The sequence below is a fragment of the Providencia sp. PROV061 genome (assembly GCF_011045655.1).
GTDB lineage: Bacteria > Pseudomonadota > Gammaproteobacteria > Enterobacterales > Enterobacteriaceae > Providencia > Providencia hangzhouensis.
In genome coordinates, this window is record NZ_CP042861.1 from 1,903,160 (window position 1) to 1,960,830 (window position 57,671).

Annotated in this window: 44 protein-coding genes, 1 tRNA gene and 2 pseudogenes (1 of these 47 cut by a window edge); 31 read left to right on the forward strand and 16 right to left on the reverse strand. The window is 40.1% G+C overall.

Annotated features, from left to right (window positions below; genetic code table 11):
- Positions 1-519, reverse strand: a pseudogene (locus FVA72_RS08600) (IS5/IS1182 family transposase) (it extends 213 nt beyond the left edge of the window).
- Positions 520-2,171: 1,652 nt separating this feature from the next.
- On the opposite strand from FVA72_RS08600, the gene FVA72_RS08605 reads away from it, so the two are divergent.
- The 10 genes and pseudogenes from FVA72_RS08605 to FVA72_RS22235 form a co-directional block, all read left to right on the forward strand.
- Entirely contained in the window at positions 2,172-2,708 is a 537-nt protein-coding gene (locus FVA72_RS08605) for a fimbrial protein (RefSeq protein WP_243154752.1), read from the forward strand.
- A 70-nt stretch (positions 2,709-2,778) separates the two neighbouring features.
- The gene (locus tag FVA72_RS08610; protein ID WP_137018996.1) at positions 2,779-3,507 is read left to right on the forward strand and encodes a fimbrial biogenesis chaperone; all 729 of its coding nucleotides are present in this window, start codon (positions 2,779-2,781) and stop codon (positions 3,505-3,507) included.
- A 37-nt stretch (positions 3,508-3,544) separates the two neighbouring features.
- Complete coding sequence (locus tag FVA72_RS08615; RefSeq protein ID WP_165119694.1) at positions 3,545-4,048, forward strand: fimbrial protein; 504 nt, start codon at positions 3,545-3,547, stop codon at positions 4,046-4,048.
- Positions 4,049-4,071: 23 nt separating this feature from the next.
- Positions 4,072-4,617, forward strand: coding sequence for a fimbrial protein (locus tag FVA72_RS08620; protein WP_137019000.1), 546 nt, complete (start codon positions 4,072-4,074; stop codon positions 4,615-4,617).
- 91 nt (positions 4,618-4,708) lie between these two features.
- Positions 4,709-5,401 carry a fimbrial biogenesis chaperone gene (locus FVA72_RS08625; RefSeq protein ID WP_243154758.1) on the forward strand — a complete coding sequence of 231 codons (693 nt, stop codon included), beginning with the start codon at positions 4,709-4,711 and terminating at the stop codon, positions 5,399-5,401.
- Positions 5,395-6,162, forward strand: coding sequence for a fimbrial biogenesis chaperone (locus tag FVA72_RS08630; RefSeq protein WP_165119696.1), 768 nt, complete (start codon positions 5,395-5,397; stop codon positions 6,160-6,162). The genes FVA72_RS08625 and FVA72_RS08630 overlap by 7 nt, the downstream gene beginning before the upstream one ends.
- Entirely contained in the window at positions 6,159-8,783 is a 2,625-nt protein-coding gene (locus FVA72_RS08635; RefSeq protein WP_165119698.1) for a fimbria/pilus outer membrane usher protein, read from the forward strand. The genes FVA72_RS08630 and FVA72_RS08635 overlap by 4 nt, the downstream gene beginning before the upstream one ends.
- Positions 8,780-9,910 carry a fimbrial protein gene (locus FVA72_RS08640; RefSeq protein WP_137019006.1) on the forward strand — a complete coding sequence of 377 codons (1,131 nt, stop codon included), beginning with the start codon at positions 8,780-8,782 and terminating at the stop codon, positions 9,908-9,910. The genes FVA72_RS08635 and FVA72_RS08640 overlap by 4 nt, the downstream gene beginning before the upstream one ends.
- A 97-nt stretch (positions 9,911-10,007) precedes the next feature.
- Positions 10,008-10,262 carry a helix-turn-helix domain-containing protein gene (locus FVA72_RS08645; RefSeq protein ID WP_243154759.1) on the forward strand — a complete coding sequence of 85 codons (255 nt, stop codon included), beginning with the start codon at positions 10,008-10,010 and terminating at the stop codon, positions 10,260-10,262.
- 383 nt (positions 10,263-10,645) lie between these two features.
- Positions 10,646-11,352 (forward strand): annotated as a pseudogene (locus tag FVA72_RS22235) (helix-turn-helix domain-containing protein); the annotation flags it as partial.
- A gap of 1,011 nt (positions 11,353-12,363) precedes the next feature.
- On the opposite strand, the gene lysC reads toward FVA72_RS22235, so the two are convergent.
- Both lysC and FVA72_RS22010 read right to left on the reverse strand, forming a co-directional pair.
- Entirely contained in the window at positions 12,364-12,537 is a 174-nt protein-coding gene (gene lysC, locus FVA72_RS22240; RefSeq protein WP_420720008.1) for an Rz1-like lysis system protein LysC, read from the reverse strand.
- On the reverse strand, positions 12,515-12,865 hold the full coding sequence (locus tag FVA72_RS22010; protein ID WP_137019008.1) for a hypothetical protein: 351 nt from the start codon (positions 12,863-12,865) through the stop codon (positions 12,515-12,517). Before FVA72_RS22010 ends, lysC begins: the two co-directional genes overlap by 23 nt.
- Before the next feature lie 807 nt (positions 12,866-13,672).
- On the opposite strand from FVA72_RS22010, the gene FVA72_RS08660 reads away from it, so the two are divergent.
- On the forward strand, positions 13,673-13,999 hold the full coding sequence (locus FVA72_RS08660; RefSeq protein WP_137019010.1) for a hypothetical protein: 327 nt from the start codon (positions 13,673-13,675) through the stop codon (positions 13,997-13,999).
- Positions 14,000-14,734: 735 nt separating this feature from the next.
- Here FVA72_RS08660 and FVA72_RS08665 read toward each other — a convergent pair.
- The 3 genes from FVA72_RS08665 to FVA72_RS08675 form a co-directional block, all read right to left on the reverse strand.
- Positions 14,735-15,319 carry an antirestriction protein ArdA gene (locus FVA72_RS08665; RefSeq protein ID WP_137019012.1) on the reverse strand — a complete coding sequence of 195 codons (585 nt, stop codon included), beginning with the start codon at positions 15,317-15,319 and terminating at the stop codon, positions 14,735-14,737.
- A 363-nt stretch (positions 15,320-15,682) separates the two neighbouring features.
- Entirely contained in the window at positions 15,683-16,879 is a 1,197-nt protein-coding gene (locus tag FVA72_RS08670; RefSeq protein ID WP_004255253.1) for a tyrosine-type recombinase/integrase, read from the reverse strand.
- A gap of 173 nt (positions 16,880-17,052) precedes the next feature.
- Positions 17,053-17,127, reverse strand: a tRNA-Arg gene (locus tag FVA72_RS08675).
- A 355-nt stretch (positions 17,128-17,482) separates the two neighbouring features.
- On the opposite strand from FVA72_RS08675, the gene mlaA reads away from it, so the two are divergent.
- Positions 17,483-18,235: a phospholipid-binding lipoprotein MlaA gene (mlaA, locus tag FVA72_RS08680; protein ID WP_004912414.1), complete on the forward strand. Its 753-nt coding sequence runs from the start codon at positions 17,483-17,485 to the stop codon at positions 18,233-18,235.
- A gap of 570 nt (positions 18,236-18,805) precedes the next feature.
- On the opposite strand, the gene fadL is transcribed toward mlaA, so the two are convergent.
- Positions 18,806-20,089 carry a long-chain fatty acid transporter FadL gene (gene fadL / locus FVA72_RS08685; protein ID WP_110591940.1) on the reverse strand — a complete coding sequence of 428 codons (1,284 nt, stop codon included), beginning with the start codon at positions 20,087-20,089 and terminating at the stop codon, positions 18,806-18,808.
- Between the two features lie 353 nt (positions 20,090-20,442).
- Here fadL and FVA72_RS08690 point away from each other — a divergent pair, with 353 nt between their 5' ends.
- The 4 genes from FVA72_RS08690 (at position 20,443) to sixA (ending at position 25,381) form a co-directional block, all read left to right on the forward strand.
- A complete protein-coding gene (locus tag FVA72_RS08690; RefSeq protein ID WP_004257173.1) occupies positions 20,443-20,739 on the forward strand; it encodes a YfcZ/YiiS family protein in 297 nt (98 codons plus the stop codon).
- Positions 20,740-21,011: 272 nt separating this feature from the next.
- Complete coding sequence (fadI, locus tag FVA72_RS08695; RefSeq protein WP_110591939.1) at positions 21,012-22,331, forward strand: acetyl-CoA C-acyltransferase FadI; 1,320 nt, start codon at positions 21,012-21,014, stop codon at positions 22,329-22,331.
- On the forward strand, positions 22,331-24,553 hold the full coding sequence (gene fadJ, locus FVA72_RS08700) for a fatty acid oxidation complex subunit alpha FadJ (protein WP_110591938.1): 2,223 nt from the start codon (positions 22,331-22,333) through the stop codon (positions 24,551-24,553). The genes fadI and fadJ overlap by 1 nt, the downstream gene beginning before the upstream one ends.
- Before the next feature lie 345 nt (positions 24,554-24,898).
- A complete protein-coding gene (gene sixA, locus FVA72_RS08705) occupies positions 24,899-25,381 on the forward strand; it encodes a phosphohistidine phosphatase SixA (protein WP_110591937.1) in 483 nt (160 codons plus the stop codon).
- A gap of 19 nt (positions 25,382-25,400) precedes the next feature.
- Here sixA and smrB read toward each other — a convergent pair whose 3' ends face one another.
- Positions 25,401-25,943 carry an endonuclease SmrB gene (gene smrB / locus FVA72_RS08710; RefSeq protein ID WP_004257192.1) on the reverse strand — a complete coding sequence of 181 codons (543 nt, stop codon included), beginning with the start codon at positions 25,941-25,943 and terminating at the stop codon, positions 25,401-25,403.
- Positions 25,944-26,167: 224 nt separating this feature from the next.
- On the opposite strand from smrB, the gene hutI reads away from it, so the two are divergent.
- The 11 genes from hutI to FVA72_RS08765 all read left to right on the forward strand — a co-directional run bounded on the left by hutI (position 26,168) and on the right by FVA72_RS08765 (position 38,226).
- Complete coding sequence (hutI, locus tag FVA72_RS08715; protein ID WP_110591936.1) at positions 26,168-27,406, forward strand: imidazolonepropionase; 1,239 nt, start codon at positions 26,168-26,170, stop codon at positions 27,404-27,406.
- A 270-nt stretch (positions 27,407-27,676) separates the two neighbouring features.
- Positions 27,677-28,414 carry a histidine utilization repressor gene (hutC, locus tag FVA72_RS08720; protein WP_036957971.1) on the forward strand — a complete coding sequence of 246 codons (738 nt, stop codon included), beginning with the start codon at positions 27,677-27,679 and terminating at the stop codon, positions 28,412-28,414.
- Between the two features lie 322 nt (positions 28,415-28,736).
- On the forward strand, positions 28,737-30,416 hold the full coding sequence (gene hutU, locus FVA72_RS08725) for a urocanate hydratase (RefSeq protein WP_004257198.1): 1,680 nt from the start codon (positions 28,737-28,739) through the stop codon (positions 30,414-30,416).
- 11 nt (positions 30,417-30,427) lie between these two features.
- Positions 30,428-31,960 carry a histidine ammonia-lyase gene (gene hutH / locus FVA72_RS08730; protein ID WP_110591935.1) on the forward strand — a complete coding sequence of 511 codons (1,533 nt, stop codon included), beginning with the start codon at positions 30,428-30,430 and terminating at the stop codon, positions 31,958-31,960.
- 89 nt (positions 31,961-32,049) lie between these two features.
- Positions 32,050-33,441, forward strand: a complete 1,392-nt coding sequence (locus tag FVA72_RS08735; protein WP_110591934.1) for an amino acid permease — start codon at positions 32,050-32,052, stop codon at positions 33,439-33,441.
- A 212-nt stretch (positions 33,442-33,653) separates the two neighbouring features.
- Entirely contained in the window at positions 33,654-34,586 is a 933-nt protein-coding gene (prmB, locus tag FVA72_RS08740; protein ID WP_004257202.1) for a 50S ribosomal protein L3 N(5)-glutamine methyltransferase, read from the forward strand.
- Between the two features lie 115 nt (positions 34,587-34,701).
- Positions 34,702-35,790 carry a chorismate synthase gene (gene aroC / locus FVA72_RS08745; RefSeq protein WP_004257206.1) on the forward strand — a complete coding sequence of 363 codons (1,089 nt, stop codon included), beginning with the start codon at positions 34,702-34,704 and terminating at the stop codon, positions 35,788-35,790.
- Between the two features lie 177 nt (positions 35,791-35,967).
- On the forward strand, positions 35,968-36,771 hold the full coding sequence (locus FVA72_RS08750; protein WP_004257209.1) for a TSUP family transporter: 804 nt from the start codon (positions 35,968-35,970) through the stop codon (positions 36,769-36,771).
- 17 nt (positions 36,772-36,788) lie between these two features.
- A complete protein-coding gene (locus FVA72_RS08755; RefSeq protein ID WP_109911530.1) occupies positions 36,789-37,337 on the forward strand; it encodes an elongation factor P hydroxylase in 549 nt (182 codons plus the stop codon).
- A 28-nt stretch (positions 37,338-37,365) separates the two neighbouring features.
- Complete coding sequence (locus FVA72_RS08760) at positions 37,366-37,638, forward strand: YfcL family protein (RefSeq protein WP_004257217.1); 273 nt, start codon at positions 37,366-37,368, stop codon at positions 37,636-37,638.
- Between the two features lie 72 nt (positions 37,639-37,710).
- Entirely contained in the window at positions 37,711-38,226 is a 516-nt protein-coding gene (locus tag FVA72_RS08765) for a GNAT family N-acetyltransferase (RefSeq protein ID WP_110591933.1), read from the forward strand.
- Positions 38,227-38,230: 4 nt separating this feature from the next.
- Here FVA72_RS08765 and mnmC read toward each other — a convergent pair whose 3' ends face one another.
- Complete coding sequence (gene mnmC, locus FVA72_RS08770) at positions 38,231-40,270, reverse strand: bifunctional tRNA (5-methylaminomethyl-2-thiouridine)(34)-methyltransferase MnmD/FAD-dependent 5-carboxymethylaminomethyl-2-thiouridine(34) oxidoreductase MnmC (RefSeq protein ID WP_110591932.1); 2,040 nt, start codon at positions 40,268-40,270, stop codon at positions 38,231-38,233.
- Positions 40,271-40,471: 201 nt separating this feature from the next.
- Here mnmC and fabB point away from each other — a divergent pair, with 201 nt between their 5' ends.
- Both fabB and FVA72_RS08780 read left to right on the forward strand, forming a co-directional pair.
- Positions 40,472-41,686 (forward strand): beta-ketoacyl-ACP synthase I, encoded by a 1,215-nt coding sequence (fabB, locus tag FVA72_RS08775; protein WP_004257234.1) that lies wholly within the window; start codon positions 40,472-40,474, stop codon positions 41,684-41,686.
- Positions 41,687-41,851: 165 nt separating this feature from the next.
- Positions 41,852-42,685, forward strand: coding sequence for a hypothetical protein (locus FVA72_RS08780; RefSeq protein ID WP_110591931.1), 834 nt, complete (start codon positions 41,852-41,854; stop codon positions 42,683-42,685).
- A gap of 336 nt (positions 42,686-43,021) precedes the next feature.
- On the opposite strand, the gene FVA72_RS08785 is transcribed toward FVA72_RS08780, so the two are convergent.
- The 3 genes from FVA72_RS08785 to FVA72_RS08795 are packed head-to-tail and all read right to left on the reverse strand — an operon-like array spanning position 43,022 to position 45,959.
- On the reverse strand, positions 43,022-44,530 hold the full coding sequence (locus FVA72_RS08785) for a tripartite tricarboxylate transporter permease (protein WP_004257240.1): 1,509 nt from the start codon (positions 44,528-44,530) through the stop codon (positions 43,022-43,024).
- Positions 44,531-44,541: 11 nt separating this feature from the next.
- Positions 44,542-44,973, reverse strand: a complete 432-nt coding sequence (locus tag FVA72_RS08790) for a tripartite tricarboxylate transporter TctB family protein (protein ID WP_094962691.1) — start codon at positions 44,971-44,973, stop codon at positions 44,542-44,544.
- A gap of 11 nt (positions 44,974-44,984) precedes the next feature.
- Complete coding sequence (locus FVA72_RS08795; RefSeq protein WP_110591930.1) at positions 44,985-45,959, reverse strand: Bug family tripartite tricarboxylate transporter substrate binding protein; 975 nt, start codon at positions 45,957-45,959, stop codon at positions 44,985-44,987.
- A 309-nt stretch (positions 45,960-46,268) separates the two neighbouring features.
- On the opposite strand from FVA72_RS08795, the gene tctD reads away from it, so the two are divergent.
- Both tctD and FVA72_RS08805 read left to right on the forward strand, forming a co-directional pair.
- Complete coding sequence (gene tctD, locus FVA72_RS08800; RefSeq protein ID WP_004257247.1) at positions 46,269-46,937, forward strand: transcriptional regulator TctD; 669 nt, start codon at positions 46,269-46,271, stop codon at positions 46,935-46,937.
- Positions 46,934-48,361, forward strand: coding sequence for a sensor histidine kinase (locus FVA72_RS08805; RefSeq protein ID WP_110591929.1), 1,428 nt, complete (start codon positions 46,934-46,936; stop codon positions 48,359-48,361). The genes tctD and FVA72_RS08805 overlap by 4 nt, the downstream gene beginning before the upstream one ends.
- A 72-nt stretch (positions 48,362-48,433) precedes the next feature.
- Here the strand turns inward: FVA72_RS08805 and FVA72_RS08810 are convergent, their stop codons facing one another.
- The 4 genes from FVA72_RS08810 to FVA72_RS08825 form a co-directional block, all read right to left on the reverse strand.
- Positions 48,434-49,060, reverse strand: a complete 627-nt coding sequence (locus FVA72_RS08810) for a hypothetical protein (RefSeq protein ID WP_110591928.1) — start codon at positions 49,058-49,060, stop codon at positions 48,434-48,436.
- A gap of 303 nt (positions 49,061-49,363) precedes the next feature.
- Complete coding sequence (locus FVA72_RS08815; RefSeq protein WP_110591927.1) at positions 49,364-51,412, reverse strand: hypothetical protein; 2,049 nt, start codon at positions 51,410-51,412, stop codon at positions 49,364-49,366.
- A 250-nt stretch (positions 51,413-51,662) separates the two neighbouring features.
- Positions 51,663-56,327, reverse strand: a complete 4,665-nt coding sequence (locus tag FVA72_RS08820; protein WP_243154755.1) for a tetratricopeptide repeat protein — start codon at positions 56,325-56,327, stop codon at positions 51,663-51,665.
- A gap of 355 nt (positions 56,328-56,682) precedes the next feature.
- A complete protein-coding gene (locus tag FVA72_RS08825) occupies positions 56,683-57,603 on the reverse strand; it encodes a DMT family transporter (RefSeq protein ID WP_110591925.1) in 921 nt (306 codons plus the stop codon).
- Between the last annotated feature and the right edge of the window lie 68 nt (positions 57,604-57,671).

Here is a 57,671-nt window from a genome sequence, read left to right on the forward strand (position 1 = left end):
TGCTTCGTAGCCTTTATCCATACAGAGGCAGGGTCTTTTACTTGCTTTCTGGTTTGAATGATATCGAGGTTGTCTGCAATCAGCTTTATGTGGCGAGTATTTCCTTTCTATTACATCAGAGAGAGCGACAGCTCATAGGTCATCAGGCTGTGCTTTGCGTCCTGTTTCCCTCGCTTTGTTGGATTACAGCCTTATTTTATGCCTGCTCGCGGAGATTTGATCATGACGTCGTTCAGCGATAATCATGAACTATCAATAGTGTCCTGCTTCTCACTGTCCAATAATCGGTTTTACTATAAACATTCGAAAGCACCAGCATTAAGTCACTCCTGGAAACAACTATGGCTGAGCTAGATGAACTGATACCTGATACATTTAGCACATTCTACTGGCAGTCAGTCATGAGTACAAAGAAAGTGGCGTTCATTGGTGCATGGTTATTGATGTGCTCCCCAGTGGCGCATGAGTGTTATACATCAGTATGAGTGGAGCTATATTTATCCATAGTTCGTCGCTAATCTGCCACTTGTTGCTTGCCGTATTTCTCTATCCGAAATTATCTTTAACTTATTATTATATGGTAATTCAATTTAGGATAGACTCTAAATAAGCTTTCTAAATTCTAATTGTTATTTTAGTGTAATTTGTCATTTAAGATATTATTCCTACATAACTATTTATTTTTTTAAGTGTTTTTATGATGGTTTTTTTTGGGATTACGCTAATTTCAGATGTTTTATTGTAGCTCAGAGAATAAGCGGGAAATATCATTATTAAGAGAATTAATCAAATGATAATGGAAACTATAATCAATGTTATTACTGTAAATGTGATTTTAATTTAATTTATGATTCGCTATTTTTCTTATAATATAACGATGGTTTGAAATTTATCAAATATGGTACTATTTAATTTGAATTTATAAGTGATAATTAAAAAAATAAATATAAAACAGTGTGTTGTTAGTCTTTTTTCTGTTCTTTTTTATCCGTATGTTCATGCTAGTTACTTACGATAGCGAATTGCCATAAAGAAATTATATTTGGGAATGTTAAGTATAGCTTTATGTTCTTGTTCTAGCGCGTTCAACTTGTGACAAAGTGTAACCAAATGTTTTTTTTGGGCTATTTTTAGAGTTAAAAATTTTTTTAATCATTATTTGAGTAAAGATTAGTGAAAATCACCATTTTTTTTAGACTACTCAATCTGAGGTATGAGTATGTAGTTATTGTTTTATTTGATTTTTATATTCTACACAATTTAATTGTAACAAAAGTAAAAAATATTGGCGAATATACAATATTAAATTGACGAAATACAACATTTTACTAAGAATATACACCAATTATGTGTTTTCGATGTTCGTATCCCTATAATGCTTGTCTTTATTCCCATAAACGATGAACGTTTATTAAGAGCTGAAATACTATTAGCTGATAGTTTAATTAGGATTCGACTAAAGAGCTGATTAAATACCGTTATCGATATTACCTATTCAAAAAAAATTATATTGGGTATAGAAGGGAGATTTTGTGATTCGATTTAAATATTAAATTATGTATAAAAAAAGAAATATATTTAGAATATGATTCACTTTATCAAAGCTAATAACCAAATTGAGATGCTTAAACATGATTTAATATAAATGCGCTGGAGCAAGTTAGGGTAATTCTTTAAGTGATTTAAATTTAACCGTTAATTTAAATCATTGATTTTCATTCCATTATAGAAAGTCAATAGTCAAATCGATCGTTTAAAACGATCATAGGATAATCATTAATAGCTGTAGACTATCAAATGAGTGCTTTTCGATCGACATTAACGATTTTACTTAATCTAAATTTATTATTATTGTGATATGAATGATGTAGGTGATGATTTTTAATTTTGCATCAAGCTCTACTTAAGTAGCGCTTGGTAAATTCGTTTTAATAATTAAATTGATTATTATTCGGTAGTCTAATTTTGAATGTTTGTAGCCTTGTTTCTGAAATAACAAGGGTGGATTATTCATTGTATTAAATAAAAAGTAGAATAATTATCCTAATTCATAATTGTTTTTGGAATGTAAAATTCGCTTAAATATGAATGAAGTATAACGCATTTTAGTTTTTATTGTATTCCCCCTGCGCAATTACGCGCAATTCATCAACCCAAAAGGAATAAAGAGTATGTCTTTAAACAAAACGGTACTTTTGACTGCATTGGCAGCCAGCATTACTTTAGCCAGCACAGCACACGCAGCAACGGATGCACAAGTGACTATCACTGGCCAAATTGCGGCGGCTACCTGCGACTTAAGTGTGACTAAAAACAGTATTGATTTAGGTACGTATACCTCAACAGGCATTACCGCTAACTCAGAGATTACAGGCAGCGAACAAAATTTCACATTAAATTTAACTAACTGCACCGCCGACTCAACAGGACAAATCGATCTTTGGGCTAAAGGCACTGCATTAGCGGCTAATAATGCATATTTTAACAACAAAGATGGCGGAACCGTGGGGGTCCAACTGAAAGCAGCTTCGGTTGCTGTCAAACCCAACGTCGCTACAGATGTAAAAGCAATCAGTACACTAACCGCAGGGTTAAAAGCAAATGGTAGTGCGACCATTCCAATGACCGCCGCTCTTTTCTCAACTGTTGCGACTCCGGCATCACAGTTAATTGAAGCACCAATCACGTTTTCAATTGCTTATAACTAACTAAATCCGACGATGGCATGACATCATCCCATGCCATCGTACTTTTGAAGGTCTTTTTATTGAGGTTATTATGCAGCTCCCTTCATTCTCCGCAACCCGTTTAATCCCTATATTCTTGCTCTTCACGGGGCTTTCTCAATCGTTTGCTGCGGGGGTGGGGATTAACGCCACTCGAATTATTGTTAACCAAGGTAGCCAAGCCGCATCGGTGACGTTACGTAACAATACTGATGAAGAGACGTACTTAGTACAATCATATCTCAGTGCGGATAATGCTGAATCGACAGCCTTTGCACCCTTTGATGCATTACCGCCAATGATAAAGATGGCTCCCAATAGTCAGCAAGAAGTACGATTAGTCGAGAAGTCAGGATTGACAACGCGTCTCCCAACAGACCGGGAGTCCGTTTTTTATTTTCATGCCCGGGCTATTCCGAATAACGCACATAACGTGATAAATCCAAACGAAGAAAACCACGGCACGGTTAAAATTGCGTTAGAAAATGTGATTAAAGTGTTTTATCGCCCTAAAGGGCTAACCTCTACGCCAATGCAAGCACAAGCCGGGCTCTTATTTGAAGTCGCTCCGGGAGGAGTCACAGTAACTAACCCATCGCCTTATCATGTCACTTTGGCAGGGTTAACAATGGGGAAACAGTCTATTACTATTCGGCAGCAAGAAGCGATGTTGGTTCCTTTCAGTGAACGCACCTATCCGACAACGGTAAAAAATGGGGCGATAGCGTGGACCACAATCAATGATTTAGGGGGCTATGATGTTCATCACGTCCCACGCTAAGGCAGCGAGGTTAAGCCTAACACTGATGAGCGGCATGATGGTTTCACTGTGCGTTAGTGCTGCCAATGACACCTTGGAAATGACGGCATCGATCACAAAAGGCACGTGTGCACTGAGTGTGTCACCGACAACCGTGACGTTTTTATCGCCTCACATTATCAGTGAGTTTCAGTCAGGTAATGCGGTTGAGAGTGCCCCTCTTCATCTGAATTATGATTGTTCGGGATTTTCTGCCGAAACTTTGCCAAGCGTAAAATTGACAGGGCAAACGGCTGCGGCTGATGCTCACGTATTTTTATCGTCACCGCAAAGTCAAAGTGCGGCAGGCAGCGGATTTATGCTCAAACTCGGCGAGGTCTCACAATTAGTGGGGTTTTATACTGCAGGCACGACGTTGCAGGCAAACGATACGTTTGTTCTACCCAGCAACACACAAGGCGCTCAGCTCCTCACGGTCGGTTTGGTGAAGCAAAACGCCAGTGTCCCAGTGACCGTCGGTGACGTCAACGCGACTATCACCTTGACATATATCACCCCATAACTTCGAAAAGAGGAGTGTCTCACATGGCTCTAAAAATTGCGCGGGCTTTCGTCGGAGTTTGGGGGGTATTACTGCCATTATGCGCACCAGCAGGCACTAACTCCGTGACCGTTCAGTTCGAAGCTTCCTTGTATACCAAGACCTGTAAAATTGACGTTCGCCCTAATGCCTTAATTGAATACGGGCCGGTACAGGTAGATACGATAATCAAAAATGATGCTGGGACAACCGATAGTCTTAATCGCGATATCGTGCTAACCCTCACTGAGTGCAGTGGCCCAGGGACATTAGCGAATAGCCATGTGGTAGTGACGGGACCAACGGTGACCGTCAACGGTCATGCCCTTTTTAAAGCCAGTGGCAGTGCAGGAGGTGTGGGGATTGAATTGCTTGCTGATGGTATCGCGAAAACCCACGGTGATGAAGTGTGGTTACTAAACAGTATGAGTACCGAAAATGATACACGTACGTTGACTGCGGCACTTTCTTGTGGCCATTGCACAAATGTGAATGACATGTCGGTGGGTGATATGCGCGCCACGATGACGTTTACGGTATTGACATATTAGCGCGAATAGATATTAAGAGAGAAAGCACGTGAAATTAATGCCCTTTATTTTGAGCAAACAAGCAACATTAGGTTTGAGTCTGCTGGCACTGATGAGTCTCTTATTCCTACCATCGGTATTTGCGGCAGGATTGCGCTTAGACCAAAGCCGGATCATCGTTCAGGCAAATCAATCGCAACAGGTCGTCACGATAGAGAATGACAGTGACAAGCTGTATCTGATCCAAACCAACATACGGGATAAAACGCCTGACGGTGAGGTATCGAGCATATGGCTCGTGACGCCTCCGTTATTTCGATTGGCGTCCAACAGTCAGCAATCGATGAAAATATTGCCTCAAGCAGGGATAGAAAGCCTGCCAACGGATCGCGAATCCCTGTTTTATTTCAGTGCAACGGCGTTACCGGCTATACCCAAATCGGTGGACGGTACTCCATCCGTTGCCCAGATATCGGTGGCCACTCGCTTAGTCGTCAAATTGTTTTATCGACCACAGACGTTACCAATGACGTATGAGCAAGCATCGAGCCAAGTCACCTTTACTCAATCGGATCACACCCTCTGCGTTGATAATCCGACCCCGTATTATCTGACGTTCAGTACACTGCACACGGCTGAGCGCCCATTGCCGTTTCCGGCTGGTTTGATGTTGGCTCCATTTAGTCATCATACACTGAATGTCGCTCTGCCTATTCAACGTATACAGTGGCGTACACTGAATGATTACGGCGGCAGTACCCCCCAATTTGACACCCAAGTACAACGTGGAGGTAACAAATGTTAATCCACCTTCAGCGATGGACTTGGGGGGTTGGCATGTGGATTTTGGCCGTGAGTCTGCCTTTATCTGCGCAACAAGACAGTGGATTACGCTTTTCTACCGCCCGCATCGTTTATCAACAAAGTGACAAAGGGGGGGCGTATGCAGAGTTAGAAAATAGTTCAGCAGCACCTTATTTGATACAAAGTTGGCTAACATCGGTCGACCCGGACACTGGCTTACCTAATCCACAACGAAGTGAAGGAATGGATTCTCCGTTTATGGTGACACCACCGCTCACGCGTTTAGCACCAGGAGAGCGTTATCGTTGGCGTATTCAGCGGGTAAATGAAGGACAGTTACCCGTGGATAAAGAATCCGTTTTTTACATCGCGCTAAAGGCCATTCCCACGACCAACAATCAGGGAGTTCAAGCAGGTGAATTTGTGTTAAGCCCCGTGATTTATCTCAAGATGTTATACCGCCCTCAACGTCTTGAGAATACCCGCATTGACAATGTGGTGAGGCAGTTACGCTTTGAACGGCAAGGGGAATACTTGGTCGTGAATAATCCCACCCCGTTGTCGATGACGTTTGCCAGTTTGCAAGTTGGAGCCTATCCCATTCCGGATACGGCCTTAAGTCGGATGGTTTCACCTTTCAGTGAACAACGTTATCCGTTACCCAAAAGTGCAAAAGGTGACGTTTTATGGCGGGTGCTCAATGAATATGGATTAGCCACGAAAATTGAACAAGGTCGACTGACCGCCAAGGAGCCCCAATGACTGATTTTCATCGGCAAAATAACCGCAGGCCATGGACTTTACTGCATATCTGTGCGCTAAGCGTGTCAATGGGGTTATCAATTTGGGGGCAGGCGGAGACTTATTTTGACCCTGCGTTATTGAACCTGCCTGCAGGCGTTGACCCGCAGCAAATTGATTTATCAACGTTCAGTCAACCGGACCATATCCCGGCAGGGCGCTATATGGTGACATTGCTCATTAATCAACAAGTTATCGGACAACGTGAAATTGCCTTTACGGCAACGGCTGAAGGAAGAGTGACCCCCGATATTACCCCCGCATTGCTCACTGAATCCGGGGTTAATGTGGCGGCTATCCCGAAGCTAAACGCTTTAGCCTCTGACACCAAAATTGAGGATTTGTCAGCATGGATCCCCGCCGCTCAGGTGCAGTTTGATATGGCAAAGCTCCGTTTAAACCTGAGTGTGCCCCAAGTGGCTATGCGCCCAGATTATCGCGGTTATATTGACCCCGCGTTATTGGATCAAGGGATCACGGCGTTTCTCTTAAATTACCAATTGAGTGGCGGGCGTCAATGGATGAGGGGTAAATCCAATGGGCTTAAAAGTCAAAATGATAATGCGTTTGTCAACCTGAATGGCGGCCTAAATTTAGGGGCATGGCGACTGCGTAGCACCATGACCTATACCGATACGAGTACCACTCAGGCGGGGAGCACAACACGCGCGCGGCATACCAACTTCAACAATACGCATCTTATGCGGGATATTCAGCGACTTAGTGCCGAATTTTTAGTGGGAGAAAGCAGTACGGGGAATGCCGTTTTTGATAGCCTACCTTTTAAAGGGATTAAATTGGCGTCCAATGAGCAGATGCTACCGAGTAGTTTACGCGGGTTTGCACCGGATATCCGCGGAATTGCCCAATCGAATGCGCGTATCACCATTCGTCAAAACGGTAACACCGTTTACCAGACCTATGTTGCACCCGGGCCATTTAATATCAATGACTTGTATGCGACCGGTTCGGCAGGGGACTTAGAGGTCACTATCACGGAAGAAGATGGCACGACCCGAACGTTTACCCAAGCTTTTTCCAGTTTACCGGTGATGTTACGCCCCGGAGGTGTTAAATATGAAATGACAGTGGGCCAATATAATGGGGGGATCACGGTGGGTTCGAAAGCCGCTGATTTTGTGCAGGCGACCCTTATCTATGGTTTACCTCAGTCCATCACCTTGTACGGAGGGGCGCTAGCCGCGAGGCAATACTACGCTGTGATGCTGGGAACCGGGATATCGTTAGGGCCATTTGGGGCGTTGTCAAGTGATATCACGCACACGCGTGCTGAATTGCCGGAGGCGACTAAAGAGGGGCAGTCGTATCGACTGCGTTACTCGAAAAACCTGCTGGAAACTGGCACTTCTATTGATTTAACGGCGTTGAGATATTCCACGAAAGATTATTACAGCTTTGCGGATTTTAACCAAGCGGGCTATCAGGTGAAGCAAGGATTTGCACCTTGGCTGACGTCACGTCAGCGCAGCAGTTTTCAAACCTACATTAACCAGTCATTTGGGGAGTGGGGGGGGATTTTTTTACAGGGTATGCGAGAAGATTATTGGGGAACTGAGCAAACGATTACGACTTTAGGTTTTGGCTACAACGGAAGTGTTAAAGGCGTGAACTATGCCCTCAGTTACAGTATTAGCCGCGCAGAAGGGGATGGGGATTGGCCCGAAAATCGGCAAATTGCGTTGAATATCAATGTTCCCTTTGACTTGTTCAGTCATCAACCACTATTGCAAGATATCCAAAGTAGCTACCAAATGACGCATGATAACCACGGGCGAACTTACCAACAATTCGGGATCAATGGGCGATTGTTGGATAATGCCTTGACTTACCAATTAACGGAAAGTGGGGATAATCAGTCTCAGCATAATACCAGCACGCTGAATGTCGGCTATCAGGGCGATAACGGTTATCTCGGTGGCGGATACAGTTACGGTAGTGATATGCAGTCGATAAACCTCAGTGCAAATGGTGGAATTGTTGCACACTCAGGGGGGATAACACTGAGCCGATTTTTGGGTAGTTCAGTCGCGCTGATAGACGCCCCGGATGCAAAAGGGGCCACCTTAAATGGCGGCAGTGCCACAGTCGGGGGACGGGGTTATGCGGTAGTACCTTATTTAATGGATTACAGTAAAAACGTGGTCAGTTTGGATGTGAATACATTACCGGAGAATGTGGCGAGTGAAGAGACCGCGGTCAATCTTTACCCTACCAAAGGCGCGGTCGTTAAAGCCCATTTTCAGACGAAAAAGGGGTATCAAGCCTTGCTGACCTTAAAAAGTGACGAGGTTATTCCGTTGGGCGCGGTGGTTGTCGTCAATCATGAGGATGAGACACCCAATCAGAATACCGGGATTGTGGGGGATAATGGGCAAGTTTATCTGTCAGGATTACCGGAAACAGGGTCTTTGACAGTGCGATGGGGCAATACAACGTCTCAATATTGTCGTGCGAATTTTAACTTGGCAATGGCCACTGATAGTCCATATTCTTCAATACGTCAATTGACGATTATCTGCAATACAATGACAGGGACTTCACGCGAAGGAGCACACAAGTGAGATTAAACTTATTTAGATTTATAAAAAAAATGATGACAGAGAAAGCCCTAGTTTGTGCATATGGTTTGATGAACACCATTGTATTGATTGGGTATCAATCGACTGCAAATGCTGCACCGATTATCATCCAAAATGGTCGTGGGTTAGTGGGGGTTGCAAATGAGGTATTTTCTACTTCGTTAATGAATATTACTGGTTATTATGATGGATTTCTTCCTTATGCTTATGTGCATATGACATTTTATGATGATATGTCTAACTGTGGAGTTGAAAAGAACTACCTGATGGAGATAGATGGAGTTAAAGGGGTTAAGCTAAATGCCGAGAAGACTCTTATGTTAGTGCCTGAGGTGATTTTTACAGATAATCGTTCATGGAATATAGGTGCAACATCATATGCTGATACTATCGTTGGACAAATGAATGGCTATGGTGCTAACACAAATGAAAATTTAGGCAGTGAAGCAGGGTGTATGTGGTATCCGCTTCAATCAACTCCTAATACTGGATTTGTAACTCATAAGGTAAGTGCGACTGGACGGCTACTTATTTATGGTACTGGTACTCAGCAATCACAAACAGGGTATCTAGGCTACCCTTTTAAAATAATGATCAGAGATCCTCGATCTGCAGGGGGTTATCCCTCTAGCAATTTAATACCTGCTGGTGGCTACTCGGTTGTGGTAAGTGATTTAGGGTGTACCTTGACTACCCCTACAGTGATTGATTTTGGGCCGCAATCCGCCAATGCGACTAATGGGCAATTATTGACCACTAAATCGGACGGAAATTTGACGGTCAATTGCCAACAAAACACCAATCCTATGTCTGCGACACTTTCGCTATCGGCAGGAACTAATCCGATTTATTTTTCGGGTGATGACTACCAAGTCAATTTAATCAACAGCGAGAATAACGCCGGTGCCTATGTGACGATGTCTCTTAATATTAATGGAACGCCCACCAATATTCCGTTTAATCGCACACCGGTTGATATTGGGACTATCGACGCTAGTAATTCGAGTGCAACATTCAGTTACCCCATTACCTACAGCCTCTATTCCCGCGGGACGGGTATCACGGGTAAAGTCAAAGGGAGTGCAGAGTTATCAATTGTTTTACGTTAATTTATTAAAAAGTGAGTATCAATATTTAGTCACACATCCGTAGCAAGTCGTAGAGGTCTATTTTATGCAAACATTAATGTCGAAAAATGATAATAATATGAGTGTACTTATTGGAGGGAGAGTAAGGAATATTAGGAAATCAAAAGGGATATCGGGGGCACAACTTGGGAAAATGCTACAACTGAGCCAACAACAAATATCGCGATATGAACGAGGTATAAATCAAATTAGCGTCGACTGTTTATATAAAATAAGTATGATTTTAGACGTCAATATTTTGCTTTTATTGGTGATAGAACAAGAGGACGTTTATGTCCCAAACTTTAATCTTAAAAAACACGAAGTATTTTGACAATAACAAAATTGTCTGAATTTTAAATTATAATAAGATGTAAATTTAAAAAATAACTTATAGCATCAGGGAATACTCATATTTTTAATGTGAAATATGATAATTACTTTTATCGAATAGATGATCTTTTTGAAAAATAGGAGCATATATTCAATATATATTTTTATGTATACAGCTCTGAGTAGAATTTAATTAGAAACCAGTTATTTCCCTCAAGTAGGGGCTAGATGATGAAAAATTCTTGGGGCTGTCCTAGGTAAGGTTTAAATTTTACCTTTAACTATCTGTTTTAGCATAGCTAATTGTTGTTTGGTATTTGGTATGTATGAAAGTCTGGACTTCGGTTGATAATTAGTTTTTCTAATTGTAGCCGGAGGTCAGATATGATGAACATTAAAGCTAAACGAGATATTGCACATAAAACAAAAATCTTAAATCGTGCCCGTGAGAGTAAAACATTACTAAAACTTGTCGTCATTTTGGGATCAGTAGAGAAACTTTTTATACTTGGAAAAGCGCTTATGAACGAGATGGCGAGAAAGGATTAATCAACAATAAACCCTGCCCTGAAAATCCAACCAGAAGAGTTGCAAAACACATTGAAGAGCTAGTTATTTATCTGCGTACGACTTACCATTTTGGTCCCCAACGTATCGCTTGATATCTTCTACGGTTTCCTAATATCAAAATATCACGTTCTGGCTGCTACTATGTATTGCTAAGAAACAAATTAAACCAGCTTCCCCAAAATCAGCGAAGTCGCTCTAAACCACGATTTAAACGTTATCAGAAATAAGTGTGAGGGCACGATGTTCAGGTTGGTGTGAAGTTCCTATTTTTTAATACGCCTGATGGACAACGAATTAAATGTTTTCAATATACGGCGATTGATGATGCGGCACAGATAAGAGCACTTAAAATTTATGAAAGGCACAATCAGGCTAATGCCATTGATTTTATTAATTATGTTGTAAATAAATTTCCCTTTAGAATCAAAACGATTAGAACGGATAATGGGCACGAATTCCAATCGAAATTTAATTGGTATATTCATGATCTAGGGATGGAGCATGTTTATATCAAGCCAGCTCCTTGAGTTGATTTGTTCTGATGTAAATTCAATTTTAGTCATCAATAAATACTCCGATTTGGATTAAGTAATAAGTAGTGATAATATCTTGCCGCTGGTTAAGGATGACTGGTCCTACAACAATAATGATAAAGATACATTTCCATTAGATATGCCCTTCTATAGAGGGGCTTTTTTATGTCATTTGATAATCACTAATATAATTGCGCATTTGAAATAACCTGCTAGGCTTTACGTTGATATTCATCGTAAAGCAACACTTTAGCCTACCTCTGTGTAGGCTTTTTTATTTGCATACGCATTTTTCAATATTCTTTTCCGTATTTCGTAACAATTTATACCTAGATTATTTAACCTATGTTGGTACCATGCGCACACCCATTTGACATTTGGGTATTCATAAACAAAAAATTGGTTCTATTAATCGAATATTCAGCCCCGCGCCAACGAGGGGCTTTTTTTTATTCTTTTGGGATACTTTATCCAACCCTTAACGGAATTGAGCTGGTTTATCGAAACCTTGTGTTGCCATATTATTTATCCTGTATATATGAAAAAGCCTCATAATTTCGAGATTGTCATATCTCGTTAATATTTATTACACTTATTTATCTGTTAACATACTATTCTTAAAAACACATAATAATAAATATAGATGTGCATATAGTTAGCCCATATTCCACTAGGCGGTGGTATGGGCCATTTTTTTTGCCCTTTCCCGTCAATTTTCCGTATTGCTTTCTTGTCAAGATTGTCTTTAACTAGTTGAAAAATTTTCTACAGCCCAAGATTGAGAACCCATGCACATGCATAATCAACCAATTAAAGTCTTACTCATAACCATCCCTATCCTTGTATACATCCTACTTGCTGTTTTTAAAGACAAAAGAGAGCCAAATACAATGACAATTTTTGTAAAATTCTCTATCTACTTATTAAGCGTTCTTGTCTTAATCAATTTAGTTTTTTTTGCAAGAGCACATACGGGTTGGTATTAACAAGCCATTCACCTCAATGTAATTTTAAATTATTTCTAACCGCTTCAATCTCTCGAATGGCCTTTTTGTCTAAATTACATTGCTCGATAACTGTTAGTAGTGACTCATTTATCAATAGAGAGTCACCCCAAGGAAATGTCTCAGGAATGTACTCAGGCAGGCAATCATTGAGTAGATGAGCTGGAATGGGTACTGATGGCGTTTAAACGTATTCTATTCGCGTGGTTGTGCAGCTCGACAGTAGCATCACTAGGAGTATCAATAGCAGCACACTTATCACCCACAATAACAGTTTTGATAATAGTTTTAACCGCTTCAGAAGTCACTGCTGCCGCGTCGCGTTTCCTAAGGTTATTTCGTGAGATTTCATTGAATGTTACCGATAGTTCTAAAACTGTGGACAATATGAATTGACTTGTAACCGCTTCATTTTCTAATCGCTCAATATCTTTTTTTACTAAAACATTGTTGTCATAAAGCGTTACAGCGACTAGAGTATTTTTCGTGCATACCAATATCCCCCCTGCGGAGTGTTCCGATATTTAGTTAATAGAAAACCGCCAGTAAATTACTTGCCGTAATTAAATACGTTGGATTTTATTTGCTAGGGCTATATACGAAAAAGGCCACGCAATGCGTAGCCCTTGGAATACCTTTTGGAGTATTTTGTTGTTGTTGTAGTATTGGCAGGTTTAGTTCAGTCAGGCATGTTCCATGCTACCGGAACTTTATAGTAAGGTATTTGGTTGTTCGGGATGAGCCAACCTGTCAGCAAGAGGGCAGCAATAACCACACGACATCGCTTTTGGGAAAAAGTACGTTATAGCAAAATCAATAACAGAAGATATATTCTCAACCCCCCCCAAAAAAATAGCCTACTCACACCCTTGGGTAAGTGTTTACAACCATCAGCGTGTATTCGATTAAAGCCAAACTTATCAACCAATGTATCAACATAATAGTCCATATTCTCCCTCTTTTTGCTCCATGAAATCAGGATATCATATAGAACACAGTGGACAATTACTTAATCTGATCTCACATTATAAGTAAAACTGTTAACACTAAGCTTTATCGCTCCCCACAATGAAAAGGTAACTCCCAGCTTTACTGGGGGATTTCAAGAGCCGCAGGCCTACCACTTGAAGTTAGCTTTTCATTATGAGAAATACACTAAAGCAATACTAAGCAACCCATAGATAAACTATCATCATAAAATCTTCAAATATATCTCATGATATCTCCATTTTTTCCTAGTGGTTATTTAGTAATCTAATAAGGCAAGCTAGCATCTATTCATTAGAAATATAAGGAGTCAGATTATGAAAGTGTTATTCCCTCTACTTCTATTAGTCCCTATCATTGCGATTGCACAACCAGGACCATGGAAAAACTCAAATAATCCTCGCTGGCAAGATACGGCTAGTGAACGCCCATTTAATCAAAACAGAGCTAATATGCAAAACATCAATCAAGGATCAGCAGCAAGAGGACCTAGATTATTAGACTGCTCTAATACTACCAATGTAGCCTTGTGTGAGAAACACAATGAAGCACTAAAAGTATGCGGTACAGAGAGAGGGCCAGTTCACGCAAAATGCATGCAAGATGAAATGTACGGCCAGGTAAATCAACAAACAACCAATTAATTATCTGATAGATAATTATATTTAGTATATTACAGCTGTTATATGGGTTGAATATTTTCCACCTATTTATCTTAAGTTAAATTAGTGATATAACAACTAACGTTGTAACAATGTTTCCAGCATTGCCAACCTAATAATTGGTTAACTTTTTCAGTTCATTTGTGCCACTTCGTGCTGGGGTGGCTTTTTTTTTTACTTACTGAGCGTAGGAGATGCACAGTAATTATTCCACAGTTTGTCAATTTGCGATCTATCAAAAAACTCCCCAACACCATCTATCGTTGGTATTGATATATTAATTTCCCCATCAAGCTTTATATATACTTTGACCACAAAACGCTTGGTAATTATACCGTCAGTTTCCCTTGGTAATCACACAAATACACTTTACCTTTTGATGTGACTCGATATTGTTTTTTTGCACAACCACTAACCCTAACTGCTTTATTAATTTTCGAGTTCGGTAATCACTGATGGCATAGCCATGAATAAGCGCTTAAGTTCATCTTGGTTTGAGCTTGTCACCCTAGGAAGATAAGTATTCATTTAATAGTTTGAATTAAATAAAAAAAGAATACCATAATAGCCATCTCTACGTATATCCGTAAAGATGGCTTGAAGTAGAGTTTAGTTTGATTAACGTTCTAGCTTATGGATGTCATTGGGGGGCCACAGCATTCTTTATTTCCCGCCTTAAGGGATGAAAGCGGTTTGACTCTCATTTTGTTGTCCTATCTACCCACTCGTATGATAAACATATCCTCCACTGTGAAAAATTCCTCCTTGTTCAAGACAAACATCACGTCCATAGCGTTCATAGTCAAAGTAATGGGATAAATGACCCAGTTGTGCTAAATCATAACAACCACTTTCTTCTATCCAGTAATAACCTAAATCATATTCATTATTGACTCCAGCTAATTGCTGGAAAGAATCTAAATTATCCGCTAAATAAATTAAATCATGGATTGAACTCGCTGAAGAACCGATTTCAATTGCCGCCTGATAAAGGTCAATTTCATCAGGCGATAATATGGCTAATTGCGTGGCTAATTCGTTCAACTCACCTAAAAGGCTGTATTCTGAAATGTACGACGAAAGGCCATAAATTGAGAATTCATAGTCCGTCAAGAAATACTCTTCATACTGAATACCATCAATGCCAATCCGCATTAAACAGTGTTCGATCTCTTTTGAGGTTGCTGGAAGCTCAAGCCACTCACCAACCAGTTCACCTTCGTTATATTTACCTAAATTCGTAATAAAAACAGAAATCATCCCCGATTTTAGGCATGGGGAAGCCGTCGCTGTTATGCGCATATTCATGTCCTATTATTGATGTATTGTGTTTTAATGAATGGCGATATTTTGATAAAGGGATCTATTTCCCTTTAGAAGATGATATTGATATAAAAAGCCAATCAGCTGAAAAACAGGCAACTCGCTTTAAAAATGATTAATGACGTTTTAGAGCAGGATAATGAGTTGCCTTACAGTCCCGATAACATGTTATGCTTTCTATCATGATTTCATTTTGCGCGGATTAAAACGAAAAAAGCCCCTGTCCAATAAACTAGGGTCAGTTCAATCAGGACAGAGGCTCTTGCTTTTGGTGGAATATGGGTTACAAACTAAAATGCATTATAATAAAACTGTGATCATGATTACGTTTTTAGGCATAAGCTATTTCGAAATCACTTTATTTTGGCTTTCCAAAGAATCAATATAATCCGCATACCACTGCATCATTTCACGTCTTCCTTCTAAATATTGCGCATGGTTATAGGTTCCTCGAATAGAGTTTTTATCAACGTGTGCCAATTGAGTTTCAATCCATGCGCTATTAAATCCTTTTTCATGCAAGATCGTACTCATCGTGTGGCGAAATCCATGCCCTGTCGCCTTACCATTATACCCAATTCGTTTTAATACCATGTTAATACTGGCTTCACTCATTGGTTTATTAACATCATTTCTACCAGCAAAGACAAATTGGTAATTTCCTGTGATTTGTTTAAGTTGATGTAGAGCATCTAAAGATTGACTGGCGAGAGGAACAAGATGTGAACGTCGCATTTTCATTCTGTTTTTAGGTATTTCCCATATACGGTTGTTAAAATCAATTTCAGTCCATTCAGCCATACGTAATTCAACTGTTCTTAGTCCAGTCAGCATAAGCAACCGAGTAGCTAAGAGAGTTATAGAGCTGCCAGTGTAATTTGATAATTTTTGTAAAAAATCAGGTAATTCAGTTGCTATTAAGAAAGGATAATGTTGTTTTTCATATCCTTGTAAGGCACTTGCAAGATCTGGTGCTGGATTGTATTCCGCTCGACCAGTCACTATGGCATATCGAAATACTTCACCACAGCGCTGCCTTACTTTGTTGGCAAGTTCTGAAGCACCCCGTTTTTCGATTCGTTGGAGGACAGATAAAAGTTCTAGTGGTTTGATTTCATTTATTGGTCTAGAACCTATATATGGAAAAACATTATTTTTGAATGCACGATTAACATAGTCAGCATAATTTTTAGACCAATTAGAAACTTTTGCGTTATACCACTCTGTGGCAATAGCTTCAAAAGTATTGGTTATCGATAACTTTTTAGCCAGCTGTTCAGCCTTTTTAATTTCTCCAGGATCTTTATTACTGGCTAAAGCTTTTCTAGCTTCATCTCGTTTAGATCTGGCATCAGCTAATGAAACATCAGGATATGTTCCAAATGATAGTTTTTTCTCTTTACCAGCAAATCGGTATTTCATTCTCCAGTATTTTGAACCATTAATATTAATTTGTAGGTATAATCCGCCTCCATCAGCCATTTTATAGGCTTTTTCTCTAGGCTTGGCTGTGTCTACTTGACGTGCATTAAGTGGCATTGGGGGCCTCATTTTATATTGAACAGAATGAGCCCCTATTTAAGCCCCCAATCCTAAGTTGATTTAGGTTCAACTGGGTAGAAGTCGGTTGACTTTAGAATGCTTAAATAAAGGGGTTTTATTGATTATAAAGGATTTTTGTTGAGTTGGGTAGAGTTCGGGAGAGTTAGATATGGTGTCCCCTGCAGGAATCGAACCTGCAACTAGCCCTTAGGAGGGGCTCGTTATATCCATTTAACTAAGGGGACTTTTGGAGTCATAATTATGACAGCGAAGGCATTTTACTGTTCAGGTCTAATTGAATCAAGTTGTTACGGGCAAATAATCTAATTTATCTTCCATAAATGTTTTTTTGACTATTTTTTACTCTAAAATAGGGTGATTATCATTTCCATAATTAAGGGAAGCGAGCATTTCTGCTTTGTACTAATTGTTCAATTTTCTTATAATAAGAATATGATTAAATGGCGTATAATTAATCCTTAAGGTAATTAAATAACTCAAAAGGATTAACATAATTCTTTTTTTAGCCTTACTATAAGCAAAACAGTTATTACAGTGGAAAGTACCGTAGTGGAACGGTGCAGGGAATGGAGAAATGTTATGAAGTTTCGCATGACGGGCGTTTTTCTGGCAGGGGTGCTAATTGCAGGTTGTGCAAGTAGCATTGACCCAGAAACACATGAGCGTTCAGACCCCTTAGAAGGGTTCAACCGAGCAATGTTTAATTTCAACTATAACGTCCTCGACCCTTATGTGTTAAGGCCAGTCGCTGTTGCTTGGAACGATTATGTCCCGATGCCTGCCCGTAATGGATTAACCAATTTTTTTGTTAACCTTGAAGAACCTGCAAGTATGTTGAATAGCTTTTTGCGGGGTGAAGTCACTCAAGGTTTCAAACATTTTAACCGCTTTTTCCTTAATACCGTCTTTGGCATGGGGGGACTCATTGATGTTGCATCAATGGCTAATCCTCAGCTAGTTAAAGAAGAACCTAAACGCTTTGGTAATACATTGGGTTATTACGATGTGGGCTATGGCCCCTATGTGGTACTGCCAGGATATGGTAGCGCAACACCGAGGGAACAAGGGGGGGACTTAGTTGATGATTTATATCCAATGCTAAGCTATCTCACATTCTGGATGTCAGCGGGTAAATGGGCACTGGAAGGAATTGAAACTCGAGCAAGGTTATTAGATTCAGATGGATTACTGAAAAACTCTTCAGACCCGTACTTAATGATGAGAGAAGCCTATTTCCAACGTAATGACTTTTTATCAAGTGGTGGTGCGTTAAAAGCAACAGAAAACCCAAATGCAGCAGCGATTGAAGACCAACTTGATTCGATAGATTAGTATATTGAATTGTTTTGGAAGGTTTATCACTCTCTTGTATACGAATGATACTAGAGAGTGATAAATAAAAAGCTAATCATTGTCTCGCTTTCCTCGTTGAGAGACGGTGTCAATTAAGGCTATTACCCCTAATACACCAATAAAACCGACAGTAAACAGTGTTCCCATAAAGCCTCCTAAGTTTTAGTCATTGTTGCCTCTTTTACATGCCTTTCGGCTTTAGCCAATAATAGAATATAGCGTGATTAATACAGTTTGATGAAAAAGCCATACATATTAGTGGATATCATCAGTATAAAATATGCTATTAGGTTGTACTTGCAAATAAGAACATTCAGAAAATGAATGGTAATCTAATGAAATATAAAACGATTTATCTTAAAAATGCGATAGTGTGTATTTTATAAAGAAATGATGAGGTGAACTCATGTGCTTAACATTTAATTTACATATGATGCGGATTAGGGTCAAGAAAATTTATGTTAAGTTTTGAAAATTAGTGAGATGAGATAGTTGAAGTTGAAAATAGTATCAGGGAGTGAACTCCCTGATACTTAAAAATTCAATTAATTAGAATGTATAGTTGAAGTTTACGCCGTATAACCAAGCAGAACCTTCAGATTTGAAGCGAGTTGTTGTGCTTGGGTCACCTTCTTTTAACATTTCATTGATATTAACCTTCTTGCCATGCATATAAGCAATACCCACATCAACAGAAGTGTTTTCATTGAATGCGTAAGTTGAGCCCGCACTTAACCAGTAGCGATCTTGGTCAGGTATAGAAATTGAACGGTATTCTGCACGAACAGGCGTTTGGTCGTAGGCGATACCGGTACGGAATGTCCAGTTGTCGTCATAGAAATAAGTGGTACCCAAAGCTAAACGCCAAGCATCTTTGAAATGCTCAGGTTTATGGAATAGCTCTTTGCCATTACTTTTTTGATAAGCGGTTAACTCTTTAAATTCACTCCAGCCAGTATAGGCAACACTGTAGTGTAGAGCCCACTTAGGTGCAACTTTATGGTACCCGGAAAATTCCCAGATATCAGGTAAATTAAGGTCAAGTTTACCTTTAACACTGCCACCATTTAACCCACCAACCATGGCAGGAAGGTCGTTTGAAAATTTACCATCTTCAAATTTAACTTTAACTTTTGAGCGATACGTTAAGCTTAAACGGTTGTCTTGATTAAACTCATACAATATACCTGTATTCCAACCATAGCCCCAGTCATCACCTTTGAGTTTAGCGGCTGTTGTACTTGATGTGACGCCAAGCGCAGGAGGAAGTTGAGATGCCCCTATTCCCATATGACGTGTGATTTCGGCATCAGCATAGACTGCATTAACGCCTAAACCAAAGCTAAAATTGTCATTTAAACGATAGGCGCCGCTTAGATTTAAGTTAACCGTTTTTAAATCTGTTTTCCCACCAACAGGTCCACCTGCATAATCTTTAGGAAAATCGGTAGCTAAACCAAAGTTGGTGGTCATTGAGGTACCAACAGCCCACTTGTCATTAATTGGGAAAATGAAATGGGCATTGGGCACAACGGCACTTGGTGCTATATCATTGGCAGTAAAAGCACTGCTATCACGCCCTTTAATATCAACACTTGGGTCAATATAAACAGCACCAATAGAAAGAGAAGGGCGATCAAACAACATCATGGCAGCAGGGTTTCGGCTTCCCTCACTTGCGTTGTCGCCCATCGCACCAGCCCCCGAAAACGCGCGTCCCAGTGCGGATGTAGAATATTCATTAAGCAAAAAACCAGCCGCGCCTGCGTTGGATGATACAATTGCCACTGCTATTGCTAAAGCTGATCTAGAGAACAGGTTTTTCTGGTTCATGACCAAAACCCTCTTATGTTTTATTTTGAATAAAGCGACTTCTATCGCAAGAAGCGCAGAATTGTAGGGTCCCTTGCCGCTATGACAAATCAGACCAGTTACTAGAGTATAGGTCTGACCACCTGATATGTTGCAAGCTTGTTTTGCAGTTACTGTGACTTTGTTTTCAAAAATGCGACATATTTAACAAAATGGCAACATAAACTGACGAATTGGGAGCAATAAGTATACGAATACGGGGTAAGATCAAACTTATGTTTAATTATTAGCGATATATTTTGATACACACTAGTTTTTAGCACTTTTTCAGCGTTATGATAGCAGCTTAACAGTTTGTTTATTTGGAGAGTAAGATGACTGATGCGATTAACCGTTGTAGCGCGGATGAAACCGCAGCCTGCTGCTGTGTAGATGTGGGAACAGTATTGGATAATAAAGACTGTACTGCTTCGTATCAGCATGTTTTTGCTACACAAGGTGAAGCAGAAACCATGTTGAAAACACTCACAGAGAAAGCAAAATCTGTTGAGTCAGACCCTTGTGTAATAACTCATTCTATCAAGTCTGTAGAGGGTGGAGTTGAGCTGACGGCTGAGTTTAGTTTTAGCTGTGAAGCTGAAAGCCTGATTTTTCAATTAGGCCTTCGTTAATCAAACGATTGAATTTACTCTAATTTGCCTTTTATCACTAAAACGATGGTGTGATTAACGTTCAGTGGTAAAAGGCTTCCTTTATCTTTTCACTTTCTTCTATTGCAAATCGCTGTGTTTTTACTCTAAGTTGCGTACCTGCTCGCATTTTTTATTAATACCCATTGATAATTGTGAATTTTATGTTAACAATCATTACAGGTCAGACCTCTTTGTCCGCTTAGTGAGTTAGTTAACTATAATTTTCATTTTTGCTTTTAGCAGGAGCGACCATGAATCAATATCTCCACCATGGTGAAAATACAGATAAAACAAAAGAAAGGATCGCCATTGTCAGTGGTCTACGCTTGCCTTTTGCAAAACAATCTACGGCATATGCAGGAATTCCAGCCGTCGATTTAGGTAAAGCAGTCGTTGCTGAATTATTAGCCCGCAGTGATTTAGACAAAAACCTTATTGAGCAACTGGTATTTGGGCAAGTAGTACAAATGCCTGAAGCGCCGAATATTGCGCGGGAAATTGTTCTTGGAACAGGTATGAGTGTCTCAACAGATGCCTATAGTGTATCAAGAGCCTGTGCGACAAGTTTTCAAGCAATTGTTAACGTTGCTCAAAGTATGATGGTAGGTGATATTTCTATCGGTATTGCTGGCGGGGCCGATTCATCTTCTGTGCTTCCTATTGGCGTATCAAAAAAATTGGCCGAGACATTATTAGCATTAAGTAAAGCGAAGTCTGTTGGGCAAAAATTATCCCTGTTAACGAAATTACGCCTGAAGGATTTAGCGCCAGTCGCACCAGGCGTTGCGGAATATTCTACAGGGCTGCGTATGGGCGATACCGCAGAGCAAATGGCGAAAAGTTATCAAATTAGCCGAGCCCAGCAAGATGAGCTTGCTCATCGCTCGCATATGTTAGCGACAAAAGCGTGGGAAAATGGCGCTTTAAATGATGAAGTTATGACCGCATATATGCCGCCCTTTAAGCAAGCTTTTTCCCAAGATAACAATGTGCGTACAAACTCAGTATTATCATCCTATGCGAAATTAAAACCCGCCTTTGACCGTAAGCACGGTAGTGTTACCGCTGCGAACAGCACGCCGTTGACCGATGGTGCTGCTGCAGTATTGATGATGACCGAGTCCCGAGCAAAATCGCTGGGTTATACGCCGCTAGGCTATATTCGAAGTTATGCGTTTTCAGCGATAGACGTATGGGAAGATATGCTATTAGGGCCTTCTTATGCCACACCACTCGCATTAAAACGTGCAGGGTTATCGTTGCAAGACTTATCCTTGATTGATATGCATGAGGCCTTTGCTGCGCAAACGCTCGCTAATTTACACATGTTTGGTAGCCGTAAATTCGCTCAGGAGAAACTGGGAATGGATAACGCAATTGGCGAAGTGGATATGGCTAAATTTAACGTCTTAGGTGGTTCTATCGCGTATGGGCACCCGTTTGCGGCTACAGGCGCACGTATGGTGACTCAAACCCTAAATGAATTGCGCAGACGGGGTGGTGGTTTTGGTTTAACAACAGCTTGTGCTGCGGGTGGTTTAGGTGCAGCAATGATCTTAGAGGTGGAATAATGGCTCAAAATTCTGCTACAGAAGTTGCGAGAGAAACAACACAACAAGCTTTTAGCTTAGAAATTTATGGTGAAAACGTGGGGGTGATCTTCATTGATGTTCCCAATGAAAAAGTCAATACATTAAAAGCTGAGTTTGCGGAGCAATTCCTTGCGATTTTACAGCAAGCGCAGTCTACCTCTGGCCTGAAAGGGTTAGTTATTACCTCAGGGAAAAAAGATAATTTTATTGCTGGTGCGGACATTAGCATGATCGCTGGCTGTGAAAATAAAGCCCAAGCCAGTGAGTTGTCAAAAGCAGGCCATGTATTATTTGATAAAATCGATAATTACCCCTTGCCTATTATTGCTGCGATACATGGTGCGTGTTTAGGGGGCGGGCTAGAGCTTGCTTTAGCATGTCATGCACGAGTTTGTTCAAATGATAATAAAACGAAATTAGGTTTACCCGAAGTACAATTGGGGTTGTTACCCGGTTCCGGAGGAACGCAGCGTTTACCTAGGTTGATCGGCATTCCACATGCATTGGATTTAATGCTGACAGGTCGTCAGTTAAAAGCCAAACAGGCGCTGAAATTAGGGTTGGTTGATGATGTGGTTCCTGAGTCTATTTTACTCGACGTTGCAGTTAAAATGGTGAAAAAAGGGGGCGTTCAGCGTCCTGCTATTCATTGGCAACAGCGCTTATTAAGCAGCAAATTACTTCGCAATAAAGTGTTCGATAGCGCCAAACAAAAAGCACTCAGCAAAACCAAAGGCCATTACCCAGCCCCTGAAAAAATTATTCATGTTGTGAAAACAGGAATGAATAAAGGGTTGCAAGCCGGTTATGCAGAAGAAGCGAAAGCCTTTGGTGAGCTTGTGATGACACCAGAGTCTGCTGCATTACGTAATTTATTTTTTGCGGTTACTGCGTTAAAAAATGAAACGGGTGCACAAGCAACACCCTTGAAGATTAATCAAGTTGGTGTGCTTGGTGGCGGGTTGATGGGGGGCGGAATTGCTTATGTCACGGCTTTTCAAGGTAAATTACCCGTTCGTATTAAAGATATTTCAGACAAAGGTGTTACCCAAGCCTTGCGCTATAGCTGGGATCTGCTGACTCAGCGAGTTATCAAGCGGCGGTTATTAGCTCGAGAGCGTGCAGCCGTTATGGCTAGAGTATCAGGCACATTAAGTTATCAAGGTATTGAAAACGCTAATGTTATTATTGAGGCGGTATTTGAAGATTTAGCACTAAAACAAAAAATGGTTGCTGAAGTTGAAAAGATGTCGAAACAACAAGCCATTTTTGCCTCTAATACATCATCTTTACCTATTCACCAAATTGCACAGAATGCGACCCATCCTGAAAAAGTTATTGGCTTACACTATTTTAGTCCAGTGGATAAAATGCCGTTGGTTGAAGTCATCCCTCATCAACACACCGATGAAACAACGATTGCAACTGTTGTTGCTTTGGCAAAACGCCAAGGCAAAACAGCGATTGTTGTAGGGGATGATGCAGGTTTCTATGTAAATCGTATTTTAGCGCCATTCTTATGTGAAGCCGCCCAATGCCTTGTTGAAGGTGAATCAATAGAGCATATTGACCGTGCTTTAGTTGAATTTGGCTTCCCTGTCGGGCCTTTTAATCTATTAGACGAAGTCGGTATTGATGTAGGGACTAAAATTTTACCGATTTTAGTTGAGCGTTTTGGTGAGCGTTTTAAAGCCCCTGATTTACTCGATAAAGTCGTTAAAGATGACCGAAAAGGGAAGAAAAACGGCAAAGGTTTTTATGAATATGGTCATCACACAAATAAGTTGTGGTTTTGGAAAAAAGCCAATAAACGTCAAGTTGATAAAACCATTTATTCACTGATTGGCGTAGTTCCCAACAATACACTAACTAAAGCGGATATTGCACAGCGGTGCGTTATGATGATGCTTAATGAAGCTGCCCGTTGTCTTGATGAAAATATCATTAAAAGTGCGCGTGATGGGGATGTGGGGGCGGTATTTGGTATCGGTTTCCCGCCTTTCTTTGGTGGCCCATTCAGGTATATGGATAGCTTGGGGATTGCAAAAACCGTGGAAACCCTGAATAACCTCGCTGTGAAGTATGGTGATAAATTCGAGCCTTGTGAATTGCTATGTAACATGGCAGAAAATAATCAAACCTTTTTTTCTGCAAATGCAGAAGATGAGGTTAACGCAACAAAACTAAGTAACGAACAATAATGGCATAGCAGGGTAGACTATTAGCCGATGGTTGTTTGATTCAATAAAACTAGTCAAGGCCTGATGCCAAATATATTCTTGGTTATCAGGCTTTTTTAAGTAAAGTTCGCATGATTAGAATAAATAATTATATTATCTTTAACTGATTGATAATAAATAGCAAACTTTAGCCCACAACATAGCCAGCTAAAGAAACATACATAAAAATCTACCCAAATCATTTTCTTTGTTGGTCATTTCATGCAGAATCACATTTCACCCCAACTGATGGTTACTTTTACAACAATTATCTTAACAACAAAAGAATAACCACCTTAATAAGGTAGGTTACTCAGATGGTGGATTATGCAAGTTTACATTATGCGTCACGGTGATGCAGCGATACAAGCGCCTAGCGATGCTGAGCGCCCATTGACTCAAAAGGGAAAAGACGACTCAGTATTAATGGCTCAATGGTTACAGAACCAAGGTATTAAGATTGATTCGGTGTTAGTAAGCCCTTATTTAAGAGCCGAACAAACTAGGCAGATTGTGAGTCAATACCTTGATTTGCCAGCAAAGTCGGAAATTTTAGGGCAATTAACACCTGGAGGGAATGCTGAATTTGTGGCTGATCATATTCGAGACCTTGCTGTGCTAGGTGCAAATGCGATATTAGTTGTATCTCATTTACCGCTGGTTGGTTATTTAGTATCGGAGCTGTGCCCACATAAAGAACCACCTATGTTCACCACATCAACAGTTGCATGCGTAGATATTGATGTGGCTCATCAGAAAAGTCATTTCGAATGGATGTTGAGCCCATCACAATTGCTGTTTGCTAAATAATACAGAACAGTATGAGCGCTTAACGGCGAGCGCTCTCTGCAGTTTCAATAAGTAGTAATAAGGCAGCATTACCACCCCATTCTTTAGGTGCTTGGTGAAAAGCAATAATATCAGGATGTTGGGCAAGCCATAGTGGTGTTTGCTGCTTTAAAACATGCTTGCCATGGCCGTGCATAATGCAGGCACAATAGACATTTTCACGCTTACAGGCCGCAATAAGCGCGCCAATTTCTTGTTTTGCTTCCATTTGTGTTAAGCCATGTAAATCTAAAAATAGCTCGGGAACGTAGTCACCCCGACGAAGTTTCTTTAATTCATAAGGGTTGGCTTCTGGCCTTAAATAACGTGTAGGCCCTTCATTTTCAAGTTGAGGCTGGAATTCATCTGAAAAATAAAAAGAGGCGTCAACCTGTTCTTGCATGACTTTTTTATTTGATGCTTGTGTCACTTTGGCACGTACAGGTGCGTGCAGGACTTGGTCCTGACGGATTTTTTTTGCTCCATTAATGGCTTCTTTGAAAAGACGAATATCTTCATCTTCTAGACCAAATTTTTTTTTCATAATTTTAGTAATGTATTTTTGTGATTAATTTTTCTGGTTGCTAGTGTAACTCATTTTTAATGAATGGTGATAATCGTAGATTGTTCGCGTGAAGTAACATATTTATAACCTTTTTGCAGGTAAGCATTGACAAAAGGGGACTTGCTAGTCTAATTGTATATACATATCTATACTATTTATTAATACAATGATTAAAACTGAATTCAATAACAATAGGAAAAACGATGGTATTCAAAACACACTCACAAGATATCGTTTGGCGTAATGGCCGTATTGCCACTATGGACCCAGAACTATCGGTCCCTTATGGACTTGTTGAACACCATGATTTAGTTGTCCGTGATAATAAAATAGTTGCAATAGTTTCTACTCAGGAAGTCGAACTAAATGACTGCCAGGTTATTGATGTCAAAGGTAAATTAATAACGCCCGGATTAATCGATTGCCATACTCATTTAGTTTTTGGCGGTGACCGAGCGTCTGAATGGGAACAGAGAATGAATGGGGTTTCTTATGAAACCATTAGTTCTCAAGGTGGTGGAATTAATTCTACTGTGCGTGAAACTCGCAAGATGAGCGAGAACGAATTGTTTGAACGAGCTAAACCAAGGCTCGAAGCATTAATTCGAGAAGGCGTGACAAGTATTGAAATGAAATCAGGTTATGGGCTTGACTATGAAAATGAAGAAAAACAATTACAAGTCGCGAAACAGTTATCTGCACAATATCCTATTTCAGTCAGTTCAACCCTGCTTTCCGCTCACACTGTCCCCGTTGAATATAAAGATAGACCTGATGAATACATTGATTTGATTTGCCAAAAAATCATGCCTGAATTATGGGAAAAAGGCCTGTTTGAGGCGGTAGATGTTTTCTGTGAAAGTGTGGGGTTTTCCCTTTATCAAAGTGAAAAATTATTTTCAGCGGCTCAGAAATTAGGGATCCCAGTGAAAGGGCATGTGGAGCAGTTATCAAACTTAGGTGGGAGCGAGTTGGTTGCTCGTTACAAAGGTTTGTCAGTTGACCATATTGAATATCTAGACCTAGAAGGGATTAAAGCACTTAAAGCGAGTGGAACGGTTGCAGTTTTATTACCGGGAGCATTTTATTTTTTACGGGAAACCAAGTTACCGCCAATTGAGCTGTTGCGGGAACACAATGTTCCTATGGCAGTTTCAACGGATTTTAACCCGGGCACCAGTCCTTTTGCCTCATTACGTATTATTATGAATATGGCGGCCGTCCTATTTAAGCTGACACCGGAGGAGATATGGGCAGGCGTGACACGTAACGCTGCAAAGGCGTTAGGCCGTGAAAATAGCCATGGGCAATTGAAAACGGGCTTTGTTGCTGATTTTGTTGTGTGGAATGCGCAAGAGCCTGTCGAAATGATTTATGAACAAGGGGGTAATCCATTGTTCATTAGAGTGCATGAAGGCAAAATTACCCATCGAAACGGGTGATATATGTGACCCGCAGTTCTAGCTACGAAAATAACAATAATTAATAGTGGTAAATGATGTTGTTTGCCGCAATTTACCCTAAATATTTTCTGTTTTTTGTTTGTTTTTATTAAAATTACATCGTTTAATTATGTGAATGCTTAATAATTAAGCATGATGTTTTTATTCGCGACTGTCAGGATAAAAAATGTCCGATAGCACTAAGGTCGTGTTGTATGCTATCCAATGAATAGCATATTAATACTTAAGATTTTAATCATTAAATTGGAAATGACTGTGACAGCCGATAAAAAGGATAAACAGGGGGCACCGCTCCCACTCTATTTGCAAGTAAAACAATCGATAATTGAAAAGATCCATACGGCAGAGTGGAAGGCAAATGACCGTATTCCATCTGAGTCTGAGCTCGTGACACAGTTTCAATGTAGCCGGATGACCGCTAACCGAGCACTACGTGAATTAACGGCTGAAGGGTTATTGGTTCGCTTGCAAGGTGTGGGAACGTTTGTGGCTGAGCCAAAGGGGCAATCTGCACTATTTGAAATACACAGTATTGAAGCCGAAATACTGGCAAGAAACCATAAATACAGTTGCAGGATCATTAAGCTCGAAGAAATACAAGCGTCTCCAGCGCTCGCAAATGAATTAAATATCAGCCCAGATAGCGCCGTGTTTCATTCTATTATTGTACATTTAGAAAATGATGTCCCTGTACAAATTGAAGACAGATATGTCAATGCCTTAGCAGCACCTGACTATTTAAAGCAAAATTTTTCATCGATTACACCGCATGATTATTTGTCTCAAGTCGCTCCTTTAACACAAGGGGAGCATATTGTTGAGGCCGTAGAGGCAGATGAGCGCTCAGCGAGGTTATTGCAAATTACCACAGGCGCATCTTGTTTGTTAATTACAAGGCGTACTTGGTCCCAGTCTTTCACGGTGACAAGTACCAAACTATTGTTTCCTGGTCACCGCTATAAGCTTAAAGGTAGTTTTACGTCATAAGTTATTTCTCCACGTAAAAGTATGGGCGGAATGATATACAACATATTTTCCGCTTATCGTATCGAGTGATTTCCTTTCATACCCATTTCGTGTGAATTTATTGTGAATTAAATGTGATCCAACAAGCATATTTAGAATAAAAAACACACACAAAAATATCAGGTTCATTTTATATCCAATTGTTTTATTTGAATAAAAATATTTTTATATCATATTTTTTTAATCTTTATGTTAAAAGATTGATTGATCGTACATGTATATACAACTATATCTATAAGAACAATAAAAGGTAGCTAATGGACAGATAAAAGAGGGTATATAAGTGACAGCACTGAATAATAAATATCGAAATATCGAAATTAGGGCGCCGCGGGGAAACACATTAAATGCCAAAAGTTGGCTGACAGAAGCCCCATTACGCATGTTAATGAATAACCTTGATCCTGATGTTGCAGAAAATCCTCATGAATTAGTGGTCTATGGCGGTATCGGGCGTGCAGCACGTAATTGGCAATGCTATGACCAAATTGTTGAGTCCTTAAAACAACTCGAGAGTGATGAAACACTGCTGGTTCAGTCAGGTAAGCCCGTCGGTGTTTTCAAAACCCATGCAAATGCTCCACGTGTTTTAATTGCTAACTCAAATATAGTGCCACATTGGGCAAACTGGGAGCATTTCAATGAGTTGGATGCGAAAGGCCTCGCCATGTACGGGCAAATGACGGCAGGTAGCTGGATTTATATCGGTAGCCAAGGCATTGTTCAAGGAACGTATGAAACCTTTGTGGAAGCCGCTCGTCAGCACTTTAATGGTGATTTAACCGGGCGTTGGGTATTGACTGCAGGTTTGGGTGGAATGGGGGGAGCGCAACCTCTTGCTGCAACATTGGCTGGTGCATGCTCATTGAATATTGAGTGCCAGCAAAGCCGTATTGATTTCCGTTTAAGAACTCACTATGTGGATGAACAAGCGGTCGACCTTGATGATGCATTAGCGCGTCTTAAAAAATATACATCGGAAGGAAAAGCCATTTCTATTGCACTGTGTGCCAATGCCGCTGAAATTCTTCCTGAGCTTGTCAAACGTGGTGTAAAACCGGATATGGTGACCGATCAGACAAGTGCTCATGACCCGCTAAATGGTTATTTGCCAATTGGGATGAGCTGGGAAGAGTACCGTGAGCGCAGTGTCCAAGAGCCCCAAGCCACCGCGTTGGCAGCGAAAAAATCCATGGCTGAACATGTTAAAGCCATGTTAGCGTTCAAACAACAAGGCATTCCTACGTTTGATTATGGGAACAATATTCGCCAAATGGCGTTGGAAATGGGCGTAGAGAATGCGTTTGATTTCCCAGGTTTTGTGCCTGCTTATATTCGTCCGCTATTTTGCCGCGGTGTTGGCCCATTCCGCTGGGTCGCGTTATCAGGGGATCCTGAAGATATCTATAAAACCGATGCGAAAGTGAAAGAGCTGCTACCGGATGATAAGCATTTACATCGCTGGTTGGATATGGCTCGTGAACGTATTAGCTTCCAAGGCTTGCCAGCACGTATTTGTTGGGTAGGGCTTGGGGATCGCGCTAAATTAGGTTTAGCATTCAATGAGATGGTAAGAAGCGGTGAGGTTTCGGCCCCGATTGTTATTGGTCGTGACCATCTGGATTCAGGTTCAGTGGCCAGCCCAAACCGTGAAACAGAATCCATGAAAGATGGCTCTGATGCCGTTTCAGACTGGCCGTTACTCAATGCGTTATTAAATACAGCCAGTGGTGCGACGTGGGTATCTTTACATCACGGTGGTGGCGTAGGTATGGGCTTCTCTCAGCACTCTGGGGTAGTGATTGTGTGTGATGGAACGGATGAAGCAGCAGAGCGTATTGCCCGAGTGTTGCACAATGACCCGGCAACCGGTGTCATGCGCCATGCCGATGCGGGCTATGACATCGCTATCGCATGTGCGCAGGAAAAAAATCTTAATTTACCAATGATTAAAACACGTTAAGGAGTGCCATGATGACTAAGTTAACCATTCACCCAGGAAAAATGACACTCGAAGACCTCCGCATTGTTTTCCAACAAGCAGTAACAGTGGTATTGGATAAACGCGCTCACACGGCTATTGAGAAAAGTGTGGCGACGGTCAATAAAATTATTGAAGAAGATAGAACCGCTTACGGTATCAATACAGGTTTTGGTTTGCTTGCCAATACCCGCATTGCAACTAAAGATTTGCAATCATTACAACGCTCTATTGTGATGTCTCATGCTGCGGGTGTTGGCGAGCCGTTAGATGACGACCTCGTGCGTTTAATCATGGTGCTCAAAATTAATAGTTTAGCTCGTGGTTTCTCGGGTATTCGTCTTGAAGTCATTAATGCCTTGATTGCATTAGTGAATGCGCAAGTTTATCCATTTATTCCTGCGAAGGGTTCTGTGGGAGCTTCTGGCGACTTAGCGCCATTAGCACATATGAGCCTAATTCTGTTAGGAGAAGGGAAAGCCCGCTATGAAGGCAAATGGATTTCAGCGAAAAAAGCGTTAGAAAAAGCAGGGTTGACCCCGCTAAAATTGGAAGCTAAAGAAGGCTTAGCCCTATTAAACGGTACGCAAACCTCCACGGCTTTCGCGTTGAAAGGGTTATTTGAAGCAGAAAAATTGCTGTTATCTGGCATTGTTTGTGGTGCGCTTAGTGTTGAAGCCACACTGGGCTCTCGTAAACCGTTCGATGCACGCGTGCAAGAGGTTCGAGGGCAAAAAGGGCAAATTGATGTTGCGGCGATGTTCCGTGATGTTTTATCACCGACCAGTGAGTTGGCGAAGTCCCATGAGAACTGCGTGAAAGTGCAAGACCCTTATTCACTACGTTGTCAGCCACAAGTGATGGGGGCTTGTTTAACCCAAATTCGCCAAGCCGCTGAAGTGATTTTAATTGAATCAAATGCCGTGTCGGATAACCCGTTAGTCTTTACCGATAATGGTGATATTATTTCAGGCGGTAATTTCCATGCAGAGCCTGTTGCTATGGCAGCCGATAATATTGCGCTTGCGTTAGCGGAAATCGGTGCGTTATCTGAACGCCGTATTGCATTATTGATGGATACCCACATGTCACAGTTGCCTCCTTTCTTAGTGAATAATGGGGGGGTTAACTCAGGTTTTATGATAGCTCAAGTCACCGCGGCTGCATTAGCCAGTGAAAACAAAGCATTAGCCCATCCTTCGAGTGTTGATAGCCTGCCGACATCAGCCAACCAAGAAGACCATGTCTCGATGGCGCCTGCCGCGGGTCGTCGTTTATGGGAAATGGCAAAGAATGTCACGGGTATTTTAGCCATTGAATGGCTTTCAGCGTGTCAGGGAATGGATTTCCGCGAAGGTTTGAAATCGAGTGAAACCTTGGAGAAAGCACGTAAAACATTACGTGACCAAGTGGCTTACTATGATAAAGACCGTTATTTTGCCCCTGATATTGAAGCGGCAATTAATTTAATTAACCAATATAAACTGTCCTCGCTGTTCAAGGCTGATTCAGTTTTTTCTAACTAGTTTATCAAGCAAATAAAAGGTGGCCGGCAATGTACTGGCCGCCTGAAGTATTTATCTGCACGACAATAAAATAATACGAAGGATAAATCATGCAAAGCACATCACAACTTGCGCGAGGGCTTTCTGCGCGCCACATTCGATTTATGGCTTTAGGTTCTGCGATTGGTACAGGTTTGTTTTATGGTTCAGCGAAAGCAATAGAAACCGCTGGTCCCGCGGTATTACTCGCCTATATTATCGGCGGTGCCGCAGTGTTTATGGTTATGAGAGCGTTGGGTGAAATGGCGGTCCATCGGCCACTTGCTGGGTCGTTCTCACAGTATGCTAGTCATTATTTAGGGCCGAGAGCCGGTTTTTTTGCGGGTTGGACCTATGTTTTTGAAATGCTTATTGTTTGCTTGGCGGACGTGACAGCATTTGGTGTTTATATGAAACTGTGGTTTCCGGAGGTTGCGCAGTGGATCTGGGTGTTGAGCATTATTTTCTTTATTGGTGCAATAAACCTATGCCACGTGAAAACTTTCGGCGAAATGGAGTTTTGGCTTTCAATCATTAAAGTTATTGCGATTATTGCAATGATTGTTGGTGGTGCAGCCATTATGATGTTTGGCTTTGGCCAAGCGGCAGACCATGCGGTTGGGGTATCAAACTTATTTATTCACGATGGATTTATGCCAAATGGTATTGGTGGGGTGATTGCTTCCTTTGCAGTGGTGATGTTTGCGTTTGGGGGAATTGAAGTTATTGGTATTACCGCGAGTGAAGCGAAAAACCCGGAAACCACTATCCCAAGAGCGATTAATGCCGTGCCAATTCGCATCTTACTGTTTTATGTCCTGACCTTATTTGTCTTAATGTGCATTTACCCGTGGAACCAAATTGGGCAGCAAGGTAGCCCATTTGTGCAAATTTTCGACAGCTTAGGTATTCAATCTGCAGCGAATATCTTAAATATTGTGGTGATCACGGCGGCAATTTCGGCGATTAACAGTGATATATTTGGTGCTGGGCGTATGATGTATGGCATGGCACATGAAGGGCAAGCGCCAAAAGCCTTTACCAAGCTGACAAAAAATGGTGTACCTTGGATGACGGTATTAGTCATGGTTGCGGTGCTGTTAGTCGGAGTGGTATTGAATTATGTCATTCCTGATGATGTGTTTGTAGTGATTGCGTCAATTGCAACATTTGCCACCATTTGGGTATGGTTGATGATTTTACTGTCACAGTTTGCAATGCGTAAAAAAATGTCACCAGAAGAAATTAGCCAATTAAAATTCCCTGTGCCTATGTGGCCTGTCGCACCTATTCTAGCCATCGCATTTATGGTATTTGTTTTTGGTGTACTGGGGTATTTTGAATCAACACGAATTGCACTCTATGTCGGAATTGTTTGGTTAGTATTACTGGCTATCGCCTATGCACTTTGGGTGAAAAAAACTACGAAAGAGGCGGAAGTCGTGCTGCAAAACGAAAGCTAATATTGTTACTTTCTTACTGAGCTTGTTATTTTTCTCACGCCCTTTAGCTAAAATAAAGGGCGTTTTTACATCACCGCATTCATTAATAAGCGCGATAACCAGACTTTTTGGGCAAATTTTATTATATTAATCTGCTGATTTGTCTTTCACTTCGTGGCAAACTTTAACTATTCATATATTCCCTTTCAAAATACAGGCTGGAGAACCCCTTCTTGGAAAAGATTTTCGTTGATGAAGCCGTTGCAGAACTTCATACCATTCAAGATATTTTGCGTTGGACGATGAGCCGCTTTAATGCTGCTAATGTGTACTATGGCCACGGTACAGATAACCCATGGGATGAGGCGCTACAACTGGTGTTACCAACACTTTACTTGCCTCTAGACCTGCCCGATGAGCTGTTAACATCCCGCTTAACGCCAACAGAGCGTCACCGAATTATTGAGCGTGTTTTACGCCGCATCAATGAGCGTATTCCAGTTGCATACCTGACAAATCGTTCATGGTTCTGTGGTCATGAATTTTATGTTGATGAGCGTGTGCTTATCCCTCGCTCGCCAATTGGTGAGTTAATCAATAACCACTTTGTTGGCTTAGTGGCAGATGAACCGCAAACCATTCTTGATTTATGTACCGGAAGTGGTTGTATTGCGATTGCTTGTGCTTATGAGTTCCCTGATGCAGAAGTTGATGCGGTTGATATTTCAAGTGATGTGCTGGCAGTGGCTGAACAAAATATTGCCAATCATGGTTTAGAACACCGTGTGATACCGATTCGTTCTGACTTATTCCGTGATATGCCAGAGGTTAAATATGACCTGATCGTGACGAACCCACCGTATGTTGATGCGGAAGATATGGACGATTTACCCGAAGAGTTTCGTGTCGAGCCTGAATTAGCACTGGCTGCTGGAAGTGATGGTTTGAAACTGGTACGCCGTATTTTAGCGAATGCCCCGCGTTTTCTGACGGAAGAAGGGGTGTTAGTGTGCGAAGTGGGTAACAGTATGGTTCATTTAATTGAACAATACCCTGAAATTCCATTTATTTGGCTGGACTTCGAATACGGCGGTGATGGTGTGTTTATGTTAACACGTGAACAACTTGTTGAGCACCACGCACATTTTGAGCTTTATATCGATTAATCAACAGTTGCGTGATGTTCCAAGATCATGTAATCAATAATAACGACACAACGATATAATAACTAACAACCAAAATTCTTGGTAAAACAAGAATGGCTTAGAATAGGAAACTCCGATGGCAGGAAATTCAATTGGGCAGCTGTTTCGTGTGACCACATTTGGGGAATCACACGGGGTTGCATTAGGTTGCATCGTCGATGGGGTTCCCCCAGGCTTAGCACTAACAGAAGCAGATTTACAAAAAGATTTAGACCGTCGCCGTCCAGGAACATCACGTTATACGACTGCGCGTCGTGAACCTGACCAAGTAAAGATTTTATCGGGTGTATTTAATGGGGTAACAACCGGAACCAGCATCGGTTTATTGATTGAAAATACTGACCAGCGTTCGCAAGATTATGGTGCAATCAAAGACGTGTTTAGGCCAGGCCATGCGGATTACACTTACGAACAAAAATACGGCCAGCGTGATTACCGTGGTGGTGGCCGCTCATCAGCACGTGAAACGGCAATGCGTGTTGCGGCAGGCGCGATTGCGAAAAAATATTTACAAGAAAAGCTCGGTGTGCAAATTCATGGCTGTTTAACGCAAATGGGCTCCGTCGCTTGTGAAATAAAAGACTGGTCAATTGTCGAAGAAAACCCATTTTTCTGTCCAGATCCAAGCAAATTAGAGGCTCTTGACGAATTATTGCGCGGTTTAAAGAAAGAGGGTGATTCGATTGGCGCTAAAATTACTGTCATTGCAGAGCATGTGCCTGCAGGCTTAGGTGAGCCCGTATTTGACCGATTAGATGCCGATCTCGCTCATGCATTAATGAGTATTAATGCAGTGAAAGGGGTGGAAATTGGTGATGGCTTCGGTGTTATTGCGCTTAAAGGCAGCGAAAACCGTGATGAAATTACACGAAATGGTTTCACATCAAACCATGCAGGCGGTATTTTAGGCGGTATTAGCAGTAGTCAGCCTATCATTGCACATATTGCGTTAAAGCCGACATCCAGTATTACCGTTTCAGGTAAAACATTAAACCGTGATGGCGAGGAAGTGGAAATGATCACCAAAGGGCGTCATGACCCTTGTGTAGGCATTCGCGCGGTACCGATTGCGGAAGCAATGATGGCGATTGTTCTAATGGACCACTATTTACGTCATCGTGGCCAGTGTGCGGATGTAACGCCAGCAATGGAACCTTTTGAGTAATCGGTTTTACTGTGTTTTATGTAGTGACAACAGAGCGGCCTATAAGGTCGCTTTGTTGATGATGAAGGTTCGGATGAAGCCTCCTAAAAATACCTCATCTAGGTTGTGATATCACCAAACCTGACTGGCGATATATTCACATCAACATCATGATATTTCTTCTCTTTGGATAGTAAAATGGATTGGCTAACTGCCGTTGCACCTGAAGTTTATGCTTTACTCTTCTTTGTTGCGCTGTTTGCAGGGTTTATTGACTCCATCGCGGGTGGTGGTGGGTTATTAACGATCCCAGCCCTGTTATCTGTGGGGATAACACCTGTTGAAGCTTTAGCAACCAATAAGTTGCAAGCGGTTGGCGGTTCGTTTTCTTCAACGCTCTATTTTGTTAGGCGCAAAGCCATAGATTTACGAGCACAACTGTTTCCGTTCATTATGACCATGATTGGTGCCATGCTGGGTGCGATTGTCATTCAAATGATTGATACCGCGTTCTTAAAACAGCTATTACCCATCTTGGTGATTTGTGTCGGCTTATACTTTTTATTGACGCCATCAATTGGTGTACAAGACCGCCAACAGCGTATCAGTATGCCTTTCTTCGGGGTGGCAATTGGGATGACGCTGGGTTTTTATGATGGTGCCTTTGGTCCCGGAACCGGTTCATTTTTGGCATTGGGTTATGTTTTGTTGCTTGGTTATAATCTTGCCAAAGCCACCGCGCATGCGAAGTTACTTAATTTTGCCTCTAATTTTGGCTCTTTAGTGTTCTTTATTATCGGGGGTCATGTTCTTTGGGCCTTAGGTTTTGTTATGCTAATCGGCCAAATGGTTGGCGCTCGTTTAGGTGCGCGTTTGGTCTTAACCAAAGGACAAAAACTGATCAGGCCGATGATCGTGGTGATTTCGTTACTGATGAGTATTAAATTACTCCATGATAGCCATGGTGACGTGATTAAAGCTTGGTTTCTCTCATTATTTTAAGATGATTTAAATTATTCATGAGTACACATAATTATCAGGATCTAATCAATATCTTTGATGAATGTTTTGGTGTGACATATAACACCAGGCTGGTAAAAGGGGATGATGAACCCATTTATTTACCCGCAGATGAGGCTGTGCCTTATCACCGTATCGTCTTTGCACACGGCTTTTTCACCAGTGCGCTGCATGAAATCTCACATTGGTGTATTGCTGGGGAAGCAAGACGTCAGCAAGTCGATTACGGTTATTGGTATTGCCCAGATGGGCGAGATGAAAAAACACAGTGTGAGTTTGAAGTGGTGGAAATCAAGCCCCAAGCGTTGGACTGGCTGTTTTGTGTTGCCGTTGGCATTCCATTTAATGTCAGTTGTGACAACTTAGAGGGGGATTTTGAGCCTGATCGTATTGCGTTTATGCGCAAAGTTCATGCACAAGTCATGCTTTATTTAGAAAATGGCATCCCTGAACGGCCATTACGCTTTATTAATGCGTTACAATTGTTTTACAATACGCCACCTCTTTGTGCAGAAGCTTTTCCTTATCCGGAAGATATTTTTGCCTAATGAACACACATTTAAGTAAGGATTAAGCATGCTTGCGGATTTAGAAACACGCATACTAACGAAAATTGATGATATGGTTGAACACGCGAGCGATGATGAACTCTTCGCTGGCGGCTATTTGCGTGGTCACTTAACCCTTGCTGTGGCTGAACTGGAAGAAGAAAACGAAACCAGTTCTGAAGCATTATATCAACGTGTCGAAGTCAGTATTCAAAATGCCATCAAAGCTGGCGAATTGACACCACCAGACCAAGTATTGGTTTTAGATATGTGGAAAAACTTATTAAATAACGCCATTTAATTTGTTGAGTTCTGTATGAAAAGCGGGGAAACCCGCTTTTTTGTTAGCTAAATTTTGTTGCGAGTAAAAATTATGGCGAATATTCGTTTAGCAACCCCCCTTGATGCCAAATATCTTCCTCCGGTGGAAGCCTCCGCAGGACAGGCATTTACGAGTATCGAAAAATATAAATGGCTTGCTGAAGGTGATGGGCAAACGGAGCAAGACCACCTCGATTTTATTTCTGAGCAATTAGAGTGGGTGGCAGTGAATGATTGTGATGAACCAATTGGTTTTATCAATGCTGAAGATCATCATACTAGCCTGCATATTTGTGAGGTTTCTGTTTGCCAGCAATGGCAAGGACGCGGGCTGGGTAAAAAGCTGATTAAGCAGGTACTTGGTGCTGCTTTGGCACGGAATATCACGGTAGTGACATTGACCACTTGCCGCGATGTGCCTTGGAATGCACCTTATTACCAACGCTTGGGTTTTAAAATTCTTGAAGATAGTGAGCTAACCACCGAACTACAGGCTATTTTACAGTCTGAGGTCGATGCAGGGTTTGCTGCTGAAGACCGTTGTGCAATGGCTATCTCATTAACTTAATGCATTAATAAGGGAGTTTAATAGGGCGACCTAATAATAATTTCCTTACCCAAAAACGGTTTGGGTTGAGTTCTGCAAGAGTTTCATCGTCTAGGGGGAGTACTTCCCCAAAAATTTGCGCCGCAAGCAATTCTGCGCAAAGTGGTGCGGTTGATAACCCTCTTGACCCTAATGCACCAAAAATAAATAAATTTGGGTGCACTGGAGCGAGTGCAATAGGCTGTTCTTTGGCAATTTGAGTGGGCAAATTGTGATAGAGTGCCACATGTTGTTCGAAATCAGGCACATTGCCTAATAACGGAAAATGGTCGCGAATAACACAACGAATACCTTGGCGTGAACGTTGCTGAGAAATATCGATATCCTTAGGCCAAGTTACATCGGGTAGGTTATCAACCAGCTTTTGGCGGTTCCCTTGCTGTTCCTCTTCACTATAATCGAAATCAAGACGTTCACGTTGGTAGCTAGCTCCTAAGCAATGTTGTGTACCTGTGGCATCGGCAGGGGTTAAATAGCCTTCAAAGCACAGAACATTTTTCAGTTGTTGTAGGGTGTGATTGGTTGGAATATGGCTGACTTGCCCACGCACAGGTGAAATAGGTAAATTAACGGTTTGAGCAAATTGGCGCAGCTTGTGCCCATTAGCAATAATGACAGTTGAGTGAACACGTGTTAGCTGTTTGTGTTGTGCGGTTTCAATTAATAACTGCCAATCTTGTTCCGTTTGTTTTAATTCAACAACATTATGTTCAAAACAGAAAGTAATACCCTGCTGTTGTAAATATTGTTGTAAACTCTCACAAAGCTGGGCAGGGCACAGCCATCCTCCAGAAGCATAATGAATGCCATCATGGTTGACATCAACGCCGCAAATATCACTCAGTTGCTGGCGACTTTTACCAATAGCAAAATCAGCCGGCCACTCAGTTTCTAGCATTCCCGCTATTTTACGAGTCACTTTGTCGTTATACGCTAATTGGCTTACACCGCACCATTGCCCTTCAAACGCGAGCCCTTGTTTTGCTAATTGGTGATAAAAGCGAGAGGCAAAGGGGAAAGCGCTGACAAAAAAGCGTTCGAGTGGGTCGTTATTGCCAGTGAGTAAGGGGTAAATAGCCCCTTGGCGATTGCCCGACGCATTCTGTGCAACTTGTGCATCTTGGCAGTATAAGGTGACTTTAGCACCGCGGTTATGAAGGGCGTAGGCCGCCGTTAAACTGGCAAGCCCACCACCAATGATAGCGACATCAGTTGGGTTATCTGCGCTTTTTCTGGCAAACCAAGGCGTTGGGATATCAATTTCTTTTTCAGCTAAGACCCCAGTTAACATTTCTCGTTTGTTACCAAAGCCTTTGACTTTTTTAAGGGTAAAGCCAGCTTGTTGAAGGCCTCGTTTAACGGAACCTGCCACGGTAAATGTTGCAAAAGTTCCATTGATGCGGGCGAATTTTGCCATATTAGTGAACAGTTGTTCACTCCACATTTCGGGATTTTTTGAGGGAGCGAAACCATCTAAAAACCAAGCATCTATCTTATTGTTTAAATTGTTTTTTAGTAAAGATATTTGCTCATTTACATCACCAAACCATAAATCTAATATCACGCTACCATTTTCTAAAATGATCCGCTGGTTACCCGGTAAGGCTTGTGGCCAATTTTTACAAAGGGATTGTGAGAAGCTGCTCAGTTCAGGCCAACATTGGTGGGCTGTCATTAAGTCAGATTGTGTTAATGGGTATTTTTCAAAACTAATAAAATGTAATTGTTGCAATTTTGCGTTTGGATTTTCTGCTTTAAATTGTTTAAAAGATTGCCATAATGCTAAAAAATTCAACCCAGTACCAAAGCCAGTTTCGGCAATCACACAGGTTGTGAAAGGGTGCGTCGCGAAGCGATCAGGAAAATGATTTCCTTGCAAAAACACATGGCGAGCTTCTTCTAAGCCATCTTGGTTAGAAAAATAGATATCTGCAAACTGTTCAGACATGGGTGTGCCTTCGTCATTCCAACTTAGGCGTGCGGTTTGTACAGCGTTCTTTTTCACAATAAGCCTACATTCTTTATTTAATACCTAAATTTTACCGCTGATATGGGTGTAAGGCTACCGTCATAAAAAAGTCTTATTGGCGTCATAAAGAAAAAAATACAAATATTTACCCTGATCGGACTTGTTCAGCGTACAAGTGTAAGCTAAAGTGACAACCTGTAATCCCGCAATCATATAATTATAGACATGAGGTAACGAATGAAGCGTGCAGTCATCACTGGTCTAGGTATTGTTTCCAGCCTTGGTAATAACCAGGAAGAAGTACTGGCTTCTCTGAAGGAAGGTCGTTCCGGGATCACTTTCTCAGAAGAATTCAAAGAGGCAGGGCTGCGTAGCCATGTCTGGGGTAATGTTAAAAATTTAGACCCAAAAGATTTAATCGACCGCAAAATTTTCCGTTTTATGAGTGATTGCTCCGCCTATGCTTATTTATCAATGGAACAAGCGATTGCGGATTCAGGTTTAACAGAAGAACAAGTTTCAAATTTACGTACAGGTATCGTTGTTGGCTCTGGTGGTGGTTCTCCACGTAACCAAGTTGCAGGTTCTGACGGTATGCGTGCTAAAGGTTTACGTGGTGTGGGCCCATACATGGTGACTCGTGCAATGGCATCGGGTATTTCTGCTTGTTTAGCAACGCCATTTAAAATCAAAGGTGTAAACTACTCCATCAGTTCTGCTTGTTCAACATCAGCACACTGTATTGGTCATGCGGTTGAGTTAATTCAATTAGGCAAGCAAGATGTTGTTTTCGCTGGTGGCGGTGAAGAACTGAGCTGGGAAATGACCTGTGAGTTTGATGCAATGGGCGCATTGTCAACTAAATACAATGAGACGCCAGACAAAGCATCAAGAACCTATGACAAAGACCGTGATGGTTTCGTTATTGCAGGTGGCGGCGGTATCGTTGTTGTTGAGGAATTAGAGCATGCGTTAGCGCGTGGTGCACATATCTACGCTGAAATCGTGGGTTACGGTGCGACCTCAGATGGCGCAGACATGGTTGCTCCATCAGGAGAAGGTGCGGTGCGCTGTATGCAAATGGCGATGCAAGGTGTTGATAAAATTGATTACATCAATACACACGGTACCTCAACGCCAGTGGGTGACACGAAAGAGTTAGAAGCGATTCAAGAAGTGTTCGGTAACAACTCTCCAGCAATTTCAGCAACGAAAGCAATGAGTGGTCACTCATTAGGTGCTGCGGGTGTTCACGAAGCAATTTATAGCTTACTGATGTTAGAACACGGCTTTATTGCGCCAAGTATTAACGTCGAAAACCTAGATGAGAAAGCTGCGGGCTTGAATATCGTGACAAAACCAACCGAACAAGCGCTGGATACGGTCATGTCTAACAGTTTCGGTTTCGGTGGAACTAACGCCACATTAGTGATGAGCAAATACAAAGCATAATTTGTATTAGGCTAACGTATTAAATAAGCGAGAACTTCGGTTCTCGCTTTTTTTTTATATATATGAAATCAATAGGCACACTATCGTTGTTTTATTAAATAATTAATATTTTGAATATGGGAGTATATGGCAAATAAATAAAGTTAATTGATATAGGAAAAATTTATGAGTATTAAAAATTTCTTTTACACAATGAGTAATAGTTCGACAAAGATGCTTGAAGTCTATATTAAAAATAGCTCCGAAGCGAATAAAAAAAATGTATTTAACATGGCTTTTTCTAAGATAAGTAACATATACAACCGATATGGGTGGGATGTTGAAGAAAAAGGTAAAGAGAAAATCACAAAGCAAATTAAAATTTTAAATCATCTAGTGGATATAAATACCGACAAATCGAAAAATAGTGATAGTAGTCATCTATTACACGTCAAATCAGAACATAAACTCGATATGCTTGCAGCCTACTATGACCATTCGAAAAAAGAAATAACTGCGGAAGATATGGTAAAGTTGCTACTGAATATTACCTATAATGGCGCTATTCGTGCTAATAGTGTAAATGTTGATTTTTCAGGTTCAACTTTATCGAACACGATTGTGGATACAAGCAACAATACGCCTTTGCTAAGAGCAAATTTCTCTAATGCAATAGCTGAAAACTCGCAGATTAAAATTCCAGTTAAGATAGATGTTGATTACAATTTTACAAATACTAATTTAACGGGTGCTAAAATAAATTTAAATATTCATTATGATAACTTGACTGATACTGATATGAGAGGCTTATTTGGTAGTGATAGCTTTGGTCATAAAAGTGTTTTTAGTTCAATATCGACAATTGATAATAAATATATTGAGGTTAAACAAGCGGCATTTAAGGAGCTTGCAAAAGCTTATGATAGAAGAAAAGATTATTTCAAGAGCAATGCCTTAGTTGGAGATGAATTTTTAAATCAGTATATGAATATAAAAAGCAGGAGCAATAAGATTAAATAAGTGGTTTCAATGGGTTCAAGTAATTAATATTTTTTGGGAATATCATGAATATGATAAGATATTAAAATATTGAAAGGCAATATTAAAAATATTAAGTCGAGGGTTAGTTAATCATTTTTACAGAAAGTTTAGTAATATGATTTTTAAAGTCAAAAAATGCAGTAAATCATTTCCTTTTTTAGCAAAAAAACAGTAAGTGTATATAGTAGGTCAAGAAGGTAAAATGTTAAAAAAGTTACATAAAAATAAATACTGTAATAATTAAAATATTACCGATTAAACACTAAAAAGCCCCAAAATATATTTGGGGCAGTCTTTTGGAAAATTAGTATAAATTTATTTTTGTGTAGAGATTGTTCTATTTTTACGAATGCGTTTTACAATCGGTGGCAAAATTAGCACTAATACCGCTAGAATTAATAAACTTTGGGAAATCGTACTGCTCCAAAGAATATCGAAATTACCATTACTGATGGATAATGAACGGCGTAAATTTTGTTCTAACATTTCACCCAGTACAAACCCTAAAATTAATGGTGAAAGTGGGAAGTTCATTTTGCGTAATATAAACCCAAATACGCCTAGCCCCATCATGAGTAACAAATCAAACGTCGTACTATGAACGGCATATACCCCGACAGCAGAAATGCAAGCAATAGCAGGGACTAAAAACCATAACGGAACGGTTAGCATACGCGTGAATAAGCCAATTAACGGAATATTCATGATGAGCAAAACCACGTTAGCAATCAACAGAGCTGCAATTAACCCCCACACAATATCCGGTTGCTCTGTAAACATACCAGGGCCTGGGGTGATATTATAGAGCGTTAGGGCACCCATCATTACTGCTGTTGTTCCCGAGCCCGGAACGCCAAGAGTTAACATAGGAATAAATGACCCACACGCAGAGGCATTATTGGCGGCTTCAGGCGCGGCTACCCCTCGGACATCGCCATTACCGAAATCGCCTTTTTCACCACTGATTTTCTTTTCCGTCATATAAGTGATGGCGCTGGCAATGGTAGCTCCCGCTCCCGGTAATACCCCAACAAAGAAACCGATGAATGAAGAGCGTAAAGCAGGACCAGCACATGCTTTGGCTTCTTTGCGATTGAATAGCATTCTGCCTGTTTTACGGATCAGCCCTTGGCCTGTGGCAGTGCCTTCGAGCATCAATAAAATTTCACTAACAGAAAATAAACCAATAACCACGACGATAAACTGCACGCCATCCGATAAATGTACGCTATCAAACGTAAAACGATATTCCCCAGAGTTGGCATCCACTCCCACAGTGGCGAGTGATAAACCAATTAATGCAGCCAATAGTGATTTGATTGGGTTTTGGCTCATCATGCTACCTAGGCAGGCGATAGCAAAAACCATTAAGGCAAAATATTCGGCAGGCCCAAAGGCGAGTGACCATTCAGCAAGCAAGGGAGCGAATAAAATTATCCCTACAATTGCAATCGTTGAACCAATAAATGAACTGACTGCGGAAATTGAGAGAGCAACCCCGCCTTTCCCTTGTTTTGCCATAGGGTAACCATCTAGGGTGGTCATGATGGCAGCGGCATCACCAGGGACATTGAGTAAGATTGATGATATGCGTCCGCCATATTCACAGCCTAAATAAACCGTGGCGAGTAAGATTAATGCTGACTCGGCGGGTAATTTCAGGGCAAAGGCCAATGGTAGCAAAATAGCGACACCATTAATTGGGCCAAGGCCGGGAAGCATACCCACGATTGTACCGATAAAACAGCCAATTAAGGCGATCAAGATATTTTGAGGAACTAGTGCGACCTCGAAACCTTGCGATAGATACATCCAAGTTTCCATGATTTCGCTCCTTAACTTAGCAGGCTGCCAATAGGCAAGGTTACATCTAGCCATTTATCAAAGGCATAGAACAAAAAGATACCTAAGACCGGGCCCGAAATAATCGCGGCGATAGGTGTCGCACCAAATAGCAGGGCGATACTGATGGTGAGTAAGCTGGTTGCAATCGGGAACCCTAACCATTCAAAGGCCCATGCATAAATAACAAGTGCAACAACTAATAAAACTAAACGACGTAATACATAGGGTTTTGGCCACTCAACGGCTTCTTGCTTGCCAAATAATAAGGCAAGGGCACAAAGCGCCATTAAGGAGAGTATGACAACCGGAAAAGGGCGGGGGCCCAGTGGTTCATAACTAAATTCACTTTGGATCCCCCAACCAATATAAATTCCGATAGCACACAGTATTAGCCAAACTATGGCAAATATGCGTTGGCTCATCGTTCACTCCGTTATTTGGCTAAACCGAAGGCACGGGCTTGTTCACGATACTGCTCGATTTCTTTTTTGACATAGCTATCGAGTTCTTGCCCCGTTAAGTTGTATTCAAATAAACCACGCAGTTCACGTTGTTTTTTGAATTCGTCGGTTTGTTGTAGTTTTTGGAAGGCTTCGACCCATTGGTTATAGTCAGCATCGGAGACTTTCGGCCCCATATAGAAACCACGAATGATTGGCCAAACAATGTCATAACCCTGCTCTTTTGCTGTTGGGATATCTGATAAACCATCCCCAAGGCGTTTGTCTGAGTAGACAGCAAGGATACGAATTTTACCTTCATTGATATACGGCGTCATTTCGCTGATATCCCCTGAAAGGACTTGGATATGGTTGCCCAGTAGTGCAGTTAAGGTTTCACCGCCGCCTTCAAAGGCCACATAGCGCATTTTTCGTGGGTCTATATCAATGGCTTTGGCTAATAAGGCCGTTTTCATCCAATCTTGGCTGCCAATAGACCCTCCCGCACCAAATACGATGCTGTTAGGATCTTTTTTGAAGGTATCCATTAAATCTTTCAGGGTTTTATAAGGTGAGTCGGCACGTACGGCTATCATACCGTAGTCGCTTCCCACACTGGCGAGCCAGCGAACATCGTTTTCGTTATAACGACCAAATTTTCCCTGTGCGAGGTTGAGTAAGGAACCTCCTGAGAAAGCAACAATAGTGCCGGGTTCGGCAGGGCGTTGTGCGACGATGGCGTTATAAGCAACGGCACCAATACCGCCTGGCATATAGGTTACGCGCATTGGTTTTTCAATTTCTTTTGTTTCCAGAAGAGATATTTGTACTAACTTACAGGTTAAATCAAAACCGCCTCCAGGTTTGGCAGGGGCAATACATTCTGTACGTTCGGGTAGGGCGTTTGCTTGATTGATGCCAACTAAAAATATTGCTGTTGCTAAGGCCGTCTGGGTGAATTTTTTCATTATTTTTCCTTACTAAGACAATAATTAGAGGTATATATTATTACTGCTTGTTGTGCTGGTATGGCATCATCGCCCGATGAAGCTTTCATTTACCTTTCATTAACAAATATTATTATTTTTATGTGATATATATCAGATTGTTTTGTATTTTTACTTTTTTGTTATGTTAATTTAATGTTAAATTAATCACGTTAATAGTGTTTGTTAGCAATAGTTGTGATGGACACAGTAAAAATGTGCACATTTGCTTTCCATTCATTCAATGGAATGCCAACGTATACTGATAAATAATTATAATGAGTATGCGGAATGAGAATTTTATTGGTTGAAGATCATGACGAGTTGTCATTATGGTTACAGAAGGCCTTATCGTCATCTGGGTTTGCGGTTGACCTTGCTAGTGATGGTGCGATAGCAGACCAGCTATTACAAACTGAACGCTATGAATTAGTCGTGTTAGATGTATCACTTCCGAGAATGAGTGGGCTTGAGGTATTGGCGCAAATGCGCAAACGGCATCAAGAAACCCCCGTCTTGTTACTAACGGCGAATTCCGACGTAGCCGACCGTGTACAAGGGTTAAATGCAGGGGCTGATGACTACCTGACGAAACCTTTTGATATTGCGGAATTAGAAGCGCGTCTTCGTGCTTTATTACGGCGTAGCCAAGGGCAAGTTAATGAGTCACAACAGTTTGGTTTACTTAGTTACCATGAGGACGGTTATTTTTTATTAGGCGAAGAGCCGCTAGGCTTAACACCAAGGGAATATGCGGTGTTAAACACCCTATTTCATCGACGAGGTCGACCTGTTTCTAAAATGCAATTATTTGAACAGGTATTTTCGCTGTCAGATGAAGCCAATTTACAAAGTATTGAGTTATATGTTCACCGTGTAAGAAAAAAACTTGCCGGTTCGGATGTTAACATCAATACCTTACGCGGATTGGGATACCGATTAGAGCAGTGTAGTGTATGAAATTAGTCGCTCATCCACGCTCTCTCTTTCATCAGTTACTGCTCTTTTTCGGTATCCCCCTCATTTTGTTGGGGAGTTTTTCGGTTTATACCCACTATTACAGTGCAAAAAATGCTGCAAATTTAGCCTATGATCGAACGTTACTAGCTTCAGCTCGAACAGTTGCAGAACGCTTACAAGTGGTAGATGGGCATCTCTCGGTGAATGTGCCTTATGTGGTGCTCGATAGTTTCGAACTAAATAATAATGACCGAATTTTTTATCAAGTTATCTCTCCTGACGGTGAAACTATCTCTGGTTATGACGACTTACCGCCAATTCCCCCTTATTGGATGCGTTCACAGCACTATACTGCGCTAGTTTATTTTTATGATGCACAGTATAAAGGTTTACCTATTCGTATTGCTGCGTTTTATCAACCGATTAATGAAGGTGGCATCACTGGGATGGTTGAAATTCGTGTTGCGGAAACGGTCTATTCGCGGCAAGATCTCGCTAATCAATTATTAATTTCTGCCTTGATGAGCCAAGGTACAGTGGTACTTTTAACCATGGTGCTTGCCTATATTCTACTTAGTAAGCTGCTGGCACCGTTGAAAAGATTATCTCACTTAATGTTAGGCCGTTCTGCCAATGATTTAACACCCTTGCCAGATTTACTGCCGTGGTCGGATTTATCGCCATTAATTGATGCATTAAACCGTTATATTTCTCGCCTAAAGCGGATGGTTAGACGACAAGAACGCTTTAGTGCAGATGCATCTCACCAATTAAAAACACCTTTAACCGTACTAAAAACCCAAGTTTCGGTTGCCATTAATAGTGCAGACGAAAGTCAACGGCAACAAAGTTTACAAGCTATTGATAAAACCCTCGATAATACGATCATTTTGACGGATAGGCTTTTGCAGTTATCTCGCTTAAAAGCACATGAAAAAGAAGCCATCACGCAATATCGTGCAGTTAATTTAGTGGAAATTGTTCATCAAACGTGTTTTACCCGCTTAGCGCAGGCAGAAAGCCAAAATATTGATTTAGGCTATGAAGGGTTAGACGTAGCATGGATAAAGGGAGAGCCTATTTTATTGGCTGAGATGTGTGCAAATTTAATTGATAATGCTATTAAATACACGCCTGCAAATGGAGTGGTCACCGTTCGAGTGGTCAGCAGTGATGACCATCTTCATTGGGTCTTAGAGGTTGAAGACTCTGGTCCTGGGATCCCAGATGCGAAAATTAACCGTTCTATGGAAGCCTTTACTCGTTTAAATAATGCGTTAGGTAAGGAAGGCGCTGGCCTTGGGCTGGCGCTTGTGAAAGATATTGCTAGCTATCATGGTTCTGAACCTCAATTATTAAAAGGTAAATTACTTAATGGATTATTGGTTAGAATCGCATTTAAAGCTAGCCAAGCGCCGTGGTAAGAAAAACGCCCTTACTAAGGCGTTTCTCTGGTGACAAAGTCTAAACGCAGTAAAAGCTAGATACGTTTAGTTTCACATTGATATTAATATCTGCGATAGCGTGTTATTTGAAGGTTCGTGTTTAAAATCACAGGTTATTGTGTTTTGTTCGAGGCTTGCTATTGAGGATGATAATAATGATTCTGAATCTAACTTATTGTCTTCATTAAGAAATATACTAGCTACAGCTAGCGCTGTGTCATTTTTTACTTCATTAATAAATGTCTCGATTGATTCTATTTTTAAATCTGTGTTGTATATTTCATCAAGCAAAGCCGATATATCTTGGGAAATCAAATTTGAATCTTTATTTTCTGAGTGCTCTTGAATGTATGTCACTAGATCATTTTTTGCACTAGCAAGTTTTTCTTCTTGTAAATATGTAGTATCAACAGATTCTGATTTCAATTTTTGTATTTTGTTTAATTGTAAGCGTTGATTAGTGATATCTAGCAATGCATCTTTAATCGTTTGACAATAGGTTTCCTCGCTGACATTAGATGTGACAGATTTTAATGGGACATAATTATATACGTTAGAAATAAAGTCATCTCTTACTGCGGTTAGATATTCTTTCTCACGTAAAACCTCAGATATATTGATATTGTTTTCACTTTGTTGTAACTCTTGGTTCGTATTTAGGGTTAAATTTGAAATCATAGTAAACACTCCATGTTAATAATTTTTAAATGTTTCATTACTGTGGCCGTAGTTAATTAATATAACCTACTTAAAATGAGGTGACTAATTTTTATTTGGTATGGAAGTATTGTTGATATCATTTGAAATATTGCTAGCTATCATGGTTCTGAACCTCAATTATTAAAAATTAAATTACTTAATGGATTATTGGTTAGAATCGCATTTAAAGCCAGCCAAGCGCCATGATAACAGAAACCACCTAATTCAGTAGGTGGTTTCAATAATAGTAAAATACAAATCTAGTGAAAATAAAAATACGTGTTAATCCCGTAATGGGATAAATACAGGCATTGATTTGTTATGCAATGGTTGGTCGTATACATCGCTAATTATTGTGTCTTGTGGAAATTCAGCCATGATAGATGATAATAAGGATTCAAAGTCTTTATTATTTCCATTACCATCAGTGAAATTGACTTCATCAGCTCCCTCGTTAATGCGAGTTTCAATTGACATTATTCTTGATTTTTTATTCATGATTTCAATAATTAATGGTGTTATTTCTGAAGAAATTGATTTTTTGTCTTTATTTTCTGAATGAGTATAAATATATTGAGAAATCTCTTTTTCTGTCTGGACAATTTGTTTTTCTAAAGAATGAATATCATTGATATATTCTAGTATCTCTGAGTGTTCTTTTGAACTGTACATTTTAGTTAAACTCCCTAACTGTTCAGTTAAGTCTAATAATGTATACATTTTTCCTTTAACTGTTTGATAATATGCATCTTCACCAACAGCAGACGAAGTTGATTTTAAAGGGATCTTTATATGAATGTTAGAAATTAAATTATTTAATTCATTTTTTAATAGTTTTTTTTCTACTGCTAGCATATATATGTTATTTTTTTTATCACCAAAGTTATTAGTATAAGAGACTATTTTACTTGGAGGATTAAATTGGTGAAGGTGATTGTTTAATTCTAAATTAACAAACTTCTCGAGTGTTTTTGCTCTAAGCAATTCATCATGAAACTGAGTTGTTAATTCTTCAATAAAATTATGAGTTTCCTTCTCATGAGTCAATATCCTGCTCTCAATAATATAACTAGCTAAACTTTCTTTTAAATTTAATATGTCTTTTTCTAGCTGGGATCTATTGATTGAATATGTGGACTGGTTGTAATATAAACCTGCTTCTTTTTTTATTTCTATGTTGATACGTGACTCAATTTTATTGAATAATTCTTCTAACTTTTCATCAATATTTTTTTGATATTTTTCTTGCTTATTGTAGTCAAGTTTGAACAAGTCAAAAGCTGATACTTTGTGGTTTTTAAATTTTTCTTTAATATTGGTTTTTAAGTTTTTTAAGTATTTAATTGACAGGTTTAATTCAGTTAATAATTTAAATTCTTTATTGTTTTGGTAGTCGCTCTCCTGATAGTTAATTTGAGTGTCTTTATATTGTTTAAATAGGATATGAATGCCATCTAAGTATTCAGAACTTTTTATTTGGTCAAAAACGTTATGCAAATCTTTAATTTTTGTATATTGAGTATTTAACTCTGTCGTGTGTTTCATTAAGCCATCGACGGTATTATTGCTGTTGAAATGCATTAAGCTATTGCTGTTAAGTTCTCTTAGTAGCTGTTCTATATTATTTTGACTTTTCTTAGCATTTATGTATAAATTGGTTATATTTGAATCTAATCCTAATGTTCTTTGCATATGATTAACTCTAATCTCCATATTCTCGACGGTTTTATATAGGTATTCTTGGGATAAATCATAACTATTCTTAAGGCCTTCGTTAATTTTATTAAGATCGACTCTTATCGTGTTTAGAATAATAGGGTTTTTTTGATATGAAATTACACTAGGTGAAACAAAATGGCCTTTCTTATTATGTCGTAAACCAAGCATAAAACTGAATAAATCAGCGTTATATTCATTAACTAAATTGGATTTATTGAAAAGAATAGATTCTGAATTTTCAGGGATCGTATAATAGCCTTGCTTATTTGTATGTTTACTATGTAATTCTTGTAATTTTTCGAAATTTTTTTCTTGATTTTTGTCTTGTTCGTGAAGCATAGATTCAATCTGATTTAAATCAGACAATTCATCAGATCCTTCTATCTTAAATTTATGTTTTAATTTATCAATTTTAGCAAGTAAATGACAAATGGCTGTACTATTTTTGTCTAGATTATCGCTAACACTTTGATATGTCTTTTCTAAGTAAATGGTATTTGTCGGTGGTTTTTTACTAACTGATAAGATTGTTGAATAGTCTATTTCCTTAAATATATTTTTACTATCTATATTTGCCAGCGATATCTGATTTTTATTAAATGTAGAACTCATAGTAAACACTCCGTGTTAATGGTTATTGAAATTTGCATATATACAGATGCCAATAAAATATAATCTAACAATAAGAAGTAGACTAATTTTTATTTTATATAAAAATGCGATTAGTATAATTTAAATTATTAGCAATGAAATTTTTAGCAATCTCATAAGTGGAGGGAATGATATTGTTTTATTTAGATATAAAAATGATAATTGTAGATAGGTTAAGGCGCTAAAGAAAGTTAGCGCCTTTATAATTCAATTATTGGTTAATTAGACTAAAATCCCACTCTTTTAGTGCGTTGATTGAGTCTTTGTCTTGGTATTTTGCGCCAAGTTCAAGGTAATCATGGGCTTTTTGGATATCGTCTTTACTTTTGGTACCGACCCAGCCGTTATAATACATATAAGCAAGTTTGTATTTTGCCACCGCATGGTGAGTACCTTGTTCGAGGTCTGTCATATCGTAATATTTTGCTGCGCGGACATAATCTTTTGGCACACCTTGGCCAAAATAGAGCATATCCCCGGCTAAATGAGCGGTGTTACTGTCATTTTGTTGTGCGCCTAAATCAAAATAATAAAGCGCTTTCGGGAAGTCTTTTTCTATGCCGCGCTCATTATCTTTACGATAAAGATTACCTAAAATATTATAAGCGCGAGGATAGCCATTTTTCCCTGCTAATTCATAATAATAGATCATCTTTTGGGTATCTTCAGGCACTCGTTCACCACGTGCATAAGCGATACCTAATGAGAAGGCTGACATTTTGTCGCCTGCCTCAGCTTCGATGCGCTGCTTTTCAATTTGCTCGGCGAAACGACCATATTTCTCATAGGCTTTTTCATCGGCAACTTGTTTTTCAATTGCTTGTTTATCTTGGGCTGAAAGTGTATCCATTAGCTCAATAGAACTTGGTTTTTTATCAAGTTGTAATGCATAGTAATAGGCTTGCTTGGCATCGCCTTTTTCTACATAAGCCTGATAAATTGCATCAAGTGCGTGAGTTGGGTGGTAATTTAACGAAATTTGATACCATTCGATGGCTTTGTTAATATTTTTATCAATATCACAATCGCCTTTTAAATAGAGGGTTCCCATCTCTTTGGAAAGACTTTCTGGATAATGAATATAGTGTTTGTCAGTATTTTTCTGGAAATTGTTTTTTTCAATCCATTCCTTCAAATACCGGCTTGCTTTATCCATATCCACATTATCGCTGTTTCCACAATATTGGCCAGGATAGTAGATTTGATAGAGTTTCTCCGTTGCGGCTAAATCACCTTTATTGTAAGCTTGTTGTAAATAAGTTAAGGCTTTAGCGTTATCACTATTTACGTAATAGTAATACAGATTAATTAAAGCTTTGGTACGAGTGTTTTCTTCACTTAGAAGCAGTGCTAAATATTTTTGTTCGTCTTTAGGGCGATTAAGCTCTCTTTTTTTATCTTTAATTCCATCTCGATACAAATCAACCAGTGCATTGAAGGCATTATTAGAAAGCTTCTCATCGGTTGATTTCATACCTTCTTGTAGATATTGAATGGCTAAATCATATTCAGGAGAGCCAGAAACAATTTCGCTATCATATAAATAAGTTTGGGCTAATTGAACTTTAGAAAATAGGTCACCTTTCGCTGTGCCATCGATATAATTTTGACGTTTTGCTTGGCTATCTTCAGTCACGGAATCAAGCGGTTGATAAGCGGCTAAATTGCCAGCATTGATACTTTTCTTATACCAATCTTGCGCCGCGAGATTTCGGCCGCGTGAACTATACCAATCCCCGAGTTTAATATAAGCGGAGGTATCGCCTTTTTGGGCAGGAACAACGAGAGTTTCATAGACTTCAATATAATCATCAACCCGTTTGGGATTAGAATGTTTGCGTAAATAAACGATGGCCTCATCCCAATCAGGTTCCATTACCCAAGCGTTTTTTTCTTCATTTAGCACGCCCATATATCGCATCTCACTATAGAGAGCGATTGCGTGGTCATTACCTTCATCACTAGCTTGTTTCAGGTATTTAGCCGCTTCAAGGCGATCTTCTTTGACACCTTGGCCATAGAAATAAGCTCGACCCACTTTGTATTTTGCTGAAGGACTTTCATTGAGCATTTTCATGCCAATGTCATAATCATCCATATATTTGATGAATTCATTGCCCCAGCTTCCTGCTTTAAGGTAATACTCACGTGCTTTTTGTCGATTAGGCTCAACAAGCTGGCTGCCATTTAAATACTGATGTGCCAGTTTACGGGTATAGTCTTTACTGCCAATCGCTGCTAATTGGTCGTAATAACCTAGGATTTTTGCTTTATTTGCATTGAGATATTGATCCTGTTGGTAATAATCAATGAGTTCTTCAAGTGCACTTTCTTGATTGAATTTTGCACTTTTCTCTAAATATTCAAGCCACTTTTTCTGGTCGACTTTTTGCCCATAATTACCATATTTGTAAGCATTGGCGAGCGTACGTAACGCATCAGGGTCATTCTGTTTCGCTTTTAGTTGAATATTGGCAAATGAAGCTTTGGCTTTTTCAATTTCTCTTTTACGTGATTTTAAAAAGCTAAAATCAGGGTCAGAAATCTGATTGTAATAGAAAAGGGCGGTATCATAATTGGCATCTTCGCCGTAGTTACCTTCTTGATATATTTCCCCTAATTCATATAAGCAGCGGTTATTTTTGAGTGCCGCACATTTTTTATATTGAGGAACTAAATCTTTTGCGGTAAGCCCAGTAATTTGCTGGAAGCGAGATTTGTAATACGCCTTATCATTGTGATAAGTAACGCCATCAAGGTTTTGCGCAATATATAAATAAGCAGATGCACTACCCAATTCTGCAGCTTTTAAAATATAATCGTACAATGGTTTTATTTCAGCATCACTTAAGGTATCAATATTAGTTAATTGAGTGAGCTTGTTTATCCCATATAAATAGGTGATATCAGCATCTTTATTAATCAGTGGTTCAATTAATTTCTGAGCCTCAGTATGGTTTTCATATAAAGCCATTTTGACTAATAACGCTTTTGTGTCAGCGCGATTTAAACCTGTTTTTAATAAAATATCTTTAGCGATTTGTAACTGACTTGGAAGTAATTCGGCTTGTGCTTGAGGTGAATGGAGCACATTGACTATCAGGTTAGCTATTTTATTGGTTTCTGTTGGCCGGTATTTTAATAATGCAGCAGCATAATAAACCTGGCTATTATAATTTTGTTTGATTGATTTTTCATATAAATCAAAGGCCTGATCACTATTTTTCTCTGCATCTTCTTTTAGTAAATAGTCAGCATACAAATAAGCTAAGGCGTAATTTTCGCGTTTAATGACATCGTTTTTGAGGATATCGACAATCGTTTTTTCATCGATAAGTGCTTTAATATCATAGCGATAATATACTTGAACTAATAAGCGATCGGCTGTTGATGGGTAATCGTTTTCATTAAGGTTGTCGATGAGTAATTTAGCGGCTTTCTGCACATCCTGCTTAGTACCAAAAGCATTAATATAATAACGCGCTAATTGCATCTGAGCATCATAAGTGGGGTCTATGCGATTTGCTTTTTCTAAAGCAGCGAAGGCTTTTTCTGGCGAAAATAATGGGCTACCTTTAGCACTATAAACTTCACTTGCTACCACTAAAGCATCTGCGGAGTTCGGGTATTTTTCCATTAAAATAGGAGTGTATTTGGCGACAATACCACTCAGTTTTTTGTTTGGAAAATCGTAACTGGAGATTGCTCTCTCGTTGATGGTAACAAGTGCGTTTAAGTCGCCAAGATCTGCGGCAGCGGTGAGATATTTTTCAGCTAAAGCGTCATTTCGCTTAACATCGCTAAATGTACGGCCAGAATACACGTTATAGGCTTGATACATCGCGGGAGGGTATTGGCCATCAGCGGCATCAGTTAAATCCTGAATACGGTCGGTGTCAGCTTTGTAATTTAAATATAATGCCTTAGGGTGTTTAGCTTCCACAAGCGGTCGCAGGTAAACCATCGCACGGTTTTTATTTCTCCGCACGCCATCGCCGATCATATATTTTTGGTACAAAGCATAGATGGCGTTCTCATCACCACGGCTCGCCCGTTCTTCTAAATTAGTGATGACTTTTTGTTTTTCTTCTTCTGTTTGTGAACCATACAATGATAAAGCCCCTGGCTCTAATTCACTTGCGTCAGAAATGTATTCTAATGCAGAGGAAAAAGAGAGGCGTTCATATTTTTTGGCTAACAGCGGATTTGGTGGTACGCCGTTACCACCTTCTTCATATATCGACGCGAGTAACATCGCGGGTAAGGGAAAGTCGTTGCTGACAAGCGGTGTTAATATTTCAACGGCTTTCTTACTGTCATTTTCAAAGTCATGAGCGATATAGCCCAAAGCAAATTTTGCCAGTTTTGAACCTTGTTCAGAAGCCAACGTAAAATATTGGCGAGAAAGTTCGATATTTTGTGGAACTTGTTCGTATTTATCAGCTAAATAAATACCCCCAACCATTTCTTGTGCTTCTTTAACACCGAGGTCAGCCGCTTTAGTTAAAGAAGTTAAACCGTTTTCATCAGTAGAAGTGTCTTCTATTAGGTGTTTATAACGGAAAAAGCCAAGGTTATATAACGCATTTTTATTGTTAGCTTCCGCCGCTTTAATTAGCCAGTTTTGGGCTGCCACATCATCAGTTTTTGTGCCAATACCCTCTTTATACATCATGGCTAAGGCAAAAGCGGATTGTGAGTCTTTATCTGCGTTTTTTTGGAATTGTTCAAATGCAGCTTGAGATTCACCTTGTTGATATAAGTCGTAGCCTAATTGTGAGGGAGAGGATGAGTTGGTGGTATTGACGAAATAAATGCCAATGGCTACAGCAATTATTATCAATATGAACAACCCAACTTTGAACGGCTTAGTCATTGTCATTCCTTATTATGGTGGTTACTTGCCACGATCCATTTAGGTTTATCGCATTATCACGGCTTATTGAGTGGAGTTAATACTCCTAAAGGGGTATTTAATTTTGCTTAAGTCTAATTGGAATTCCAGAAGATTCAATCGGATTATCCTCTATCTGAAAAACGGTAATTCGATAAATCATATCAATGGTGGGCGAATTAAAGGTGATTTGAGAGGGATTTAAAATGTCACAAAGTATTAATGGTAAGGAATATGAAGGGAAATAAACGAAGGGACGGCGAGGATTTCAAACATAGCCCCACAAAGTGGGGCATATGAGTGACGACATTGCATTTATTGCTTTTGTAATTCTATTCTACTGGCAAGAATCTTCTTGAACCACCTTTTTTTCACGGCGGAATAATTCTGTCAGTGGTGTACGTAATTGTTGCGCCAACATTACCCCGAGTAATACCACACCACCACCGATTAAATGGTAGCTTTTAAGTTCTTCACCCAAGGCGAAAATAGCGATAATGGCAGTGAAAACGGGAGCTAGGTTCATAAAAATAGAGGTTGTATTCGCACCAAGGCGCATAACACCTTGGATCCACAATGCCGGGGCAACAATGGAGGCGGCAATCCCCGCAAATACCACTAAACCGATATTTTGGCTGTTCAGAGAGACATCTTCAGCTAGCAAGAAATTAGGGAGTAGCATGATAACGCCAAAGAAAACCTGAACGTATAGCGAGTCCCAGCTAGATAATTGGATTGACCAACGCTTAGTCAGTACACCGTACAGGGCGTATGCAGCGGACGCAACCAACATCATGGCTTCCCCTTGGCCTAAGCCTTGAGAAAATAACGCACTTGGGCTTCCTTGGCTCACTAACCAGACTAATCCACATAATGAAAGAATTGAGCCTAATACAATCCCCACAGTAGGAATAACGCGCAGCACAAAGATACTAATAATTACTGTTAGTAATGGGATCATTGAATTCATGATTCCCATAAAGGTCGCACTTACACTGTGAGCCGCATAATAAGCTAAACTTTGGTATAGCATCATCCCTAGCGCGCCTAAAATGGCGAGTTGCCACCAATGTTTCATAACCGTTTTAAAGTTTCGGAGCACCGAACGTAATACGAAAGGAGTCATGACAAGAAATGCCAACGCCCAACGGTAAAATGAGATTGCCGCAGGGTCAATGGCAGTGGATGCCGCTTTGTTAACAATGGCATTAATTGACCATAATAAAACCGCAATCAGCGGAAAAAGAAGATTCTTCATTAAAACATTCTCCCATATTGAATGGGCGCTAGTATACATCTGTCCGATTTTTTATATATACTGATAAC

Coding starts and splice junctions, on each gene's coding strand:
- FVA72_RS08605 (WP_243154752.1), top strand. CDS start 2,172: ATGTCTTTAAACAAAACGGTACTTTTGACTGCATTGGCAGCCAGCATT.
- FVA72_RS08610 (WP_137018996.1), top strand. CDS start 2,779: ATGCAGCTCCCTTCATTCTCCGCAACCCGTTTAATCCCTATATTCTTG.
- FVA72_RS08615 (WP_165119694.1), top strand. CDS start 3,545: ATGGTTTCACTGTGCGTTAGTGCTGCCAATGACACCTTGGAAATGACG.
- FVA72_RS08620 (WP_137019000.1), top strand. CDS start 4,072: ATGGCTCTAAAAATTGCGCGGGCTTTCGTCGGAGTTTGGGGGGTATTA.
- FVA72_RS08625 (WP_243154758.1), top strand. CDS start 4,709: ATGAGTCTCTTATTCCTACCATCGGTATTTGCGGCAGGATTGCGCTTA.
- FVA72_RS08630 (WP_165119696.1), top strand. CDS start 5,395: ATGTTAATCCACCTTCAGCGATGGACTTGGGGGGTTGGCATGTGGATT.
- FVA72_RS08635 (WP_165119698.1), top strand. CDS start 6,159: ATGACTGATTTTCATCGGCAAAATAACCGCAGGCCATGGACTTTACTG.
- FVA72_RS08645 (WP_243154759.1), top strand. CDS start 10,008: ATGAGTGTACTTATTGGAGGGAGAGTAAGGAATATTAGGAAATCAAAA.
- FVA72_RS08660 (WP_137019010.1), top strand. CDS start 13,673: ATGAAAGTGTTATTCCCTCTACTTCTATTAGTCCCTATCATTGCGATT.
- FVA72_RS08665 (WP_137019012.1), bottom strand. CDS start 15,319: ATGCGCATAACAGCGACGGCTTCCCCATGCCTAAAATCGGGGATGATT.
- FVA72_RS08670 (WP_004255253.1), bottom strand. CDS start 16,879: ATGCCACTTAATGCACGTCAAGTAGACACAGCCAAGCCTAGAGAAAAA.
- mlaA (WP_004912414.1), top strand. CDS start 17,483: ATGAAGTTTCGCATGACGGGCGTTTTTCTGGCAGGGGTGCTAATTGCA.
- fadL (WP_110591940.1), bottom strand. CDS start 20,089: ATGAACCAGAAAAACCTGTTCTCTAGATCAGCTTTAGCAATAGCAGTG.
- FVA72_RS08690 (WP_004257173.1), top strand. CDS start 20,443: ATGACTGATGCGATTAACCGTTGTAGCGCGGATGAAACCGCAGCCTGC.
- fadI (WP_110591939.1), top strand. CDS start 21,012: ATGAATCAATATCTCCACCATGGTGAAAATACAGATAAAACAAAAGAA.
- fadJ (WP_110591938.1), top strand. CDS start 22,331: ATGGCTCAAAATTCTGCTACAGAAGTTGCGAGAGAAACAACACAACAA.
- sixA (WP_110591937.1), top strand. CDS start 24,899: ATGCAAGTTTACATTATGCGTCACGGTGATGCAGCGATACAAGCGCCT.
- smrB (WP_004257192.1), bottom strand. CDS start 25,943: ATGAAAAAAAAATTTGGTCTAGAAGATGAAGATATTCGTCTTTTCAAA.
- hutI (WP_110591936.1), top strand. CDS start 26,168: ATGGTATTCAAAACACACTCACAAGATATCGTTTGGCGTAATGGCCGT.
- hutC (WP_036957971.1), top strand. CDS start 27,677: ATGACTGTGACAGCCGATAAAAAGGATAAACAGGGGGCACCGCTCCCA.
- hutH (WP_110591935.1), top strand. CDS start 30,428: ATGACTAAGTTAACCATTCACCCAGGAAAAATGACACTCGAAGACCTC.
- FVA72_RS08735 (WP_110591934.1), top strand. CDS start 32,050: ATGCAAAGCACATCACAACTTGCGCGAGGGCTTTCTGCGCGCCACATT.
- aroC (WP_004257206.1), top strand. CDS start 34,702: ATGGCAGGAAATTCAATTGGGCAGCTGTTTCGTGTGACCACATTTGGG.
- FVA72_RS08750 (WP_004257209.1), top strand. CDS start 35,968: ATGGATTGGCTAACTGCCGTTGCACCTGAAGTTTATGCTTTACTCTTC.
- FVA72_RS08755 (WP_109911530.1), top strand. CDS start 36,789: ATGAGTACACATAATTATCAGGATCTAATCAATATCTTTGATGAATGT.
- FVA72_RS08760 (WP_004257217.1), top strand. CDS start 37,366: ATGCTTGCGGATTTAGAAACACGCATACTAACGAAAATTGATGATATG.
- FVA72_RS08765 (WP_110591933.1), top strand. CDS start 37,711: ATGGCGAATATTCGTTTAGCAACCCCCCTTGATGCCAAATATCTTCCT.
- fabB (WP_004257234.1), top strand. CDS start 40,472: ATGAAGCGTGCAGTCATCACTGGTCTAGGTATTGTTTCCAGCCTTGGT.
- FVA72_RS08780 (WP_110591931.1), top strand. CDS start 41,852: ATGAGTATTAAAAATTTCTTTTACACAATGAGTAATAGTTCGACAAAG.
- FVA72_RS08785 (WP_004257240.1), bottom strand. CDS start 44,530: ATGGAAACTTGGATGTATCTATCGCAAGGTTTCGAGGTCGCACTAGTT.
- FVA72_RS08790 (WP_094962691.1), bottom strand. CDS start 44,973: ATGAGCCAACGCATATTTGCCATAGTTTGGCTAATACTGTGTGCTATC.
- FVA72_RS08795 (WP_110591930.1), bottom strand. CDS start 45,959: ATGAAAAAATTCACCCAGACGGCCTTAGCAACAGCAATATTTTTAGTT.
- tctD (WP_004257247.1), top strand. CDS start 46,269: ATGAGAATTTTATTGGTTGAAGATCATGACGAGTTGTCATTATGGTTA.
- FVA72_RS08805 (WP_110591929.1), top strand. CDS start 46,934: ATGAAATTAGTCGCTCATCCACGCTCTCTCTTTCATCAGTTACTGCTC.
- FVA72_RS08810 (WP_110591928.1), bottom strand. CDS start 49,060: ATGATTTCAAATTTAACCCTAAATACGAACCAAGAGTTACAACAAAGT.
- FVA72_RS08815 (WP_110591927.1), bottom strand. CDS start 51,412: ATGAGTTCTACATTTAATAAAAATCAGATATCGCTGGCAAATATAGAT.
- FVA72_RS08820 (WP_243154755.1), bottom strand. CDS start 56,327: ATGACTAAGCCGTTCAAAGTTGGGTTGTTCATATTGATAATAATTGCT.
- FVA72_RS08825 (WP_110591925.1), bottom strand. CDS start 57,603: ATGAAGAATCTTCTTTTTCCGCTGATTGCGGTTTTATTATGGTCAATT.